Source organism: Aquitalea pelogenes, assembly GCF_041914625.1.
GTDB lineage: Bacteria > Pseudomonadota > Gammaproteobacteria > Burkholderiales > Chromobacteriaceae > Aquitalea > Aquitalea pelogenes.
Window position 1 is genome coordinate 167,649 of the sequence record NZ_JAYSDA010000002.1, and the last position, 57,260, is coordinate 224,908.

Genomic DNA, 57,260 nt, shown 5'->3' on the forward strand with positions numbered 1-57,260 from the left:
CCCGGCCTGGATCAAGGAAGAAGCCTTGAAGGCCGGTGCCACCGCCCAGTTTGCCGGTGGTGTGCCTGCCATGTGCGACGGCGTGACCCAGGGTCAGCCTGGCATGGAGCTGTCCTTGTTCTCGCGTGACGTGATTGCCATGAGCACCGCGGTGGCCCTGTCACACCAGATGTTCGACGCCAGCCTGTATCTGGGCGTGTGCGACAAGATTGTTCCTGGCCTGATGATTGGCGCGCTGACCTTCGGCCATCTGCCGGCGGTGTTTGTTCCGGCCGGGCCGATGACCACCGGCATTGCCAACGACGACAAGGCGAAGGTGCGCCAGTTGTTCGCCGAAGGCAAGGTGGGAAGGGATCAGCTGCTGGAATCGGAGTGCCAGTCCTACCACGGCCCCGGTACCTGTACCTTCTATGGCACGGCCAACTCCAACCAGATGATGATGGAAATCATGGGCCTGCATCTGCCGGGCACCGCCTTCGTCAATCCGGGTACCCCGCTGCGCGAGGCACTGACCCGCGCCGCTGCCCGTCAGGCCGCCCACATTGCCGCCCAGGGTGAGAACTTCACCCCGGTTGGCCGCATGATTGATGAAAAATCCATCGTCAACGCCATTGTCGGCCTGCTGGCCACCGGTGGTTCCACCAACCACACCCTGCATCTGGTGGCCATTGCCCGCGCCGCCGGCATCGACATCAACTGGGACGATTTTGACGAACTGTCGGCCATCATCCCGCTGCTGACCCGCGTCTACCCCAATGGCAAGGCCGATGTAAACCACTTCCACGCCGCAGGCGGCATGGGCTTTGTCATCCGCGAACTGCTGTCCGCCGGCCTGTTGCACGAAGATGTGGACACCATCGTCGGCCGTGGCCTGTCGGCTTATGCCAACGAACCGTGGCTGGACAATGGCACGCTGAAATGGCGTCCGGCTCCCGCCGTGAGCGGCGACGACAGCGTGCTGCGCACCGTGGCCGACCCGTTCAGCGCCGATGGCGGCCTGCGCGTGGTGGCTGGCAACCTGGGCCGCGCCGTGATCAAGGTATCCGCCGTCAAGCCGGAACATCGCATCGTGGAAGCACCGGCCATCGTATTCAACGATCAGAACGACATGCTGGCTGCGTTCAAGCGCGGCGAGCTGGAACGCGACTTTGTCGCCGTCATCCGCTTCCAGGGCCCGCGCGCCAACGGCATGCCGGAACTGCACAAGCTGACCCCGGCGCTGTCCATCCTGCAAGAACGCGGCTTTGCCGTGGCACTGGTCACCGATGGCCGCATGTCCGGCGCGTCGGGCAAAGTGCCCGCTGCCATCCACGTCTCGCCGGAAGCAGTCCTGGGCGGTAGTATCGGCAAGGTTCGCGATGGTGACATCGTGAAACTGGATGCCGTGGCCGGCACGCTGGAAGTGAAAGTACCGGCCGAAGAATGGGCTGCACGCGAACTGGCGCGTGCCGACCTTGCACACAATCAATTTGGCGTGGGACGTGAACTGTTCGCGGTATTCCGCGAATCCGCCGACGCCGCGGAAGCTGGTGCCATGAGCTTCCATCACCCGCTGTGGAGAAACTGATATGGACGCTTTGACCCTGTTGCGCCAGGGACCGGTAGTGCCGGTCATCGTGGTAAATGACGCCGCTGTAGCGGTAGACCTGGCGCGTGCGCTGGTAGATGGTGGCATCCGCGTGCTGGAAGTCACCCTGCGCACCAAGGCGGCCCTGGCTGCCATGCGCCGCATGCGCGACGAAGTACCCGGCGCCATCGTGGGTGCCGGTACGCTGCGCAACCGCGCCCAGCTGGAAGCTGCGCTGGACGCTGGCGCCCAGTTTGGCGTCAGCCCCGGCCTGACCCCGGAGCTGGCCTCTGCCGCACGTAATGCCAACCTCACCCTGCTGCCGGGCGTGGCCACCGCGTCCGAAGCCATGCGCGCGCAGGACGAGGGCTTTGACATCCTCAAGCTGTTCCCGGCCGAAGCCGTGGGTGGCATCAAGCTCTTGAAGTCGCTGGCCGGCCCGCTGCCCGACCTGCGCTTCTGCCCGACCGGCGGCATTGACCTGGCCAAGGCCAAGGACTATCTGGCGCTGCCAAACGTACTGGCCGTTGGTGGCAGCTGGCTGACCCCGGAAGACGCCATTGCCAACCGCGACTGGGCCCGCATCACCGAACTGGCCAAGCAGGCCAGCGCGCTGGCGCAGTAAACCTGCCCCACTCCGTCAAAGCCCGCCATGTGCGGGCTTTTTGCTGCACCGCACACCGCGCGGTGATGGCACAGCCCGGCTAATCTGCACTACCATCAAGCCTTCCTTTCCCGATGCTGCCGTCCCATGAAACTGTTTCTGGCCGAAGATGATGCCGTGCTGGCCGACGCCCTGCTCACCCGTCTGAACCAGCTGGGCTTTGCCGTGAGTCATAGCGACAATGGGCTGACTGCCCAGCAGATATTGCTGGCCGAGCACTTTGATGCGGTGATTCTGGATATCGGCCTGCCCGGTCAGGACGGCCTGAAGGTGCTGCGCAATGTACGGGTGCATCAACCTGCGCTGCCCATCCTGCTGCTCACCGCGCTGGACAGCATGGAAGACCGTGTGGCCGGGCTGGATGCCGGTGCAGATGACTATCTGGTCAAGCCGTTCGAATTCCCTGAGCTGGAAGCCCGCATCCGCGCCCTGCTGCGCCGGCAGCGCGCCATCGACCCGCAGCGCGATGCGCTGCAACGGGAAGAACTGCACTTTGGCAGCTTGCGGCTGGACCCCGGCGCCCAGCGCGCCTGGGCGGGCAGCCAGCCGCTGGAGCTGTCGGCGCGCGAGCTGGAACTGCTGTTCATCCTGATGAGCCAGGCGGAAAAAGTGCTGACCAAGGAGCAGATTTCTGCCGCCCTCACCGGTGCAGGGGAGGAAATCGGCAGCAATGCGGTGGAAGTGTATGTCCACCGCCTGCGCAAGAAGCTGGATGGCAGTGGCGTAGGTATCCGCGCTGTACGTGGCCTTGGCTATCTGCTGATGCAGGCTGCCGATGACTGAAACCACCCGCCCGCGCCAACTGTCATTGCGCCGCCAGCTGCTGATCTGGCTGCTGCTGCCGCAACTGGTGCTGTGGCTGGCGGCGGCCATGCTGGCGCATGCCATGGCGGTGCGCTACACCAATGAGGTCATCGACCAGACGCTGGCGCAGACATCACGCGCGCTGGCGCGGCAGGTAAAGCCCTTCGGCAATGGTTTTTATGTCGACTTCCCCCGTGCCGCACGGGAAATCCTGGAAGAAGACCCCAGCGACCGGGTGTATTACATGGTCAGCTCGCCGCCTTCCGCCTTCCTGCTGGGCGAGCCCACCATGCCACCGCCACCGCATGAGCTGGTGGCCAAGGCGGGCAGCAGCTATTTCTACAACGCCAGCATGAAGGGCCAGGATGTGCGCGTGGCGGCCCTGTACCTGTTGGCAGGCACGCCGGAACAACCACAGCTGATGCTGGTGCAAGTGGCCAAAAGCCGTGCCCTGAGTGCCGAACTCACCCGCAAGATCCTGCTGGACATGGGCCTGCCCCTGCTGGGGCTGATGCTGCTGACCAGTCTGTTGGTGTGGGCCGGCATCAGCCGTGGTCTGTCGCCACTGCGCCGCCTGCGCCGGGTGGTGGAAAACCGCTCGCCACGCGATATGGCCCCCATCGAAGTCAACAATGCGCCGGCCGAAGTCCGCACCCTGACCGCCGCCATCAACAGCCTGCTGGAAGAGGTCAACAAGCAGGTGGACCAGCAGCGGCGCTTCATTGGCGATGCCGCGCATCAATTACGCACACCGCTGGCCGGACTCAAGTCGCAAACCGAACTGGTAAAGGCCGAACTGCAAGGCCAGACACCGGACATACCGCGCGCCTGCCGCCAGCTGGAGCAAGTGGAAACCAGCGTGGCCCGCTCCATTCACCTGGTGAACCAGCTGCTGGCGCTGGCCCGTGCCGAACCGGAAACCGGCTTGCAGCGCAGCCTGCTGGACCTCAACCAGCTGACGCGCGAAGTCACCGCCGAGGTCGTGCCGCGTGCGCTGGCGCGCGGGCTGGACCTGGGCCTGGACAGCAGTGATGAAAAAATGCTGATGCAGGGCCATGCCGGCCTGCTGCGCGAACTGTTGGCCAACCTGCTGGACAATGCCATCCAGTACACCCCGCCGGGTGGTGAAATCACGGTGGAACTGCACCGCAAGGGGACGCAGCTGTGTCTGGCCGTGCGCGACAACGGCCCCGGCATAGCCGCGGCGGAACGCGAAAAGGTGTTCCAGCGCTTTTACCGGGTCAACAACAGCGTGGGAGGCAAGGGCTGCGGGCTGGGTCTGGCCATCGTGCAGGAGATTGCCCGCCGCCATCACACCCGGGTGGAACTGAGCGACAACCCGCCCCATGGCCTGTGTGCCAGCCTGTTTTTCAAGCAGGAAAACGAAGCTGAATAAACTGTCCAGTAGTGTAGTTGACACACTACAGCGCACCATTTTGCTGCACAGCAGCACCAGTTCAGTGCCTTGAAGTTATTGATTTCATTCCAATAGCATGTCGCACTGCATTGCCTCACCTGCATTTTCTTACAGCATTTCCACGCAAACCTTACACAAAACTTACAATCTGCCGCTATAGTTCTTGCACATCCCGCCCGTTGCCACAGGCAGCGACCAGCGGAATGGAACATAAAAAACCGAAATGCAACGCTACAAGACGGAGACAAGAGAATGAAACGCAAGCAACTGAGCGCCGCCCTGCTGGCTGCCACCCTGCTGCCGGCCAGCGTATTTGCCGGGGAAGTGGAAGTGCTGCACTGGTGGACTTCCGGTGGCGAGGCCAAATCCGTGGCCGAACTCAAGAAAATGATGACCGCCAAGGGCGATAACTGGAAAGACTTCGCCGTTGCCGGTGGTGGTGGCGACAATGCCATGACCGCACTGAAAACCCGCGTGGTATCCGGCAACCCGCCTACCGCCGCCCAGATCAAGGGCCCGGCCATCCAGGAATGGGGTGCCGAAGGCGTGCTGGCCAATATCGATGCCGTGGCCAAGGCCGAAGGCTGGGACAAGCAGCTGCCGCCGGTGGTCAGCCAGGTGATGAAATACAAGGGCCAGTACGTGGCCGCTCCGGTGAACGTGCACCGCGTGAACTGGCTGTGGGTGAACCCGGACGCCTTCAAGAAGGCCGGTGCCAAGGTGCCGACCACCTGGCCGGAATTCTTTGAAGCCGCCGACAAGCTGCAAAAAGCCGGCATCCAGCCGATTGCCCACGGTGGCCAGCCGTGGCAGGACGCCACCCTGTTTGAATCGGTGGCGCTGGGCGTAGGTGGCCCGGCCTACTACAAGAAGGCCTTCGTGCAGCTGGACCAGGCCACCCTGGCCGGCCCCACCACCCTGAAAGTGTTTGAAACCCTGCAAAAGGTGAAAACCTATATCGACAAGGGTGCCGCTGGCCGTGACTGGAACCTGGCTACTGCCATGGTGATCAACGGCAAGGCCGGCATGCAGTTCATGGGTGACTGGGCCAAGGGTGAATTCACCGCCGCCGGCAAGAAGCCGGGCAAGGACTTCCTGTGCGTAGCCGCACCGGGTACGTCTGGCAGCTTCACCTTCAACATCGACAGCCTGGCCATGTTCAAGCAGAAGGACCCAGCGGCGCAGAAGGCACAGGCTGATCTGGCCGAAACCGTGATGAGCAAGAACTTCCAGGAAGTGTTCAACCTGAACAAGGGCTCCATCCCGGCCCGCCTGGATACGCCGATGGACAAGTTTGACGACTGTGCCAAGAAGTCCAAGGCTGACCTGACCGCCGCATCCAAGAGTGGCGGCCTGGTGCCCAGCTTTGCCCACAAGATGGCCATGCCGTCTGCCACCGAAGGCGCGATTGATGACGTGATTTCGCAGTTCATGAACTCATCCATGAGCCCGAAAACCGCCACCGAGCGTCTGGCCAAGGCTGGCAAGGTGCATTAAGCAAGCAGCCATATTGCCCCGGGCCTGCTGCCCGGGCGCGCTATGCCGTAGACAGCTGCCGGCCATGCCGGCCCGGTAGCTGTCTGTCCCACACCGAAGCAAAACATGTACGCCGACTGCCCTTCCGCACCGTGACCACGGTCGGGAAGCGGCCTGCTGCGCGCCTGCGCCAGCACGCCACGGCTGCATGCAAGGATTGATTCATGTCCTCATCCCAATCACAAGCCAGCCTGTCGGCGCTGGCAGACCGCTGGTTGCCCAAGCTGGTGCTGTCGCCCACCTTGCTGATCAGCCTGGTGTTCGTCTACGGCTTCATCGCCTGGACCGGCTGGCTGTCGCTGACCGAATCGCGACTGCTGCCACAAATGGACCTGGCCGGCCTGATCCAGTACCAGGCGCTGTTCGAGAATGACCGCTGGTGGACTGCGGTCGCCAATCTGGGCATTTTCGGCGGCCTGTTCATCGGCTGCACGCTGGCCGTCGGCCTGTTCCTCGCCGTGCTGCTGGATCAGAAAATCCGCGCCGAAGGCACGCTGCGTACCATCTACCTGTACCCGATGGCGCTGTCCTTCATCGTTACCGGCACCGCCTGGAAATGGATGCTCAACCCCGACATGGGCCTGCAGAAGGTCATCAATGACTGGGGCTTTCCCGACTTCACCTTCGACTGGCTGGTGGACCCGGACAAGGCCATCTACACCGTGGTGATTGCCGGGGTGTGGCAGTCGTCGGGTTTCGTGATGGCGCTGTTCCTGGCCGGCCTGCGCGGCATCGACGACTCCATCATCAAGGCCGCCCAGGTGGATGGTGCCAGCCTGCCGGTGATCTACTGGCGCATCATCATCCCCAGCCTGCGCCCGGTGTTTTTCAGCGTGCTGCTGATCCTGTCGCACATCGCCATCAAGAGCTTCGACCTGGTGATGGCGCTGACCGGCGGCGGCCCCGGCACGGCATCCGACGTACCGGCCATCTTCATGTACCAGTTTGCCTTTACCCGCGGCCAGCTGGGTCTGGGGGCTGCCTCGGCCATGATGATGCTGATGACCATCGTCGCCGTACTGGTGCCGCTGATGTATATGGAAACAAGGAGCGCCAAACGTGGCTAAACACCTGACTCCCGGCCGCATCGTGCTGTATGCCGCACTGGTGCTGATGGCCATTTACTACCTGCTGCCCTTGTACGTGATGCTGTCCACCTCGGTGAAAACCCTGGACGACATCCGTGGCGGCAACCTGATTGCCCTGCCGCAATCCATCACCTTTGATGCCTGGAGCAAGGCCTGGTCCAGCGCCTGCACCGGCGTGGAATGTGGCGGCATGAAGGGCTTTTTCTGGAACTCGGTGAAGATGGCGGTGCCCTCGGTGCTGATTTCCACCCTGATTGGCGCGGTCAACGGCTATGTGGTGTCGATGTGGCGCTTCCGTGGCTCGGACGTGCTGTTCACCCTGCTGCTGGTGGGCTGTTTCATTCCCTTCCAGGTGGTGCTGCTGCCGATGGCGCGCCTGTTGGGCGAGCTGGGCATTGCCAATACCACCAGCGGGCTGGTGCTGGTGCATGTGATTTACGGCCTGGCCTTCACCACGCTGTTCTTCCGCAACTTCTTCGTCACCATCCCGGACGAGCTGGTAAAGGCCGCGCGCATTGACGGCGCCGGTTTCTGGACCATCTTTTTCCGCATCCTGCTGCCCATTTCCGGCCCCATCTTCATGGTGTGCGTGATCTGGCAGTTCACCCAGATCTGGAACGACTTCCTGTTCGGCGTGGTGTTTGCCGCCGGCGAGTCGCAGCCCATCACCGTGGCGCTGAACAATCTGGTGAACACCTCTACCGGGGTGAAGGAATACAACGTGGACATGGCAGCGGCCATCATTGCCGCCCTGCCCACCCTGTTCGTTTACATGGTTGCCGGCCGCTACTTCGTGCGTGGCCTGACAGCCGGTGCTGTGAAAGGTTGAACGATGGCTGCTCTCTCCATCAATAATGTGTGCAAGACTTACGCCAACGGCACCGAGGTGCTCAAGGGCATCGACATCGCCATCGAAGACGGCCAGTTCCTGATTCTGGTAGGCCCTTCCGGCTGCGGCAAATCCACGCTGCTGAACATGATTGCCGGGCTGGATGACATTTCCAGCGGCGATATCGAAATCGGCGGCAAACGGGTGAACGACCTGTCGCCCAAGGACCGCGACATTGCCATGGTGTTCCAGAGCTATGCGCTCTACCCGTCGATGAGCGTGCGCAAGAACATCAGCTTCGGCCTGGAAATCCGCAAGATGCCGCAGGGCGAAATCGACGCCACTGTCGAACGCGTGGCACAGATGCTGCAAATGACCCACCTGCTGGACCGCAAGCCCTCGCAACTGTCCGGTGGCCAGCGTCAGCGCGTGGCCATGGGCCGTGCCCTGGCACGCAACCCGTCCATCTTCCTGTTCGACGAGCCGCTGTCCAATCTGGATGCCAAGCTGCGGGTGGAAATGCGTACCGAAATCAAGCTGATGCACCAGCGGCTGAAATCCACCATCGTCTATGTCACCCACGACCAGATCGAGGCCATGACACTGGGCGACCGCATTGCGGTGATGAAGGACGGCATCGTGCAGCAGTTCGGCAGCCCGCAGGACATCTACGACAACCCGGCCAACCTGTTTGTCGCCAGCTTCATCGGCTCACCATCGATGAACTTCATTCCGGCGCAGGTGGTGGAATCGGCCGGGGTGCTGGGGGTGAAAATCTGTGACGACAAGGGTTGCGTCATCCTGCCGCTGCCGCATGCCCAGGACAAGATGAAGCCGTGGCTGGGCCGCGAAGTCATCTTCGGCATCCGCCCGGAGCAAATCACCGATGCCCGCACCGCCTACCGCGAAGGGCTGCCGGTGATGGCCTGCCATATCGACGTGATCGAACCCACCGGGCCGGACACCCTGGTGTTTGTCTCGCTCAACAACACCAAGGTATGCTGCCGTACCCACCCGACAGAAGCCAAACTACCGGGCCACAGCATGGAACTGGTGTTCGACGTCTCCAAGGCCGTGCTGTTCGACCCGACTACAGAACAACGGATTGCCTGATGAGTCCTTTGCATGCAACACAACTGGCCCCCGAGGGGCCAGTTTTTTCTCCGGTAGCCGCCGGCCTGTGGCGGCTGCACGATTGGAATTTCTCCCCTGCGGAACTGGCAGCCTGGGTGGAGCATGCCATCCAGCTTGGCATCACCACTTTCGACCATGCCGACCTGTACGGCGGCTTTCGCTGCGAAGCGCTGTTCGGCCAGTGGCTGAAGGCCAACCCCGGCCAGCGCGAGCACATCCAGCTGGTGAGCAAATGCGGCATCAAGCCGGCAGATGCCAGCCGTGGCTGGCAGGTAAAGCACTACGACAGCAGCCGCGCGCATATCCTGGCCTCGGTGGATGCTTCCTTGCAGAACCTGGGCACGGACTATCTGGACCTGCTGCTGATTCACCGCCCGGACCCGCTGCTGGACCCGGACGAAGTGGCAGACACCTTTGCCAGCCTCAAGCAAAGTGGCAAGGTGCGGCATTTTGGCGTATCCAACTTCAGTCCCAGCCAGTTTGCCCTGCTCTCGTCGCGCACAGCCTTGCTCACCAATCAGGTGGAAGCCTCGCTGCTACATGGCGCGCCCCTGTTCGACGGTACCTTTGACCAGTGCCTGCAAGCTGGCATCCGCCCCATGGTGTGGTCGCCGCTGGCAGGAGGCCGTCTGTTACAGCCTGCGGCCCACCCGGCATTGCACGCAGCCCTGCAGCAAATGGCAGCCGAGCTGGCGGTCACTCCCGCCACGCTGGCGCTGGCCTGGCTGATGCGCCACCCGGCCCGCCCCATCCCCATTTCCGGCTCGCGCCGCCTGGCTTCACTGGATGAAGCAGCTGCTGCCTGCCGCCTGCAACTGGACCGCCAGCACTGGTTTGCCCTGCTGGAAGCGGCCCACGGCCAGCCCGTCGCCTGACTGCTTGTGCCAGATCGGCATTTTTGGCCTTTTTTTCTGCAACACTTCACCTAAGCTCAATAAGCGGGACAATGACAAAGGGGATATGGCATGCAAGTGGCTGAACTTTTCGAGCAGGCATCCGGACGGTTGCCGATGGTACCCAAGGTGGTGCAGGAGCTGATTGAAAGCTTTCACAAGACCGATATCAATATTGATGAAATCAGCGACAAGGTCGGGCACGACCAGGTGCTGACCGCTCGTGTGCTGCGTCTGGCCAATACCGCGCGCTTTGGCGGCAGCCGCCGTGTGGGTTCACTGGACGATGCGGTAGTACTGCTGGGCTTTGACAACCTGCGCATTCTGGTGATTGCCTCCGGCATTACCGGTGCCACCGCCGGCATACCGGGTTTTGACATGAAGGGCTTCTGGCAGCGCAGCTTTGCCATGGCCAATACCGCCAAGCGGCTGGCCAAGCTGGCCAGGCTGGATGCCCAGCTGGGCTACACCTGTGGCCTGCTGTCGAATATCGGCGAACTGGTGCTGCATGTGGCCATGCCACAGCAGGCGGTGCAGATCGACAAGATTGTGGCGGGCGGCGCAGACCGGGTGGCCACCGAACGCATGTTGCTGGGCGTGGACCTGACCGAAGTGGGTGCCGAGCTGGCCCGGCGCTGGAATTTCCCGGACGACATCCAGCAAGCCATTCGCGACCAGCACGACCTGCTGGGCGATGTCTCGCGCTTTGCCATCGTGATTGGCCTGTCGGCCTACATGGTGGCCGGCTTCAATCACGACATGAGCGAAAGCGACATGCTGACCACCCTGCCCTGGAGCGTGGTGGACAAACTGGGCATCGAGCGTGATGCGCTGACCGGTGCCATTGGCGATCTGAAAGAGGCCTGCAACGGCATCGACGACATGTTCTGATCAGTGATGCCTGTATAGAAAAAGGCTGCCCACAGGCAGCCTTTCTTGTTGACACTTGGTGCCGGGACGGAACTCAGCCTTCTTCTTCCTCGCTGGCGGCCTCGACATGGCCCACCACGCCGACAAAGCGGAATTCGATCTCGGCCATCAGTTCGTCGATGCGGATCACGCTCAGCTGGATACGGTCACCACGCGCCAGTTCCGGCAGGCCCGGAATGCGTACCCGCAGCGGCAGACCGTCGATACGCACCAGGTCTTCCTTGATGAAGGTGGCGGTGACATTGCTGACACCTTCCTGGGTAAACCAGCGCAGGCACCAGAAGTGCTCCAGCTTGTCCTGGAAACCCAGATAGGCGGAATAGGTGGTGTCAAAGTCGCGCAGCAGGGCAAACAGCATGGCATTGCCTTGCTCGAACTGCGGCTTCTCGCCACGAATCATGGCAGTGAGCTGGCGCTGGTTGACGAAGTCGGTGGCACGGCGCAGCGGCGAGGTGGCCCAGGCATATTGCGCCACGCCCAGGCCGATATGCGGCTCGGGGCGGGTAGTCATGCGGACCTTGCCCATGCTCTGGGCGCGATACATGGCCGGGATATCCGCTTCGGCCAGCATGCGGCCCCATTCGCTGTTGGCCAGAATCATCAGCTCCGACACCAGCTTGTCCATCGGCGCACCACGCTTGCGCAGGGTGATCAGCACCTTGCCATCGACCACATCAAAGTTGTAGTCCATCTGCACCGGACGGGTGGGGTCGTACTTGCCACGGCGTTTTTCCAGTGCATTGGCAAAGTGCCACAGCCAGGTCAGCTCGCGCTTGAACGGGTAATCCACGCCCGGATCATTCAGCAGGGTGTCTTCGTTGAACTGCTGTTCCAGCTCGGCATGACGCAGGTTGGCCGCAATGCGCACCCGTTCGATACGGCTTTCGTAGGCCACCGGTTCGAAGTCCGGCGTGACGTCCACATACAGGCTGAGCGCCGGGCAGTCCTGCCCTTCCTGCAAGGTAAAGGCCTGCACCACGTCGTCCGGCAACATGGTGATCTTGCCACCGGGGAAATACACGGTGGACAGGCGGCCCCATACCAGTTTTTCGATGTCCGAATCCACCGGCACGCCAAGTGTAGGGGCGGCAATATGGATGCCCACACGCTTGTTGCCATCCGGCAGATCGACTACCGACAGCGCATCGTCGATTTCTGTGGTGTTGGCGTCATCAATGGAAAAAGCCGCCACCTCGGAGAGCGGCAGCTCTTCGGGCAGCTGCGGAGGAGCATATTTGCCAAAACCGCTGCCCTTGGGGAAGTACTCCATCAGGAAACCGGCCATCAGGTAGTCCGGTACCGAGCTGATGCCACCGATGCTTTGTGCCAGTCTCAGCGGCGGCTGGTTCAGCTCGCGCGCGGCCTGGTCGAAGGCCTTGAATTCCAGCGTGTTCTTGTCCGGCTTCCACAGCAAGGTCATCAACTGGCTGCGGATGGCATCCGGCAAGGCACCGGCCTTCAGCTCGGCCACCCAGCCATCAATCTGCTCTTGCTCGCGCTTTTTGCGCTCGATACCGGCCAGGGCGGCTTTCAGTGCTTCTTCCGGGGCTTTTTTATAGCGGCCCTTGCCCTTTTTGTAGAAATACATCGGGGCACCGAACACGCGCAGGATGATGGCAGCACTCTCCAGTGCCGAGGGGGCATGGCCCCAGTAATCGGCTGCCAGCACATCGTGCTCGAACTCATCTTCCGGGCTGCATTCCCACAGGAAATCCAGATCGATCTCATCAGCCATTTTTTCTGCAGCAGGAAGAAAATCTGCCAGAGTCGAGCTAAACTCGAGAAAAACATTGCTTGATTTGATCTTGGCTCGCTTGCCATGCAGCGTATCTACCTGCAAGCTGGCATCGGCACGGGAAACAATGGTGCCAACCTTGAAGGAACCGCTTTCTTCGTAAAATACGTTCATTTGCGCGCCAACTGATTCATCAAGCCAGAATTATAACATTGCGCATTCAGGCCCTGCTTTCCTTTGCAATGCCTTGAGTCTTGCCCATGTTTGCACAGCACTACTGCACCGCCAGGCTGTCGCACAGACCTCGCCCACGTCTGAATAACGGATAACACTATGAAGCTGGCAAGCAACCTACACCACTCGGCAAGAGAACACGCTGCACGTGAAATCGATCGCATCGGCCACATGCTGGTGATGCGCTGGGACCGTTCGCTGGCTGCACACCTGCTGGCACTGCTGAACAATCTGGAACGCCACATCGACGCGGAACAGGCATTGCCCCTGCGCAGCGAATGCACCGCATTGCGCAATCTGCTACAGCACTGGTTGCTGCAGAACGATGCCAGCCCGAGTGAACCGGAACGCTACAACGAACTGCGCCACCACCTGGGCATTGTCAGCCAGCTGGCGATGATGGCCGACCGGCAGACAACACCCGAACCGTACAACCCCGGCTTGAGCCAGCCCGGGCCACATCTGCTATACCTGTGGATGCCGGAAAGCGAGGAGTCTGCCAGCCTGTGCGAGCAATTAAGCTGCTATGGTTTTGTAGTGCGGGTGATGTACCAGGCATCCCGGCTGGCGCAGGCACTGAACGAGGCCAAACCGGCAGCGGTGGTGGCCTATACCGACTTTGCCGCCAGCGACCCCATTTTCACCCTGGCTGATACCTTGCGTGGGCTGTGTCCCTTGCTGTTCTGTTCGCCGCGCATCGATTTTGATGCCCGTTTGCAGGCGGTGCGCGCCGGTGGCTCCGGTTTTCTGGGCTGGCCGGTACTGGCCCACGAGCTGATAGACAGCCTGAATTTTGGCGATATTGGTGAAAAACGCGACCCGCTGCGGGTGATGATTGTGGAAGACATGGCCTCGCTGGCCGGCTTGTACGCCAGCGTGCTCGGGCAGCATGGTGTTGACACCCTGCAGGTCACCGAGCCTGCCCGAGTGCTGGATGGCATCGTGCAGTTCCGCCCTGACCTGATCCTGATGGATATGTACATGCCGGGCTGCAATGGCATGGAACTGGCACAGATCATCCGCCAGCAACGCTTGCTGGATGGCATTCCCATCCTGTTCCTGTCGGTGGAAAAACGGCAGTCCATCCAGCTGGATACGCTGACACTGGGCATTGACGGTTTTCTCACCAAGCCGGTGGCACCGGAGGAACTGGTGGTAACGGTGATCAACCGTGCCAGGCGTTACCGCAAGCTGCGCTCCTACATCATCAATGACAGCCTGACCGGCCTGCTCAACCACTCCCATCTGTATGCCCAGCTGGAATACGAAGTACTGCGCGCCAAACGGGACCAGCGTGCCTTGTCGCTGGTGATGCTGGACCTCGACCATTTCAAGGTGGTCAACGATACCTACGGCCATCCGGCGGGCGATGAAGTACTGGTCAACCTGGCCCGCTTCCTGAAAGAGAGGCTGCGCCGCTCCGACCTGATCAGCCGTTACGGTGGCGAAGAGTTTGCCATCGTGTTGCCAGGCACCCGTCAGGAAGATGCCCAGCAGGTAATGGAAGCCCTGCGGCAGGCATTCGTGCAGATCGACCAATTCAGCAACCAGCGTACCTTCCGCCAGACCTTCAGCGTCGGCATCAGCTCACTGGCTACGGCTGACGACACCACCACCCTGGTACAACAGGCGGACGACATGCTGTATCAGGCCAAGCATCTGGGCCGCAACCGTGTGCAGGCCTATTCGCTGCCCAGGGTGGATGTGCCAGCCGAGGGCTGACAGCAAAAACGCCCGCAGTGCGGGCGTCAGGCTGCTGACAAGGTTATTTGGTGCGCTTGTACTGGACCCGGCAAAGCCGGGCCTTTCAACTAACTCTTGGATTCCGCAGCCTTCCCATCTTTTCCCAATCCCCCCACCCTTGCCCCACCAATTGAAGATGGGAGCCTCGCTTTCTTTTCAGAAAGCGAGAGGAGATTATCAATACAGTCTTGGCTGAATGTCAGACTGCATCGGCCAGAATCAGCCTTACATTGTGTTCTTCCAGCAGCTTGGCCAGCGACTCCGGCGGCTCGGCATCGGTGAACACGGTGTGGAATTCGCTGATATGTCCCATGCGCACCAGCGCATTGCGGCCAAACTTGCTGTGGTCGGCAGCCAGGTAACGGTGACGGGCATTGGACATCATCGCCTGCGCCACCCGCACTTCGCGGTAATCGAAATCCAGCAGCGAGCCATCGGTCTCGATGCCGGACACGCCGATGATGGCGTAATCCACCTTGAACTGGTTGATGAAGTCCAGCGTGGCCACCCCGGTAATGCCGCCATCACTGGCGCGTACCACGCCGGAGGTGATCATCACGGTGAAATCCGGATTGGCCGACATGATGGACGCCACATGGATATTGTTGGTGATGACACGCAAACCCTTGTGGGTGATGGTGAGCGCCTGGGCCACCGCTTCGATGGTGGTGCCGATGCTCATGAACAGCGAGGCATGGTCCGGAATGCTGCCGGCAATCATGTCGGCAATATGTGCCTTTTCGCTCTGGAATTTTCCTTTGCGCGCAAAGTAATCCTCGTTCTCCACGCTGCTGCCCAGGGCAGCACCACCGTGATAACGGCGCAGCAAATTTTCTTCACACAGCTGGTTGATGTCGCGGCGGATGGTTTGCGGCGTGACATCGAGCAGTCTGGCCAGTTCTTCGATCGGCATGAAGCCATTTTCGCGGACCAGCTGCAGAATCTTGTCGTGACGGGGTGAGCGGCTCATAGGGATTCGATTCCGAAAATCATGTTTAGTTACTAACATATTTTCTGGTAGTAGGGCAAATGCTAGCACCAATCCGCCCTTGACCCGCCGCAAGCCGACGGCAAAAGCCACCGGGCCTGCAACAGGTGCAGGCCCGGCATGCTTCAGGCCAGAACCTGTTGCATGGCTGCCCGCGCCAGCACTGCGGTGGTATCCACCGCCGCCATGCCGCAATTGGCCTCATCCAGTACCAGTGGCAACTCGGTGCAGGCCAGCGCTACGCCATCACAACCTGCCGCCCGCAAGTCCGCCACCACCTGTAATAATTGCTGCAGGCTATCGCTACTTACGCTGCCATTGGGAACCAGTTCTTCAAAAATCACCCGCTGCACAATGGCCTGGCCTGCTTCATCCGGAATGCACTCCTCCACCCCGACCACCGCCAGCGGCGCACGGTACAGATGTGACTGCATGGTCCAGCGGGTACCCAATACGCCGACCCGGCGCAGGCCACGCTGCCGGCACGCTGCCGCAACCACATCCAGCATGCTGATGAGCGGCAAGGGCGCACGGCGGCGAATGCCATCAATACAGCAATGCACGGTATTGGCCGGAATCACCGCCACCTGGGCACCGGCTGCTGCCAGCCGCTGCAAGGAGCCGACAATGGAGTCCTCGACAATATCCCAGCGCTCTTGCAACTGGGCGGCATGCACCACGCCAAAGTCTGGCTGGTCCAGCACGAAGCGGGGGTGATGATGGTGACCGCCACACATCAGGGCGGAAAGTTGATGCATTTTGGACAGGCAGTCCAGCGCACCGGGAACGGTTACGCCGGCAATGCCGATGACGGCTGGTTTCATCTTGCTGCTTTGCCTCTACTCAGGAGTGTGCGTCGGCCCTGGCCTTGGCCAGGAACGGAGAGGCATCATTATGCCATTCGGGACGATGCAGGAACTCGGCAATCGGCATCGCCCTGGCATAGCGATAGCCTTGCAGCAAATGCGCGCCATGACTGCGCAGATAATCTTCCTGTTGCAGGGTTTCCACGCCTTCGGCCACCACGGCCAGGCCCAGCTTGGCAGCCAGCTGCAAGATGCTGTCCAGGATATCGGCCGACAGGCTGTCACTGCCGATGCCGGCCACAAAACTGCGGTCTATTTTCAGTTCGTCCACATCCAGCTTTTGCAGATAGGACAGGCTGGAATGCCCGGTGCCAAAATCGTCGATGGCAATACGCACGCCCATATCATGCAGTTTTTGTAGCTGGGCATCGGTTTGCGGGCCGGTCTTGATCAGCTCGCGTTCGGTCAATTCCAGGGTCAGCACAATGCTGCCCGGCGCAAAGGCTGACAAAAAGGCGGCGCAATCGGCAGGCAGGCTACCCGCTTCGATATGCGTGGCACTGACATTGATGCTGATCTGGAAACCCGGCGGCAAGGGACAGTCTTTTAACTGTTCTGCTGTCTGTTGCATCAGTGCGCGGGTCATGGCCACGATATGACCGGTATTTTCGGCAAACGGAATGAAGAGATCGGGCAGCACGATGCCATCCACCGGATGGTGCCAGCGCATCAGCACCTCCACCCCGCGCCACTGCAAATGCTCGGCATCAATCAGCGGTTGCAGGTAGGGAATGAATTCCCGTTCGCGCACCGCACGTTGCAATTCCCGACTGGGCGCGCCATTACGCAGCAGCAGGCGATGAAACCCCCAGCTGAAACTGACGCTGAACAACAGGAGCAAGGCCAGTTGATCCGGTTCCTGCTTCACCCGTTCCAGCACCAACCACGGCATGGAGTAATCCATGACGATGGATAGCGGATAACGCCCTGAACTGAGGTAACGTTGCTGCCAGTGAGGACGTTGCGGTGGAAATGTCATGCCTCCCTTTTCATCCAGCCAGCGGTCGCCAACCTGCAGGTAAAACCAGGTGTTCTGTTCATGATGTGCCAGCCTGTCCTTGAGATAATCACTGTCTACGGCAAGCTGGATGGCGTGGACATCGTGCCGCTTGGCGTCCAGCCACAGCATCAGCAAGGGGTGCCAGGGCGACAGGCGGTTTCCCGGCAATAGCAGCAGCCGGGTCTGGTTCGGGTATTCCTGCGAATAGGCGGGCGAATGCCAGCCGATGACGGAATCGCAATACACCCGGCCATCCTGATCAATCAGCCGCATCGAGCGGACGTAGGACTGGGTGGTGACCTGTCGGCGGATTTCCGGATAGATGCTGCGACATTCCAGATCCGGCTTCTGCAACATGGCCTCGCCCGTACTTTGTGCCTGATCGAGAATCTGCTCGATTTTTTCCAGCTTGTAAGACAGCTGGCTTTCCAGTGCAGACTGGATACCCGAGTAGAACTGGTAGAGCATCAACAGGCCGCCCAGCATGAACAGCGCCAGTCCGGGCAACATGGTCAGCATGATGCGCTGGCTGCGTCCCAGTGGCTCTAGCGAAGGTAATTGCACGGTAATCTTCCAGAGAAACTGATCACAGCTGACACTGTAGGCCAATAAAAAACCGCCGAGAGCGGCGGTTTGGTCCGGAACGGCGTTAACTGATCAACTTGCCAGTCTTGCCTTGTGGCGGGCAATCTGGGCACGCACCTGGTTCGGCGCGGTGCCGCCCACGTGGTCGCGCTGGGCCAGGCTGCCTTCCGGGGTCAGTACCTGGTAGATGTCCTGCTCGATCAGCTGGCTGAACTGTTTGAGTTCGTCCAGCGACAGATCGGCCAGATCCACGCCACGGCCTTCGGCATAACGCACGCTCAGGGCCACCACTTCGTGGCTGTCGCGGAAAGGCAGGCCCTTCTTCACCAGGTAGTCGGCCAGATCGGTGGCGGTGGCAAAGCCCTGCAGCACGGCAGCGCGCATGGCTTCCGGCTTCACGGTGACGCCACGCATCATGTCAGCGTAGATGCGCAGGGTGTCGATCAGGGTGTCCACGGTGTCGAACAAGGGTTCCTTGTCTTCCTGGTTGTCCTTGTTGTAGGCCAGTGGCTGCGCCTTCATCAGGGTGACCAGCGCAATCAGGTGGCCCACCACGCGGCCGGATTTGCCACGTACCAGTTCCGGCACGTCCGGGTTTTTCTTCTGCGGCATGATGGAGCTGCCGGTGCAGAAGCGGTCGGCGATGTCGATGAAGCCGACGCGCGGGCTCATCCACAGGATCAGCTCTTCGGACAGGCGGCTCAGGTGCACCATCACCAGGCTGGCGGCAGCAGTGAATTCGATGGCGAAGTCACGGTCGGACACCGCGTCCAGCGAGTTGTGGCAGACATCGTCAAAACCCAGCAGTTGCGCAGTGTAATGACGGTCGATGGGGAAGGTGGTGCCGGCCAGCGCTGCTGCGCCCAGCGGCAGGCGGTTGACGCGCTTGCGGCAGTCGGTCATGCGTTCTGCATCGCGCGCCAGCATTTCCACATAGGCCAGCATATGGTGGCCAAAGGTCACCGGCTGGGCCACTTGCAGGTGGGTGAAGCCCGGCATCACGGTGTCGGCGTGTTTTTCGGCCAGTTCCAGCAGGCTGGTTTGCAGTTCGGCAATGAAGCCGACGATGGCGTCAATCTGTGCACGCAGCCACAGGCGGATGTCGGTAGCTACCTGGTCGTTACGCGAACGGCCGGTGTGCAGGCGTTTGCCGGCATCGCCGATCTTGTCGGTCAGGCGACGTTCCACATTCATGTGCACGTCTTCCAGATCCACACTCCACTCCAGTCGGCCAGCGCGGATGTCGTCCAGGATTTCGGCCATGCCACGTCGGATTGCCGCCACATCGTCGTCGGACAGCACGCCTGCCTTGTTCAGCATGGTGGCGTGAGCCAGCGAGCCTTCGATGTCGAATTCGGCCAGTCGCTTGTCGAAGTCGATGGAGGCGGTGTATTTCTTGACGAGTTCGGAAACCGGTTCGCTGAAGCGACCGGACCAGGCATGGCTTTCTTGCATCTCGATGGTTCCCTGCGGTGATTGTCTTGGGCTGCCCGTAGGCAGCAGCGGCAATTATAGGGAAAGCCACCCCCGAGGGCGAGCCGGCTTTGGCCCGGCTGTGGCATTACCGTGTCATGGGTGTGGTTTGATCAGCCAGACAGTCCGCCAGATAGTCGATCAGCACCCGCACCTTGGGTGGCAGATAGCGGTTGGGCGGATAAAGCAGCCAGGCCATGCCACGATAGGCGGTGGTGAACTCCCAGTCATCCAGCACGGTTTCTATCTGGCCGGATTCCAATGCCGCCTGCGCGGTAAAGTGCGGCAGCGGCGCAATACCCAGATGGTTCAACACGCCTTGCAAGCGTAACTCGCTGTGATTGGTGGCATAACGGCCTTGCACCGTCACGCTCAGCTGTTCGTTGCCACGCCGTAATTGCCAGCGCTTGTCCCCGGCATGTTCGGCCAGATACAGGCACAAATGATTTGCCAGCTCGCGAGGATGGCCAGGCCGGCCATGTGTCGCCAGATACTGCGGCGATGCGCACAGCAACTGGCGTATCGGCATCAGCGGTCGGCCGGCCATGCCCGGCGGCGGGGTGTCGGTGGCCCGGATGGTGAAATCCAGCCCCTCGGCCAGCGGGTCGACATCGCGGTCGCTGATGAACAATTCCACGTTCACCTGTGGATAAGCCGCCAGGAAGGCCGGAATCAGCGGTGCCACCACAAAACGGCCAAAAGCTTTGGGCATGCTGACCCGCACCGTACCCTGTGGCCGGGCATGTTGCTGCTGGGCCAGCTGCACTGCTTCGTCGGCGGCATCCAGCATGCTGCGACAGCGCTGCAAGGTGGCGTCTCCGGCCTCGGTCAGCCGTAACTGGCGGGTACTACGCTCCAGCAGCCGCACGCCCAATGCCGCTTCCAGCCGTGCCACCTGGCGGCTGATAGCCGACGGGGTCATGCCCAGCTGCCGCGCTGCGGCGGAGAAGCTGCCACGCTCCACCACCAGGGCAAACGCCGCCATATCCGGCAACAGGCCAATCAGTTTATTTGTTCTCATGCAGCACAATTCCTGTTCCAAAACCGGAGATTATCAATACCAGACACAGCAATGATAATCCAGCCATTACCCTTCCGTGAAAGCCTGACATGCCCGCCCAGCACCCCTTGCATCAACGTTATCCCTTCCTGCCGGATCTGCTCCTGCTGCTGGTAGCCATGGTATGGGGCAGCAGCTATGGCCTGGCCAAGCAGGCCTTGCTGTTTTATCCCGCCCTCGGCCTGCTGGCGCTGCGCTTCGGCCTGACCTTCATCCTGCTGCTGCCCGCCCAGCGCGCACTGGCAGATGCGGCCGTCCGGCGCGCAACCTTGCAGGCGGCCTTGCCATTGGGCATCGGTTTGCTGGCGATTTTCCTGTGCGAGACCGTTGGCGTGGCCCATACCAGTGCCGCCAATGCGGCCTTCCTGATCAGCCTGTGCCTGGTACTGACACCGTTTGCCGAATGGTGGCTGCTGGGGCAAAAGCCTGCTGCCGATGCGCTGCTGGCTGCTGCGGTGTCACTGCTGGGTGCCTGGCTGCTGAGCGGTGCCACACAGCTGCAACTGAATGGTGGCGATGTGCTGATGTTGCTGGCGGCCTTGCTGCGCGCGGTGATGAGCTGCCTCACCCGCAAGCTGACTGCCGGCAAGCCGGTGGCCACGCTGGCGCTGACCGGCTTGCAAAGCCTGGTGATCTGCCTCTTTTGCCTGCTGCTGGCCAGCATGCAGGGAGGCTTGCCCGCGCTGCCCACCGCGCTGGCCTTCTGGGGCAATACCCTCTATCTGGTATTGTTCTGCACCCTGTTTGCCTTTTTTGCCATGAATTACGCCTTGCGCCACAGCAGTGCTACCCGGGTGGCCCTGTTAACCGGCAGCGAGCCGGTGTTTGGTGCCGCCTTTGCCGTGTTGTGGCTGGGTGAATCACTCTCCGTGGCCAGCTGGCTGGGGGGTGGCCTGATGGTGGCCGCCAGCCTGTGGGCCGTACGCCCGCGCCGCCGCATGCAGCTGGCCAGCGCCTGAGCCGCCGAGCTGGCTCGCCCGCCGCACCGGCCGCTTGCTATGATGCAATTCCACTCTACCCAATGACTGCACATGGATCAGCACCGTCGGCCACACACGGTTTTTGCCATTCCGGATTTCCGCAATCTGGGTGTGATGCTGCGCATCCTGCTGCTGCTTAACCTGCTGTTGCTGATCTGCACCTTGTACCAGAGCGATGGGGATGGCTGGTGGCTGCGCCTGCTGGCAGGTGCCAGCTGGGCCGAACCGTCCATGCTGCTTGGCCTGGGCCTGCTGGGTGCCCTGTCACCCTGGCTTGGCCGACAGCGCCATGCCAGCCTGCTGGTGATGGTCATCAGCATGTTGTGTGTCGTGCTGCAGGACCGGCTGCTCAATCCGCTGGAGCTGCCCCGGCTGGACCGCCCGCTGCTGGCCGGGCTGCTGTCCCTGCTGCTGCTGCATTACTTCAGCCTGCGCCAGCGTGCCCTGTCACCGGCGCTGGGCGAGGCTCGGCTGGCGGCACTGCAAGCACGCATACGCCCCCACTTCCTGTTCAACAGCCTGAACGCGGCCATTGCGCTGATCCGCTCGCGGCCGGAGAAAGCGGAAATGGTGCTGGAGAACCTGGCCGACCTGTTTCGCGCGCAGATGGCCGACCCCGGCCGTACTTCGACGCTGGAACGTGAAATCGAGCTGGCGCGCATGTATCTGGCCATCGAGAGCGAGCGGCTGGGAGAGCGGCTGAATGTGCGCTGGCATATCGATGCTGCGCTGGATGCCGGTCTGCCGCCGCTGCTATTGCAACCGCTGGTGGAAAACGCCGTGCATCATGGCGTGGAACGTTGCCGCGCAGGTGGTGAAATCCGGGTGCGGGCAGAAGTAAAAGGCGGGCAATTGTTGCTCAGTGTCAGCAACCCCTTGTCCGCTGAGCAGGTCAGCGCCCATCAGGGCAACCGCATGGCACTGGATAATCTGCGTGAGCGGCTGGCGCTGTTTTACGATGCAGAAGCATCGCTGCAAGTGGCCCAGGCCGATGGCCAGTACCACACCATGATCCGCCTACCCTACCAGCCGGCAAGCCCGGCTGGGCAGAACCCTTTTTCCCGCTAGCCACCACGGAGCCAGACATGGGCAAGAACCGGCTGGAAGCCTTCAGCGATGGCGTGATCGCCATCATCATCACCATCATGGTACTGGAACTCAAGGTTCCGCATGACAGCAGCCTCGCCGCACTGGCGGCACTGTGGCCGGTGTTCCTCAGCTATGTGCTCAGCTTTGTCTACGTGGGCATTTACTGGAACAACCACCACCATTTCTACCATGTGGTGCGTCATGTGGACGGCCGGGTGCTGTGGGCCAACCTGCACCTGCTGTTCTGGTTGTCGCTGCTGCCCTTTGTCACCGGCTGGATGGGTGAAAACCACATGGAATCCCTGCCGGTGGCACTGTATGGCGTGGTGCTGCTGATGTCCGCCCTGGCCTGGTATGTGATGCAGCGTACCTTGCTGTGCGTACCGGGCAACCGCGAGGTGCTGCTGCATGCGCTGGGCCGCGACCGCAAGGGCAGGCTGTCGCCGCTGTTCTACCTGCTGGGCATCGGCCTGTCGTTTTATTCCAGCTGGCTGGGCGCTGCCGTATACGGCCTGCTGGCACTGTGGTGGCTGGTGCCGGACCGGCGCATGGAGCAGGCTGCCAGCCAGCAACATTGATCTGTCATCATCGGCGCAGTGCGGCATAATCGCCGCTATCTCTCCTGACGGGTTTCTGCCATGAAAAACATTCCGCGCCCCGCGCCCTTCATGTTGCTGTCTACCAATCACGGCAGCATGATCGTCAACCGCAACGACTTTGCCCCTTCCGATGGCGAATCCTATGGCGTGGGCTATCAGCTGATGACGCAAAGCGGCTACGAGCAGGAGGAGGTGGACTTTGTGCTGGCCTTGCTGGCCAGCTGCCTGCGCGACCGGGGTGAAGGCGTGCTGGCCATCGACTGCGGCGCCAATATCGGGGTGCACACCATCGAGATGGCCCGTTTCATGTACACCTGGGGCCATGTGGTGGCCTTCGAGGCGCAGGAGAAAATCTACTACGCCTTGTGCGGCAATATCGTCCTCAACAACTGCCTGAACGTGAATGCGCTCAACTCCGCCGTGGGCGAGCACTGCGGGCAGATCGACATTCCGGAACCGGACTACCTGCGCCCCGGCTCTTTTGGCAGCGTGGAATTGCAGCAGTCGGCCAGCAACGAATTCATCGGTCAGGCGCTGGACTACCAGCACCGCACCATCCGCATCGACCTGGTCAGCCTGGATTCGCTGGGCCTGCAACGCATCGACTTCATCAAGATCGACGTGGAAGGCATGGAAGAACAGGTGCTGCGCGGGGCGGAACAGTCCATCCGCCGCTGCCGTCCGCTGATTTTCATGGAAATCATCAAGTCGGACATGACGGTCATCCGCCCCTGGCTGGAGGCGCTGGGTTATCGCCTGTTTTCGGCGGGTGTCAACATGCTGGCGGTGCATCAGGATGACGCGCTGATTCCGCACCTGAAAAACGAAGGCGGCCGCCTGCAACTGGTATAAGCGGCCGCGCCGGTTGCTGCTTACAAGGTCCAGGCCAGCCGGGTGGCTTCGTAAATGGCCTCTTCGGCGGTGCGCGGCGTCTGGCAATCGCCAATGGCGTGCACTTCCAGATCCAGCCCGTCCAGTTGCTGACGCAATGAGTCATCCGGCTGCGGCGGCTGGCACAGCACCAGGCTGTCGATGTCCTCGCACAGCATGGCTTCCTCGCTGGCGGTGTGCTGCAAATAAACAGTGTGGTCATCCACACCATACAAGCGTGCATAAGGCAGGATGGCCACTTGCAGCTGGTGCAGCCGCGCGGCCAGCTGGTCGCGCACATACATTGGCAGGGCCTGTCCCATCAGCGGTGCGTTGACGGCCAGCGTCACCCGATGCCCGGCCTCGGCCAGCCGGATGGCCAGCCCCGGCCCCACCCAGTCAGCACGCCAGTCACTCACCACTACCCGCGCGCCGACACGGGCTCCCTGCAACACGTCCCAGCTGTCGTGCACCGGCAGGCTACCGCCCACCTCCAGCCGCGGTGTGGCCTGTGTGGCGCCACAGGCCAGAATCAGCACATCCGGCGCGTGTTGCTGCACCAAGGCCCGCTCCACCCGACGTCGCAATACCACGTCCACCCCGGCCGCGCGCAGTGCGTATTGCTGATTGGTGATCAGACCGCCAAATTCCGCCCGGTCCGGCAGTTGCTGTGCCAGCAGTACCTGCCCGCCCAATTGCGCCGCTGCTTCGTACAAGGTCACCTGATGGCCGCGTTGCGCCGCAATCACTGCGGCCTGCATGCCGGCCGGGCCACCACCCGCCACCATCACCCGTCGCGGCTTGCTGGCAGGTGTCAGCGGGCCGAACTGCAATTCGCGCCCGGAGAGCGGGTTCTGGATGCAGGAAATGGGCAGGCCGCGATGAAAACGGCCGATGCAGGACTGATTGCAGGCAATGCAGGCGCGGATGGCATCCGGCTGCTGCCTGGCCACCTTGTTGGGCAGCTCCGGGTCGCAAATCAGCGCCCGTGTCATGCCACAGGCGTCCACCACGCCCTGGGCCAGCAGTTGTTCCGCCTCTTGCGGCTGGTTGATGCGGCCCGCCAGCAGCAATGGAATGGACAGCGCCTGGCGGAAACGTCCGGCCGGGGTAGCGAGATAAGCCGCCGGAAACGCCATCGGCGGGGCAATATGCACCGCGCCACCCAGGCTGGCCGAGGTACCGGCCACCAGGCTGACATAATCCAGCTGGTCTTGCAGTGCGACACAGGCTTGCAAGGCTTCATCTTCCTGCAGGCCCTCGCTGTCCCGCTCATCCAGCGAAATGCGCAAGCCCACCACGCAGTCTTCATCCACTGCGGCGCGAATGGTCGCCACCACCTCGCGCAAAAAACGCAGCCTACCGTCAAGGTTTCCACCATAGCCGTCCGTGCGCAGATTCAGTCGCGGGTTGAGAAACTGCACCGGCAGATAGCCGTGGCTGGCGACGATTTCCACCCCGTTGAGCCCCGCCGCGCGAATACGTTGTGCGGCAGCGGCATAACCGGCAATCAAGGCGGCGATTTCGCTTTCGCTCAGGGCGCGCGGCATCACGTGAAAGCGCTCGCTGGGCACGGCAGAGGCGGAATACGCCACCGCCTGCATGCCATCGGCGGTTTCCATGATTTCACGACCCGGATGAAACAGCTGGGCAAACAGCATAGCCCCTGCGGCATGCACGGCTTCGGCCAGCGCACGATAGCCGGGAATGCAACTGTCGTCGGTAGCCATCAGCGCGTGCGAGGTATAACGCGCACTTTCGTGCACGCCGGAAACCTGCAGCACGATCAGGCCGACTCCGCCACGCGCCCGCGCGGCATGGTAGGCAATCAGCGCCGGGCTGACCTGGCAGTCAACCGGCAATACGGTGTCGTGGCCGGTGGAAACAATGCGGTTGCGCAGGGTCAGCTTGCCGATACGCAAGGGGGACAGCAGATGAGGGAAAGCAGTGGACATGGCGGCTCCGGGTTCTGACAGCGGGTTGGCAACAGACAGCTGCCGATATTCCGCATAAGCCGGGAGCTTGCCTGCTGGCCCATGGGCGGGAGGCGGGCCTCTTGCCGATCACCAGCAGTCCTGCTAACGCAGGGTGGTCCGGCCATACCGGACTACCCGGACAGGCTGAGCCGCCAGACGGGAACACAGCCGACACGGGGGCCGGCGCGAAGCAAAGCCACACCGCCCCCCCGTCCCGTGCACTGGCCGTCTTTATTTCAATGTCGCCAGATAAGCGATGATGGCAGTGCGCTGGCCGGCATCCGGCACCCCGGCAAACGGCATCACATTACCCGGAATGGTTTGCTGCGGATTGGCCAGATAGGCGGAGAGCAAAGACTTATCCCAGCTCTTGCCCAGGGTTTTCATGGCCCGGCTGTAACGAAAGCCCGGATAACTGCCGACCTTGCGTCCGATCACACCTTTCAGGCTGGGGCCAACACCATTGCTGCCGGTCACGCTGTGACAGGCGGCGCACTGGGCAAAAGCAGCGGGCGGCGTAGCTGGGCCAGCCGCGAATGCCGACAACGGCAGCAAGGCAGCTGCAAACAGGAAAATACGCATGGGAATCTCCTTTGGGGTGAACAAGGCCGCACCGTGCGGGCGGCCAGATGGCGTTACAGACGGCCCGGACGCTGCAGATAGCGCTGCAGGTCATCCCCCAGCCGCAGGGCGAGTGCGCCTAGCGGGCCGGTGGGGTTGTAACCGGAGTTGTGCGGATAGACCGACGCCCCCACCACAAACAGGTTGTGGGCGTCCCAATGTTGCAGATGGGGTGACACCACACTGTCATGCGGTGTCTCGCCCATGATGGTGCCGCCCACAATGTGGGTGGTCTGGTACAGCCGGCTGTCAAACGGGGTGACCAGACCTTGCAGGCTGCCCACCTTGTCCGCACCGCAGTGCCGGGCAATCTCCATCATCTTGTTGCTGAGGAAGGCCGCCATTTTCTGTTCGTTGTCGCGGAAGTCGAAGGTCATGCGGATCAATGGCCGGCCATAGGCATCGCGATAGGTCGGATCCAGGCTGAGGTAGTTGCCTCGGTGCGGATAGCAGCTGCCTTCGATGCCCAGCGTCATGGAGTGGGCATACCAGTCGGCATTGGCCTGCTTCCACGCGGTGCCCCAGCGCGGCGTGCCATCCGGCACCCGTCGTCCCTTGATGGGACGTCCGCTGAACTGGTAGGCCTGAATGGTGGCACCACCCAGAAAGCCCAGGCTGCTGTGGTCGAAATTGTCGTTGTTGAATTCGTCGATCACCATCTGGGTACTGCCGCTGGCCAGGAAGGGGTTGAACCATTTGTCCTTGAAGAACAGATCCACCCCGGCATTCACCTGATAGCAGAAGTTCTTCCCCACCACGCCGGTATTGCTGACCGGGTCGTACGGTTTGCCAATCTTGCTGTGCAGCAGCAACTGGGTATTGCTCATGGTAAAGGCTGCCAGCACGATTACTTCGGCGGGCTGCTCGTATTCCTCGCCGGTCAGCAAATCCAGGCAATGCACGGCGGTGGCACGTTTGCCGGCGGCATCGTAGCGCAGCCCCAGTACCTGGGTATTGAGCCGCACTTCAAAGCTCTTGCGCTCGCGCAGCATCGGATACAGCAACACCTGCGGCGACCCCTTGGCATTGGCTTCGCAGATGAATCGCTCGCAATGGCCGCAATACTGGCATTGCCCCAGCTTCTGTCCATCCGGGTTGGTATAGGCCCCGGAAGAATTGGCCGCTGCCTGCGGAAAGGCGTGATAACCCAGTTGCTCACAAGCCTGCTTGAACACCAGCCCGGACTCCAGCACCTGCAAGGGCGCTTGCGGATAAGGCCCGCTGCGCGGTGCTTCGAAGGGATTACCACCCGGCAGTTTCTTGCCGCCAATATTGCCTGCCTGCCCGGAGACGCCGAACAGTTTCTCGAACAAGTCGTGATACGGCTCCAGCTGGGCATATGTCACCCCCCAGTCCTGCAAGGGCATGTCCGCCGGAATCGCCTGCTTGCCGTAGCGATGCAGATAATGGCTGCGCAGCTGCGGGTCGTACTCGGCCCAGCGCCACAGGTGGCCGTTCCAGTGATTACCAGCCCCGCCCAGCCCCTGCCCCGGCAGGAAGGATTCCATCCAGCGCACCGGCAAGGCAGTCTGGTTGTGCTGATGGCGCAGGGTATAGGTTTCGCGCGACCAGTCCTGCATCAGTCCCTGACGCACCGACCAGCGCAGTTCATCCCGCTGGTTGGGCAGGCTGGATTCCGGACCCTTGCTGTGATCGCCACCGCGTTCCAGTACCAGGACTTCCACCCCCTTGGCGGTCAGCTGGCGGGCAATCAGGCCGGCGGTAAGGCCGCCCCCCACAATGACCACGGTTTTGCTTGCACGTGTTTTCATGACTTGTCCCTAGCTGAAGTCGGCGATGGATTTGGGATTGGCAGCACCGGGATAAGGCTTGCCAAGATACTGGACGACATCCAGCGCATGCGTGGCAGGCAGGCCGGGGTAGCCGATCATCTTCCAGAACACCATGCCCACATTGCCGCCATAGAGCGGGTCGGCAAAACAGGCTTCGGCAAATAGCGGGTACACCAGGCTGTTGAACCACTCCGCCAGATCCAGCTGCTCGCCCGCCACTCGCCCTGCCGCCAGCTGCTGCAGGAAGGCATCGCCCTGTTGTGGAGTCAGTACATCAAACAACTGGCCATAAAGCTTTTGCGCAGCGCGGTCGGCTTCTGCTATGCCCGCCTTGAAATACTGCTCCGGCGTCAGCGGCAGTTGCGGCCCGCACTGGGCAGCCCCCTGCAGGAATGGCCCGGCGGCGTAGCGCCGCGCCCCCTGGCCAAAGCTGCCGGCCAGCTGACGGTCGATATAGATGGCGAGACCGCAGTCCACTCCACCGGGGGTGAGATGGTCGGCCGGACACATGATGTTGAGCATGGCCTCGACAAAGGCCGCTTCATCCGGACCAAAGCTCTGGTAGCCATATACCTGGTTGATGGCCACTGCCGGGCTGGTGGCGGCGGCGGCCTGCCCGGCAGGAAGCAGCAAGGCGGCGGCAGTACCGCCAGCCAGCGCCTGGCTGAGCGGCACACTGCCGGAGGCAGCCGCCAGTTGCTTGAGGAAAAGCCGGCGGGCCGGGGTGGCCGGGCCGGGGGACGGCAAGTTATCGGATTCCATCCATACCTCCTGTCACTGTGTGGTCGCGGACCAGCAGGCAAGGACTGCTACAGAAGATGCAGTCCGGGCTGACTGGCGGATGGAATGATTCTCACCAGCAAATCAAAACAACAAGAGGCTGACAGCGCATCAGCAGAGAAAAGGAAATTTCACGGCCACATGGAAAAAATACGGGGAAATGAAATTAATCTTCGCGACTAACTCCAGAAAACAGGTGGCGACAGCAGCTTTGGCGTGGGGCAAAGATGGATAGCAATTATTTCGGTCTGTCGCAGCTTGGGGACAAGCACGGCGAGACGTAGCACAGGCAGCAAGCTTGCAACAGCCTGACCACATCTTTCGACCAGCCCACCCATGGAGACGCCCGCAATGCAACACAACACTGTCGGTAAAATCATTGTCGAAACACTGGAACAAGCCGGGGTAAAGAACTGCTACGGTATCGTCGGCGACACGCTCAACCACATCACCGACGCCATCCGCCACAGCCAGATCAAATGGGTACATGTACGCCACGAAGAGGTGGCCGCCATGGCAGCCGGGGCGGAAAGTTACATGACCGGCGGCCTCACTGCCTGCGCCGGCAGCTGTGGTCCGGGCAGCCTGCATACCATCAACGGCCTGCTTGAAGCACACCGCAATCGCTCGCCGGTGGTGATGATTGCCACCCAGGTGGCGCTGACCGAACTGGGCATGGAGTTTCCGCAAGAAGTGGATCTGGCATCCATTTTCAAAACCTGCAGTCATTTTTGCGCCACGATCTACCATCCTTCCCAAGCCAGACGACTCACCGCCCAGGCCGCACAGGCGGCCATCAATCTGCGTGGCGTGGCCGTGCTGATTGTGCCGGGCGATCTGGCCGGTAAATGTGTAGCGCCCGGTCTGCCGTTCAGCGCCCATCATCCACAACCGGTGTACAGCCCGTCCGAAGCCGAGCTGGATGAAATGGCACACCTGCTACTGTCTTCCGAGCGGCTGGCACTGTATTGCGGCTCCGGTTGCGCCGATGCCCATGCCGAAATCGTGGAACTGGCGCGCCGGCTCAAGGCTCCGGTGGCACACACCAGCCGCGCCAAGGACTTCATCGAGCCGGACAATCCGTTCAATGTGGGCATGACCGGCATGCTGGGTATTGAATCGGGCTATCACGCCACCCAGGAGTGCGACACGCTGTTGTTGCTGGGGGCGGATTTTGCCTGGACATCGTTCTACCCGCACCGCGCCACCATCCTGCAGGTGGACAATCAGGCCACCCACCTGGGGCGGCGACATCCGGTGAAACTGGGCGTGGTGGGTGACATCCGCACCACCTTGCAAAAACTGCTGCCACGCCTGCCGGAACGGCAGGACGACAACTTCCTGCAGGAGTGCCTGAAGCTGCACCAGAAGTCACTGCACTGGCTGGCAGAACAAGAAAAGCCGGGGCATAACGGCCTGATTCACCCGCAATATCTGGTTAAGCTGATTGACCAGATGGCCGCTGACGATGCCTTTCTGGTGGGGGACTCCGGTACCGCCATGGTCTGGCTGCTGCGCCACACCACTGCCAATGGCAAGCGCCGCACACTGGCCAGCCTGATTCACGGCACCATGGCCAATGCCATGCCGGAGGCGCTGGGCATCAAGAACGCCTTCCCGCACCGCCAGGTGATTGCCATCTGCGGTGACGGCGGTCTGTCCATGCTGATGGGCGATTTGCTGACCATCGTGCAAGAGGGGCTGGACATCAAGATTGTCATCCTCAACAACAGCGCGCTGGACTTTGTCGAGATTGAACAAAAAACCGAAGGCCTGATGAATGCCTTCACCGATCTGCACAACCCTGACTGGGTGAAAATGGCCGAAGCCATCGGCTTCAAGGGCCTGCGCGTGGAGCATGCCGACCAGCTGCCGGAGGCCGTTGCGCAGTGGCTGGCCGAGTCCGGACCGATGTTGCTGGATGTGAAGGTGAACCAGTACGAACTGGTCATGCCGCCCACCGTCACCACAGGAGAAGTGCTGCATACCGCGCTGTATTCAGCCAAGGCCATATTGTCCGGCCATGGCGGTGAGGTGGTAGAGCTGATCGAAAGCAATTTCCTGCGCCGCTAGCCCCTGCTTCCCGGTATGCCGGGCAATGCGCGGGCGATAAAAAACCGCCACCAAGGGTGACGGTTTTTTATTGCCCAGCAGAAAGACAGATCAGCCGCTATTACGCAAACCAGCCGAGGTGCCATTGATGGTGAGGTGAATGGCGTACAGCGCCTCGGCATCGTCCGGGTTGGCACGCAGGCGTTGCAGCAGGTCGGCCTGCAGCAGGTTGAGTGCATCCAGATAGGGCAGACGGGTTTCCAGGCTGCGGTGCAGGGTGGGGTTCTGTTCCAGCAGGCTGGTCTGGCCGCTGATGGCAAAGAAGGCATCGTGGGTCTTCTGCCATTCCGCTTCAATCTGGCCAAACAGCTTGTCCGCCAGCGCCCGGTCGGACACCAGCGCGGCAAAACGGCGCGCGATGCCCAGGTCGGCCTTGGCCAGCACCTGTTCCATATTGGACAGAATCACCTGGAAGAAGGGTGATGTGCGATACAAGCCTTGCAGACGGGCCAGGCCTTCGTCGCCATGGCGGGCAATGAAACCGGCCACGGCCGAACCGAAACCGAACCAGCCGGGCAGCATCACCCGTGATTGCGACCAGGAGAACACCCAGGGAATGGCACGCAGGTCCTTGATGCTGGCCAGGCTCTTGCGCGACGCCGGACGGCTGCCGATGTTGAGCTTGGCAATGGCATTGATCGGCGTGGCTTCCAGGAAGTACTGCATGAAGCCTTCGGTTTCCACCAGCTGGCGATAGGCCTTGAAGGCAGCTTCGGACAGCTCGTCGAATACTTCGCCATCCGCCTCGCAGCTGGGGTGGGTGGTAAGGCTGGCTTCCAGCGTGGCAGCCACCAGCGCTTCCAGGTTGCGGGTGCCGATGTCGGGGTCGGAATATTTGGAGGCAATCACCTCGCCCTGCTCGGTAATGCGGATGCGTCCGGCCACGCTGCCGGCCGGTTGCGCCATGATGGCTTCGAAGGACGGGCCGCCACCACGGCCCACCGAGCCGCCACGGCCGTGGAACAGACGCAGCTTGACCCCTGCCTTGTCAAAGCTCTGCACCAGACGCTGTTCCGCCTTGTACAGCTCCCACTGGCTGGTGAGATAGCCGCCGTCCTTGTTGCTGTCGGAGTAGCCCAGCATCACTTCTTGCAGCATGCCGCGGCTCTTGAGCAGCAACTGGTACCACGGCAACGCAAACAGCGTGTCCATGATGTCGGTGGCCGCCACCAGGTCGGCAATGGTTTCGAACAGCGGCACCACGTTGATGGTGGACACCGGCAGGCCGTTTTCCAGCCGGATCAGGCCGGTTTCCTTCAGGATCAGCGCCAGCGCCAGGATGTCGCTGACCGAAGCGCAGTTGGAAATGATGCTCTGGCTGATGGCCTCGGTACCGAACTGCTGCTGGATCAGCGCGGCTTCGCGGAAGATGGCCAGCTCTTTTTCGGTATCGGCGCTGTACTGCTGATACGGCGAGTACAGCAGGCGCGGGGTGGCCAGTTCGCGCAGCAATACGCGAATGCGCGCAGCCTCGTCCAGCGCCGGGTAATGTTCCAGTCCGGCACTGGAAAACAGTTCGCTGACCACCGCTTCGTGCATGCCGGCAAACTGGCGCAGGTCCACCGGCATCAGGAAGAAGCCGAACACTTCCACCGCGCGGCGCAGGCGTGCCAGGCGGCCATCGGCCAGCAAGTCGCTGCCATGGGCAATCAGCGAATCCGCCACGATGGCAAGGTCCGCCTGGAAGGCGGCGGTGTCACGATAGGCTTCGGCTACCGGCCAGCGGCCACGCACCGCCAGCCCCAGCTCGGCAGCCTTGCCCAGCAAACGGGCTTCAATGGTGGCCAGCGCGCGGCGATAGGGTTCCTGCTCGCGGCTTTCCTTGTTGTCCGGCGTCTGGTCGGACAGGGCCTGCAAGGCCGGGCTCACGCTGACATGGCGCTCGGACAGCGACAGTTCGCGGTATAGCGATGCCAGCTCGGACAGATAGTGCTCGAAGGCCTGGGTGGCTTGCAGGGTAAAGGCATGGCGCAACACGGTGGCGTTGACGTTGGGATTGCCGTCACGGTCGCCACCAATCCAGCTGCCCACGCGAATGAAGGGCGGCAACACCGGGCTTTGCCCCCAGGCGGCAGTCACTTCCTTGCCCAGACGGTCGTACAAGCGCGGCAGGGCGGAGAAAAAGGTCATCGGGTGGTAGGCCACGCCGTTCTTGATTTCGTCTTCCACCGACAGCTTGAAATGGCGGATTTCCGAAGTCTGCCACATGGACAGGATCACCCGCTTGAGCTTGCCATCCAGTTCGGTTTCCTCTTCCGGGGTCAGGTCCGGCGAGCCCAGCTGGCTGAGGAATTTGCGCACCGCACGGTGGCCATCCAGCACGCTCTGGCGCTGCACTTCGGTGGGGTGGGCGGTAAGGATGGCACCGACATAGGCATCCTGCAGGGTATCGGACAGCTGGGCAAAGCTGACGCCTTCCTCTTTCAGGCGTGCCAGTGCCCGGTTCAGGCTGCCTTGCTGCGGGCGCGAACCGGCAATCTGGTGCGCACGACGACGACGGGTGTGGTGCAGGTCTTCCGCAATATTGAACAACTGCGCATACAGGCCACAGGCGCGCACCAGGGCGGTGGTGGCCTTGGGCGACAGGGTATCCGGCAGCGGCAATGCGCGCTGCTCCGGGGTACGTGCCGCAATGGCCTTTACCTCCTGATATACCTGCGGTCCTTCCTGGGCATGCAACACTTCGCCCAAGAGGCGGTCCAGCCGCGCCAGGTCGGCACGTAGGGGAAGATCCTTGTCCAGCTCCGTCATGTCCTGTTTCCTTTGTTGCATTGTCTGGCCAATCGGTACTGACACCATGTCGAGCGTGGCATGGCCGTTGGCCTGTTTATTAAATGGTCGGGCAACCTGTTCAAGTCAGACTGCAATCTGACTTCAAGCGGCTGCGCAACGACCATCATAGGCAGCATTGCAGCTGTAGTGTGTTCATTACCGAATTTTCCTGATTTTTTTCGCACATTTTGTGCACAACAGCAACGCGGGTTCACCCTTGATCGTGACCCTGGGCAGGAAATGGCTTTTCCTTGATACCACTCCAGGCATCACCCCGGCTGCATGCTAGAATCGGGCGAAAATTCATCGTCAGGACCGCAATTCATGGACAAGATCGTCATTGCCAGCCGCGAAAGCCGCCTGGCCATGTGGCAGGCCGAACATATCCAGGCCCGCCTGCAAGCACTGTACCCGCACCTTACCGTCGAGATTCTGGGCATGACCACCCAAGGCGACCAGATTCTGGACAAGACCCTGTCCAAGATCGGCGGCAAGGGCCTGTTCGTGAAAGAGCTGGAAGTTGCCCTTGCCGAAGGCCGTGCCGACCTCGCCGTGCACTCCATCAAGGACGTGCCCATGGTGCTGCCGGAGGGCTTTGCCCTGGCCGCCATCTGCGAACGCGAAGACCCGCGCGATGCCTTTGTCTCCAACAAGTTTGCCAGCCTGGCCGAGCTGCCGGCAGGCAGCGTGGTGGGCACCTCCAGCCTGCGCCGCGAATCGCAACTGCGCGCCCACTACCCGCAACTGGTGATCAAACCGTTGCGTGGCAATGTGCAAACCCGCTTGCGCAAGCTGGACGAAGGCGAGTACGACGCGATCATTCTGGCTGCCGCCGGCCTGAAGCGCTTGGAACTACACGACCGGATTCGCGCAGAACTCGCCCCGTCCGAAAGCCTGCCGGCCGCCGGTCAAGGTGCACTGGGTATTGAAATCCGCGCCGACCGCGCCGACATGCTGGCCCTGCTGCAACCCTTGAACCACCCGGACACCCACGCCTGTGTCAGCGCAGAGCGTGCACTGGCGCGCGAACTGGGCGGCAGCTGCCAGGTGCCGCTGGGCGCCTTTGCCACCCTGACCGATGACGTGCTCACCCTGGGCGGCTTTGTGGCACATCCGGATGGTTCGGTCATGCTGACCGCCACCGCCAGTGCGCCGCGTCAGTATGCCGACTCGCTGGGCCGCGCCGTGGCCAAGCGCCTGCTGGACGATGGTGCCAAGCCGCTGATCGACGCCGTACTGAAAGACCAGGCATGACAACAGCCGGCCGCCGCATCCTGGTGGCCAGACCGGCCGCACAAAGCGGCCGTTTGCTGACCCTGCTGGCCGATGCCGGCTGGCAGGGGCAACCCTTCCCGGTGATGGACATCCAGCCTCGTCCTGATGCGCTGGCACACTTGCCACAACAAGCCGCACTGGCGGACTGGCTGTTTTTTGTCAGCCCCAGCGCCATCGACATCGCCTGGCCGGTACTGCAACAACAAGCTCTCAACGCCCGACTGGCTTGCGTGGGTCAGGCCAGCGCACGCCGCCTGGCCGGGCTCAGCGGGCAGGACATCCTGTTCCCCACCGCCGGCAGCGACAGCGAAGCCCTGCTGGCCCTGCCCCAGCTGGCGGATGTCGCCGGCCAGCACTGGCTGATCGTGCGGGGCCTGGGCGGCCGCGCCTTGCTGGCCGACACCCTGCGCCAGCGCGGAGCCGATGTGACACTGGCCGAGGTCTACCAGCGCGTGGACGGCACGCCGGACTGGGGCTTGCTGGATGATGACCCGCCAGACGCCATGGTGATCACTTCCAGCGAAATGGTGGAGCAATTGTTCAGACTGGCTGGCCCGGCAAGGGCCGTGACGTTACAATGCCTTTTGTATTGCGTGCCGCACCCGCGCATTGCCGAACGATTGCAGGCACTGGGCGCGACACGCATCGTGACAACCCGGGCCGATGACGAAGCGCTCGTCAGCGGCCTCAGAGAATGGTTCTGCCGTCACCCATGAGCGAAACCCAGACTGTCGACACTCCCCGTCCCGCCCGCAAAAAACAGCTGAACCTGGCCCTGCTGGTGGCACTGGCCGCCCTTGGCCTGTCAGGCTATCAGCTGTACAGCACCCAGCAGGAACTGGCCGCCGCACGCCAGGAACTGGCGGGCCGCATGGCCGAAGGCAATGGTGCCTCCAAGGAATTGCGTGGCCTGACCGAGCAAGCGCTCAGCGCCGCCCGCGCCACCGATGCCAAACTGGCGGTGCTGGAAACCCGCGTGAATGAATCCGCCGGTCAGTACAACACCCTGAACGGCATGTACCAGGAGCTGACCAAAAACCGCTCCGACTGGCTGCTGTCCGAGGTGGAACACACGCTGGCCATTGCCAGCCAGCAGCTGCAGCTGGCCGGTAATGTCACCGCGGCCATCTCCGCCTTGCAAATGGTGGACGCACGCCTGTCCAAGTTTGACCAGCCGCAGCTGATTGCCGTGAAAAAGGCAGTGGCTACCGACCTGGAAAAACTCAAGGCGCTTCCCGTTCTGGACAGCGTCGGCCTGACCGTGAAGCTGGACCGCCTGATGCTGTCCAGCAGCAGCATGCCGCTGGTGGTGGATGCCCATCATCTGCAGGACAAGCAAACCACCAAGCGCGTGGCGGACACCGCCCCCTTCTGGGAACGTCTGGTGGCCGACATCAGCCAGAGCCTGGGCGAGCTGGTGCACATCCGCCGCATGGACAAGCCCGAAGCCCTGCTGCTGTCGCCGGAGCAGTCCTTCTTCCTGCGCGAGAACCTGAAAATGCGTCTGCTGGACGCACGCCTGGCGCTGCTCCAACGTGACGGCACCACCTACAGCGCCGACATCAATGCCGCTCAGGACTATGTGCAGCGCTATTTCGATGGCAACGCCCCGGCCACGCGCCAGTGGCTGGCCACCTTGCAAGAGCTCAAGTCCGCTCCGCTGTCCGTCACCCTGCCCGACCTCAACGCCAGCCTGAAGGCGGTTCGTGACGCGCAGGGCAACAAGGGAGACTAAGCGGTGAAATTCGTCATCTGGATTACCGGCCTGTTTGCGCTGGCCGTGCTGGTGGGGCTGGCCTCCACCCTGAATACCGGCTACGCCATCCTGTTCCTGCCGCCATGGCGCATGGAAGTGTCGTTCAACCTGCTGCTGCTGGGCATTGTGGTGCTTATCGTGCTGGCTTATGCCGTGATGCGCGTCATCAGCATCACTGCCGGGCTGCCGGCCGAGGTCAAGCGTTTCCAGCGCCAGAAAAAGCTGAAAGCAGCCCGCCACGCCCTGCGCGAAGCGGGGATCGCCTTTTTTGAAGGCCGCTTCCAGAAAGCCGAACGCGAAGCCCTCAAGGCCATGGAAGACGAGTACGCGGCAGAAAACCGTGCGCTGGCCCTGCTGCTGGCCGCCCGCTCTGCCGGTGCTACCGGCGATCTGGACAAGCGTGACCAGTACCTGCAACAGCTAGACACCCTGCCCGAGCGCCTGCAACTGGCGCGCCACATGCTGGATGCCGAACTGAAGCTGGAAGCCAAGGACGCACTGGGCGCACTGGCAGCCATCGAGCGCGCCCGTGCCCTGTCGCCCAACCTCACCAATGCCCTGCGCCTGGAACTGAAAGTGCGTTTGCTGCAACGTCAGCCAGAAGCGGTATTGGCACTGACCGAAAAACTGCTCAAGGCCGAGGCACTGGAACCGTCACAAGCCCGCCGTTATCGCCTGGCCGCTTACAGCCAGCAGCTGACCGGCTTTGTCGGCAGCCGCGAGGTGCGCGACTGGCTGCGCCGCATTCCGGAAGCCGAGCGTCGCAACCCTGTCCTGGTCAGCGAGATCGTCAGCCGGTTGATTGCGCTGGAAGACTTCGACTATGCAGCTACCCTGCTGGCCGAAGCACTGGCGGATGAGGATCAGGCCACGCCGGAACTGGCCCGCGAACTGGGCCAGCTGGCCGAGCGCCTGTCGCCGGAAAAACGTCTGGAACTGATGCGCAGTGCAGAGGACTGGCTGAAAACCCGTCCGCGCGACTACATGCTGCTGCTGGCGCTGGGCCGTCTGGCCATGAACCAGCAACTGTGGGGCAAGGCGCAAAGCTATCTGGAAGCCAGCAACTCCATCGAGCCCACCCTATGCGCCAATGCCGAACTGGCCCGGCTGTTTGAAGCCACCGGCAAGGAAGAACAGGCCGCACAGCATTACCACCGCAGCCTGGAACTGGCACTGGCCAAGGGCGACTGAGCCCCATTGCCAACCACAAAGAAAGCCCGCACAAGCGGGCTTTTTTCTTGCCATCACACGGACTGCTTATATCTTGGTGCGCGTGACTGTTTCACTGAACACCACGCGCTCCAGAATGGTCCGTACCGCCGGGGCATCCGCCGGAGGGTTGGCCACGGTTTCATAACGCAGCTTCAGGTAGTAGGCGGTATCAGGCTGCGGGGTAAAGCCTTCGATTCCGCCATAGAACAGCTGCCAGGGCTGGTTTTCACTGCTGCGTACCTGCAGGCATTGCATCTGCCCCGCACCGGCACTGCAGTTCTTGCGCACGGCACTCACATACAGATACTGCGGGCGTTGTACCGGGGCCGTGGCAGCGGTGTTCTGGCCTGCGGCCTTGTCCTGCTTGCGCACAAAGCGGTATTCGTCGCCAGCCTTACCCGTCAGCACCAGTTGCTGTGCCTTGCCGTCGGTCTTGATCTGGAAGGGGTGTGACAGGAAACCGACATAGGCCTGTTCGGTTTGCATCATGGCCGGGGGACACATCATGCGCGTGGTGGCAATCACCAGTTTGCCTTCGGCATTGCTGTGGCCGGTAAAACGGTTACAGCCGGCAAAGCCGCTGATGCCCTTGGCCTGAAACGACAGCGTGGGTTGCGGTTCGGCCACCTTGGGCGACACCAGCTGCCAGTCAGTACCGATCAGGTTTGGCCGGGCCAGCACCGGGGCAGACAACAGGGCGACAATGATGGCTGTGGTTTTCCAGTGCATTGCTATCTCCAAAATTAAACAATACTAATATTTAAGAGGCCGGAACGGGTCATGAGTTCCATCCGGCGAGCACTGTCAACTCTCCACAAGGACGGCCATAGCCGTTGAACTGGCAGCACAGCATGAAAAAACCCCGCCAAACAGGCGGGGTTGGGTGGGGTGATACCTTGGCCAGCAGTGCTTAGTGCACCACGCCTTTCACCAGGTCTTCCACCACTTTCTTGGCATCGCCAAACACCATCATGGTCTTGTCCATGTAGAACAGCTCGTTGTCGAGGCCGGCATAGCCCACGCTCATCGAACGCTTCACCACTATCACGGTACGTGCCTTGTGCGCTTCCAGAATCGGCATGCCGTAGATGGGGCTGGACTTGTCCTTCTGCGCAGCCGGGTTCACCACGTCGTTGGCACCAATCACCAGCACCACGTCGGTATTGTTGAAGTCGGAGTTGATCTCCTCCATCTCCAGCACCTGCTCGTACGGCACTTCGGCTTCGGCCAGCAGCACGTTCATGTGGCCCGGCATGCGGCCTGCCACAGGGTGAATGGCGTAGCGTACGGTAACACCCTTCTCGTGCAACAGCTCGGCAAACTCCTGCAAGGCGTGTTGGGCGCGCGATACCGCCAGGCCATAACCCGGCACGATCACCACGCTGTCGGCATTGCTCATCAGGAAGGCGGCGTCTTCTGCCGAACCGGACTTGTAGTTCTTCGGGCCACTGTCACCCGCCGCACCACCAGCCGCCGCCTCGGCACCAAAGCCACCCAGCAGCACGGACACGATGGAACGGTTCATCGCCTTGCACATGATGTAGGACAGAATGGCACCGGACGAACCCACGCAAGCACCGGCAATGATCAGCACCGGGTTGTTCAGCGTGAAGCCGATACCCGCCGCCGCCCAGCCGGAATAGGAGTTGAGCATCGACACCACTACCGGCATGTCGGCACCGCCAATCGGGATGATCAGCGTCACGCCCAGTACCAGCGCAATGGCCACCATCAGCAGGAAGGCTGCATGGCTGTCGGTCACGAAGTAGGCCACGCCAAAACCCACCATGGCCAGTGCCAGCACCAGGTTCAGCAAATGCTGACCATTGAAGCTGACGGCCTTGGAGCCAAAGCGGCCGGACAGCTTGCCGTAGGCAATGACCGAGGCGGTAAAGGTGATGGCACCAATAAACGCGCCAATGAACAGTTCCACCTTCTGCACCGGGGTGTGTTCCACGCCGGTATGGAAAATGGCAGCCACGGCAATCAGTACCGCGGACAGGCCCACCAGCGAGTGCATGGCGGCCACCAGCTCCGGCATGCCGGTCATTTCAACCGTTTTGGCCTTCCAGCCGCCAATCACGGCACCAGCCACGATGGCAGCGGCAATCAGCCCCAGCACCGGCTTGTCCATGATCATGAAGGTGGTACCCACGGCGATGACCATGCCGATGATGCCGAACTTGTTGCCGCGCAGCGCCGTCACCGGGCTGGACAGCCCCTTGAGCGCCAGGATGAACAGCACAGCCGCCACCAGATAAAGTACTGCGGAAATATTAGCCATGGTTCTTCCTTATTTTTTCTTCTTCTTGAACATGTCCAGCATGCGCTGGGTGACCATGAAGCCGCCGAAGATGTTGATGCTGGCCAGGAAGATGCCGATGGTACCCAGCACCGAGGTGAGGGTGATTTCGGAACCGTTGATGTCCACCACCTGCAGCATGGCACCGACGATGATGATGCCGGAAATGGCATTGGTCACCGCCATCAGCGGGGTATGCAGCGCCGGGGTGACGTTCCACACCACGTGGTAGCCGACAAACACGGCCAGCACGAAGACGGTAAGGCTGGTGATAAAGGGATCGACCATCTCTGTTCTCCTTAGTTGGCCGCCGGGAAACGCACCTGGCCGTCGTGGGTCACCAGGGTGGCCGCCAGCAGGTCGTCTTCCAGATTGAGGGTGAAACCTTCCTTGCTCAGCATCAGCGACAGGAAAGTCAGCAGGTTCTTGGCATACAGGCTGGAGGCATCCGCCGCCAGTTCGCCCGGCAGGTTGAACTGGCCCACCACGGTGACGTGGTTGTCAGTCACTACCACTTCGCCCGGCTGGGTCAGTTCACAGTTGCCACCGGCTTCGGCAGCGATGTCGATGATGACCGAACCCGGCTTCATGGCTGCCACGATGTCGGCACTGATCAGCGTCGGGGCTTTCTTGCCCGGAATCAGCGCGGTGGTGATGATGATGTCGGCGGCGCGGGCATGCTTGCTCACCAGTTCCGCCTGACGACGCTTGTAGTCGTCCGACATTTCCTTGGCGTACACGCCGTCGCTGGCAGCCTTTTCTTCATCGGTCATCGGTACTTCGATGAACTTGCCGCCCAGCGATTCCACCTGCTCCTTGGTGGACGGGCGCACGTCGGTGGCTTCCACCACCGCACCCAGACGCTTGGCGGTGGCAATGGCCTGCAAACCGGCCACACCCACACCCATGATCAGCACCTTGGCCGGCTTTACCGTACCGGCAGCCGTCATCAGCATGGGCATGAAGCGCGGGTAGTAATGGGTGGCCAGCAGCACCGCCTTGTAACCGGCAATGTTGTTCTGGCTGGACAGCACGTCCATGCTCTGCGCGCGCGTGGTACGCGGCAGCAGCTCCATGGCAAAGGCGGAAACCTTCCTGGCTGCGAGCTGCGGGAAAGTGCTGTTCTGGTAGGGGGCCAGCTGGCCGATCAGCACCGCGCCGGTTTTCAGCTCGGCAATGCCGGCTTCGTCCAGCGGACGCACGGTCAGCACGATATCGGCCTGGGCCAGCGCCTGGGCACGATCCGGGGCAATGCTGGCCCCGACATCAACGTAAGCCGCATCGGGAGCGGCGGCAAACTGCCCGGCTCCCTGCTCGACCACCACGGAGTGACCCATGGCAACCAGCTTTTTCACCGTTTCCGGTGTTGCGGCCACGCGTTTTTCACCAGCCAGCTTTTCAGCCGGAATAGCGATCTGCATGGTGTGAATCTCCTGCAATGTGAAATGACAAAAAACAAAAACCAAAGATAGCGAACGCCCGTGCGAGGCCAATTTCGAACGAGCGTTTGAATTCCATTAAAAACACGAATGTTGATTTTGCGCAATACTTTTACACAATTGCGACATTTGCCTACCATATACCGTCTGACAATCCGGTCAACACGGCAGGGTCTCCAGGCAGGATCACTGCAAGACAGGAGCAGGTAGCAGCAAGGGCGGCGGCATCACCATCTCTCACCCCGAACCATCCGGCCTGCCATGAGCAGGCGGGGCAAAATCCGGGCAAGAGCAGTGCCGCGCATGGGAAAACACCTCGTCGAAAGACACTAACGGTTCGCCCTCCAGCTTGTAAAGCAGGGTTAACCATTAACACCAAGGTGCTGTAAACAAAAATGAATTATCCGTGTAAGCAACAGAAGAAGCACGGTGACAACCGGCTTATCGTGCATTGCACCATCCTGCAAACTTGCTTGTCACTGCCCGTCGGCGCACACGGAATACCGTACAGGAAATGTCCGCAGCACGAGTCCGGAACCGCCAATATCAGCGTTTTATGATTTCAGATGCCAGCAGGATAGGCAGGGCAAGCAGGCCAGAACGCTGGCCCGCCACACCGCGCAGCAGAGATAAAAGACGCGCAACTGCCGCATAAATGCGACAGCCGGCCTGGGACTCACAACAGGCTGCCAGCAGCCGCCAGCACCATCAACAGTACATCCAGCGCCAGCAGACGCCAGGGCGAACACACACCCTGCAACAAACGGCCAAGGCCGAACAGTCCAGCCAGCTGCAGCAGGGCAAAACCCCACAAGGCGGGCGTGGCCAGCACATCGCTCTGCCACAGATAGGCCGCGGCAGCGGCCGTCTGCAAGACAAACTGCACCACGGCCATCAGCATGGCCGCACGCGTCAGCGGCGGGTCATAACGCTGCCGGGCGGCTTGCAGGTCAAATGCCGGGCTGTCATCGCGCACGCCGGGCGGCAGCCAGCCCGGCGCCTTGAACCACACCTTCAACTTGTCCTGCCAGCGCGGCGCCTGGCACGCCAGCCGCCACAACGGTACATAGCCTGATGCCACGGCCCACAAGGGATTCCAGCTATTGAGTGGCGTGCGGGTGCCGTAAACCGGGGCCTCATCCTCTTCGATGAAAGTGCCGAACAAGCGGTCCCAGATAATCAGCATTCCGCCGTAATTCTTGTCCAGATACTGGTCGTTCACCGCATGATGCACCCGGTGGTTGGAGGGCGAGGAAAACACCCGGTCGAACCAGCCCAGCTTGCCGATGTGCTCGGTATGAATCCAGAACTGGTACAGCAACACAATCAGCCCGGCCAGGGCAAACTGGGCCGGCGGCACCCCCAGCAGGGCCATGGGTAGATAGAAGGGCCAACCCAGAAACGCCACCGTGCTTTCCTGGCGCAAGGCGGTGGACAGATTGAAATGCTGGCTCTGGTGATGCACTGCATGTGCCGCCCAGAACACCGCGCTCTCATGCCCCACGCGGTGCAGCCAGTAATCGCAGAAGTCGAACATGACAATGGCCAGCAGCCAGCCCCAGGGCGTGGCCCACAAGGCGGCATGGGGAAAGATGGCCAGGTGCTGCCAGGTGAGCGCATACAGGCCAAGCTGGAACAGCATGCTGACACTGGCCACCAGCTGGCTCTGCAGCCCCTGGCTCAGGCTGGCCAGCGCATCGCTCAGGCGATAGGTATTCCGGCCAACGGCCAGGCCGTAGCCGATTTCCACCAGCATCAGCAGCAGGAAAACCGGAAAGGCGTATACGGTGATTTGTTCCATCAAACTTGATCCGCAAGACATGGCAAAACGGCACAACACGTGCCTGTACCCAACGGTACAGCAAAGCCCGGCGGAAGATTGTTGGAATTTTGTTGCGACACGCGCCAGGCTGCTGGCAGCCTGGCTGAGTGAGGGTGCGGATACGGCTTACTTGCCGATGCAGAAGCGGCTGAAGATGACCCCCAGCAGGTCGTCCGGGGTGAACTGGCCGGTGATTTCCGACAGCGCGTTCTGTGCCAATCGCAGCTCTTCGGCGAAGATCTCCACCATTTCCCAGTCTGTGTGCGCCAGTTCCATATGTTCGGCCGCGCGGCGGATGGCGTCCAGATGGCGCTCGCGGGCCAGGAACACGCCTTCACTGGCCCCGCTGTAGCCAATCAGCTCCAGCAGGCGGGCTTTCAGCAGATCCACCCCGGCATGGGTGCGAGCGGACAGGCGCAGCACGCTGCGGCCATCTTCCTCGGCCATGCCGATGGTTTCGCCGCTCAGGTCGGCCTTGTTGTAAATGAACAGGCGCGGCAGTTGCGGCGGAATGCGTTCCAGAATGGCTTCCACTTCGGCAGTCACGCCTTCACGGCTGTCCACCAGCACCAGTGCCACGTCGGCGCGTTCCACCGCCTGCCAGGTGCGTTCGATGCCGATTTTCTCCACCACGTCGTCGGTATCGCGCAAGCCGGCGGTGTCGATGATATGCACCGGCACGCCGTCGATGACGATTTCCTCCCGCACCGTGTCGCGGGTGGTGCCGGCGATATCGGTAACGATGGCGATATCATCCCCCGCCAGCGCATTCATCAGGCTGGACTTGCCGACATTGGGCTGGCCCACCAGCACCACGTGCATGCCTTCACGCAGGATGGCACCTTGCCGCGCGGTGGCCTGCACCTGTTGCAGGCGCTGGCGCAGGGTTTGCAGCTTGCCCAGTGCATCGGCCTGCTTGAGGAAGTCGATTTCTTCTTCCGGAAAGTCCAGCGTGGCTTCCACCAGCATGCGCAGGGTGATCAGCTCATCCACCAGCACGTGGATTTCATTGGAAAACGCGCCTTTCAGCGATTTGAGCGCGCTGCGGGCGGCGGTTTCGCTGGAAGCATCAATCAGGTCGGCCACGCTTTCCGCCTGGGCCAGGTCCATCTTGTCGTTGAGGAAGGCGCGCTTGGAAAACTCGCCCGGCTCGGCCAGCCGTGCGCCCAGCTGCAGGCAGCGGGTCAGCAGCATGTTGAGCACCACCGGCCCGCCATGGCCTTGCAGCTCCAGCACGTCTTCGCCGGTAAAGCTGTTGGGGCCGGGGAAGTACAGCAGCAGGCCGTTGTCGATAGCCTCGCCATCTGCCGCGTAGAAATCGGTATACGTCGCGTAGCGCGGCTTGGGCTGTTTGCCGCCGGTAAGCGCAGCGGCAAAGGGCAGCAAGTCACGCCCTGACACGCGGATGACCCCTACCCCGCCACGACCGGGTGCGGTGGCGATGGCACAAATGGTGACGGGAGCGTAGAGGCTAGGCATGGCGGTTTCCTTGCTGCTGACAGGCTGACCGAAGCAGCCGCCAGATGGATGGCGACAGCGGCTTGGGTCAACTTGCGTTGATTTTTTACTGTATCAGAAAGAAAGCCCGGCCTTTGTCTGGCCGGGCTTTGTCAGTCACTACCGTCCATATCAGGACTGCAGGGCGACTTTCTTGCTGTTTTCAATGCTCTTGTTGATGTACCACTGCTGGGCAATCGACAGGATGTTGTTGACTGCGTAGTACAGCACCAGACCAGCCGGGAAGAAGAAGAACATGGCCGAGAAGGCAACCGGCATGATCTTCATCATCTTCGCCTGCATCGGGTCGGTCGGCGGCGGGTTCAAGAAGGTTTGCAGGAACATGGTGGCAGCCATGATCACCGGCAGTACATAGAACGGGTCCGGACGGGCCAGGTCGGTGTACCACAGGATCCACGGAGCCTGACGCAGCTCAACCGAAGCCAGCAGCGCCCAGTACAGGCCGATGAACACCGGAATCTGGATCAGCATGGGCAGACAGCCACCCAGCGGATTCACCTTCTCGCTCTTGTACATTTCCATCACGGCCTGCTGGAACTTCATGCGGTCGTCGCCGTATTGTTCCTTCATGCGTTCCAGGCGCGGTGCCAGGGCCTTCATCTTGGCCATGGAGCGGTAGGAAGCGGCAGTCAGCGGATAGAAGATAGCCTTCACGGTGAGGGTGAGCAGCACGATAGCCCAGCCCCAGTTCTGCACCAGACCGTGCAGCTTGGTCAGCAGCCAGAACAGCGGGGACGCGAAGATGTGTACCCAGCCGTAGTCCTTGGAGTATTCCAGGCCGTCGGCAATCTTGGTCAGCACGCTGTAGTCTTCCGGGCCGGCATACAGCGGCACGGTGATGGAAGCGGTCTGGCCCGGATTGATGGTTTTCAGGTCCACGGTGGCAGCAGCGGAATACAGGCCGTTGCTGTCTTTCAGCTCGAAGTGGCAGGACTTGTCGTCCTTGCACACGCTGGCCGAATCCAGCGGCTTCAGGATCCAGGCGGTCATGAAGTAATGCTGCAGCATGCCCACCCAGCCGTCGGTGGCCGACTTGGCGTAATCACCCTTGCCCTTGGCCAGGTCTTCGAAGGAAACCTTCTGGAACTTGTCGGCAGCGGTGTACACAGCCGGGCCGGTAAAGGTGTGGGCAAAGCGGCCTTCACCTTCCGGTGCCTGGCCATCACGCAGGATGCGGTAATAAGCGGTAGGCGCCAGCGGGGTGGTGCCACCGTTGGTGATGTCAAAACGCACCGCGATATCGTAGCTACCCTTCTTGAAGGTGTAGGTTTTCACCACTTGCACGCCATTGGCGGCCGGCGCGGTCAGCTTCACCTGCAGGCTGTCGCCGCTCAGGGTGTAGCTGGACTGTGCCGAGGTGTATACCGACTTGTGGGTAGGCAGTGCCGGGTTGCTGGCAGCCACCAGACCGGTCTGCGCCACGTACACGCGGCCATTCTTGTCGGTCAGCAGCTCGAACGGCTTTTTGGCGTCCGTGGCGGAATCGTGCTTCAGCAAATCCAGCTGACGCAGGTCACCACCCACGGTATCAATTTCGGCCTTGATCACGTCGGTCGTCACATGAATGCGCTGACCGGCGGTGAGTTTGGCAGCCTCAACAGGCTGGGCGCTGGCGGTATGGCTGGCCGGTGCGTCCGGCTGCGAAGCCGTTTGTGTCTGTGCCACCTGCTGCGGAGCAGGCTTGGGCGCAAAGTACTCCTGCCACAGCAGCAGGATGCCCATGGACAGAACGATGAAGATTATGAGTCGCTTGGAATCCATCTCTACGATACCGGAAAGTTCAGGGAACCGGGTCATAACCACTGCCACCCCAGGGGTGACAGCGCCCGATGCGTTTCATCGCCAGAAAGCCGCCCTTGCAGGCGCCATGCTTTCTCACCGCCTCGATCGCGTAACTGGAACAGGTCGGCACATAGCGGCACCGTGGTGCCAGCCAGGGGCTGATGGCCAGTTGATAAAAGCGGATCAGGAGGATGAGGAGGCGCGACATCGTGCCAGTTTAGCAAAGAGTGTAGACAAGGCGATGACAGCTTCTGCTCTGTCAGCGCGTGAAAAAGCAAGTTTGGCACGGACAATGTAGTCCTGTGCCGGCAAGGAAGCCTGATTCAGGCGGAACCACTCGCGCACGGTACGCTTGATGTAATTGCGGCGTACGGCCCGCTTGTGGACCTTTTTGCCCACCACCAGGCCAACCCGGGCATGGCCCAGATCGTTGGGACGGGCATATACCTGAAACAAAGCCGTGCTGCGCGCTTGCCGCAAACTAAAAACGGATGAAAATTCATCCGTTTTTAATAGCCGGTGCACACGGCGAAAGCGATAAGTCATTACTGAACTTATACGGCCAGGCGCTTGCGACCCTTGGCGCGACGGGCGGCGATAACGGCGCGGCCACCGCGGGTCTTCATGCGAACGAGGAAGCCGTGAGTGCGCTTGCGACGGGTAGTGGAAGGCTGGTAAGTACGCTTCATGATAAAGAATTCCTGTTTCGAAACGGAAATAAACGCGTGATTTCACAAGAAAAACCGCCGCTTGTCAATGGCAAATTTTTAGCGCACCTGTGGATAACTTTGCCGAAAACCGTTAGAATGTCGAAACTTAACGCACCCCACCCCCTGCGTAATTATTAAACGCAGCCGCCCGCCCAAGGGCAGCCAGCACGACAGGGGGATGGTGCAAGCCACTTGCCTTGCATGAACACATGCCAGGGCTGCACCCGCGCCGGACATAGCCGTCCGGCCATCCCACAGGGTGGCAACCATGGCTCCTCCCGCCGCAACGCATATCGTCAACGGCGGGTTTTTGCTTTTACTTGCGTGTACTTAATGACCGAACTGGATCAATTCTGGCCTGCCTGCCTCGCACGCCTCGAGGCCGAACTGTCTTCACAGCAGTTCAATACCTGGATCAAGCCGCTGGCGGCCGAAGCCAACGAAGAAGGCATTGCGCTGTTTGCACCCAACCGTTTCATCATGCAATTCATCAAGGATCGCTTCCTTGGTCGCATTGAAGAACTGGCGGTAGAACTGGTGGGCGAAGCCCCGGTCGAGCTGCGCCTGGGCGCGCCCAGCAGCAAACCGCTGGCGGTGCCCACTGCGGTCAGCAACAGTGCGCGCAAGCCCGCACCGCCCCCCGCCACCAGCAACGACACCCCCAGCCCGGCCAAACAGGCGGCGGTGAAAGCCATTGGCGGCAGCCACGAAAGCACCCGGCTCAACCCCTCGTTTACCTTTGACACCCTGGTGACCGGTAAGGGTAACCAGCTGGCGCGTGCCGCAGCCATGCAGATTGCCGAGAATCCGGGCGACCAGGCTTACAACCCGCTGTTTGTCTACGGTGGCGTGGGCCTGGGTAAAACCCACTTGATTCAGGCCATTGGCAACCACGTGTTCCAGAAGAACCCGCAAGCCAAAATCCGCTACATCCACGCCGAACGCTATGTGGCCGACATCATGCGCGCCTACCAGCACAAGGCGTTTGACGAATTCAAGCGTTACTATCACTCGCTGGATTTGCTGCTGATTGACGACATCCAGTTTTTTGCCGGCAAGAACCGCACGCAGGAAGAATTCTTCTACGCTTTCAACGCGCTGATTGAAGGCGGCAAGCAAGTCATCATGACCTGCGACACCTACCCCAAGCAGATAGAAGGGATGGAAGAGCGGCTGATCTCGCGCTTCTCCTGGGGCCTGACGGTGGAAATCCAGCCGCCGGAGCTGGAAATGCGCGTGGCCATTCTGATGAAGAAGGCCGAAGCCGACAGCATCAAGCTGGACCACCCGGTGGCGTTTTTCATTGCCCAGAACGTACGCTCCAACGTGCGCGAACTGGAAGGTGCGCTCAAACGCGTGGTGGCCTATGCCCGCTTTACCAACCAGAGCATCTCACTGGACCTGGTGAAAGAAGCCTTGAAGGACATCCTGGCCGCCGGCAACCGTCAGGTGACCGTGGACGCCATCCAGAAAACCGTGGCCGAGTACTACAAGATCAAGCTGTCCGACATGCACAGCAAAAAGCGCAGCCGTGACATTGCCCGGCCGCGTCAGGTGGCCATGGCGCTGGCCAAGGAGCTGACCCAGCTCTCGCTGCCCAATATCGGCGATGCCTTTGGCGGCCGCGACCACACCACCGTGCTGCATGCCTGCAAGACCATTGCCGAAATGCGTGGTAATGACGCCGATATGGCGCACGATTACGATACGTTGCTCTCCATGCTGCGTAACTGATTATGTTGATTCAACCGATAACTGACTCTGGACACATTCGGGAGCCCGAAACATGCTGATCCTGCAAGCCGAACGCGATGCCCTTCTCAAGCCCCTGCTGGCCGTGACCGGTATTGTCGAACGCCGCCACACCCTGCCGATTCTTTCCAATGTACTGATTGAAAAGAAAGGCGGACAGGTAGGCTTCCTGGCGACCGATCTGGAAATCCAGATCACCACCGCCAGCGCCGACGAACTGCCGGGCGAAGACTTCCGCCTGACCACATCGGCCAAGAAGCTGCAGGACATCCTGCGTGCCATCCCGGACAAAACCACCGTCACGCTGGAACAACTGGACGGCCGCCTCACCCTGAAAGCCGGCAAAAGCCGCTTCAACCTGCAAACCCTGCCGGCGGAAGACTTCCCGCTGCTGTCGGTAGGCAATGCCAGCGAATCCAGCTTCAGCCTGAGCCAGCGCGAACTCAAGCGCCTGATCTCCCAGGTGCAATTTGCCATGGCCGTGCAGGACATCCGTTACTACCTCAACGGCCTGCTGATGCAAACCGATGGCAACCAGGTAAAACTGATTGCCACCGACGGCCACCGCCTGGCCTTTGCCAGCGCCGACGTGGAAGCCACCCTGCCCAAGGCCGAAGTCATCCTGCCGCGCAAGACCATCCTGGAGCTGTACAAGCTGCTGCAGGACAGCGACGAGCTGATCAACATCGAAGTGCTGGCCAACCAGGTGCGCTTCAGCTTTGGCTCCACCGTCATCATCAGCAAGGTTGTCGACGGCAAGTTCCCCGACTACAACCGCGTGATTCCGCTGGATAACGACAAGATCTTCCTGATCGAACGCCTGTCCTTCCTGCACGCGCTGCAACGTGCCGCCATTCTGGCCAACGAAAAATTCCGTGGCGTGCGGCTGGTACTGGCACCGGGCAAGATGTCCATCCTGTGTACCAACAGCGAACAGGAAGAAGCCGAAGAAGAACTGGAAATCGCCTACCAGGGCGGCGAGCTGGAAATCGGCTTCAACATCAACTACCTGCTGGACGTGCTGACCAACCTGCCGGCCGACACCCTGCAAATGGCGTTTGGCGATGCCAACCGCAGCACGCTGGTCACCATTCCGGACTACAGCAACTTCAAGTACATCGTGATGCCGATGCGCATCTGATACAGCAGCAACACAGTCGGCAGTGACTGCGGCCACCGGCAGCAGTTTTCGAGATTTTGAGCATGAGCAGCAAAGGGAGGTACAGCGGACGGGATGTTCCCCGCCGCCCCCTCCCCCAGCGCAGGAAAGAAGCGGATGAGCGAACAGGAATACGGCGCGGATAGCATTAAAGTCCTCAAGGGTCTGGATGCGGTACGCAAACGCCCCGGCATGTACATTGGCGATACCTCGGACGGCACCGGACTGCACCACATGGTGTTTGAAGTGCTGGACAACGCCATTGACGAAGCCCTGGCCGGCCATGCCGACACCATCAAGGTCATCATCAACCCCGACAACTCCATCACCGTATCGGACAACGGCCGGGGCATCCCCACCGACATCCACCCGGAAGAAGGACGCTCGGCGGCCGAAGTGATCATGACCATCCTGCACGCCGGTGGCAAATTCGACAGCAACAGCTACAAGATTTCCGGCGGCCTGCACGGCGTGGGCGTCTCCGTGGTGAATGCGCTGTCCGACTGGCTGAAGCTGAAAATCTGGCGTGACGGCAAGGTGCACGAAATGGAATTCCGCCGTGGCGACGCCGTGGCCCCGCTCACCGTTACCGGCCACAGCAACCACCGCGGCACCGAAGTCACCTTCCGCGCCAGCGAAGAAACCTTCGGCCTGGTGGAATACCACTTCGACATCCTGGCCAAGCGCATCCGCGAACTGTCCTTCCTCAACCAGGGCGTGGGCATCACCCTCATCGACAAACGCACCGGCAAGGAAGAAAACTTCGCCTTCTCCGGCGGCGTGGCCGGCTTCGTGGAATACATGAACCGCAACAAGAGCGTGCTGCACCCCAAGGTGTTCCACGGTTTTGGCGAAAAAGACGGCATGAGCGTGGAAGTGGCCATGCAATGGAACGACTCCTATCAGGAAAGCGTCCAGTGCTTCACCAACAACATCCCGCAACGTGACGGCGGCACCCACATGACCGCCCTGCGTCAGGTGATGACCCGCACGCTCAACCAGTACATCGAAGAACACGAAGTCGCCAAAAAGGCCAAGGTGGACACCACCGGCGACGACATGCGCGAAGGCCTTACCTGCGTGCTGTCCGTCAAGCTGCCCGACCCCAAGTTCTCCAGCCAGACCAAGGACAAGCTGGTCTCCAGCGAAATCGGCCCGGTAGTCAACGAAGTCATCAGCGAAGCACTGAAAAGCTATTTGCTGGAAAACCCCAACGACGCCAAAACCATCTGCGGCAAGATTGTGGACGCCGCCCGCGCCCGTGAAGCCGCGCGCAAGGCCCGCGAAATCACCCGCCGCAAAGGCGTGATGGACGGCCTGGGCCTGCCCGGCAAACTGGCCGACTGCCAGGAAAAAGACCCCAAGCTGTGCGAACTGTACCTGGTCGAGGGTGACTCCGCCGGCGGCTCTGCCAAACAAGGCCGCGACCGCAAATTCCAGGCCATCCTGCCCTTGAAGGGCAAGATTCTCAACGTGGAACGCGCCCGCTTCGACAAGATGCTGCAAAGCCAGGAAGTCGCCACCCTGATTACCGCCATGGGCTGCGGCATTGGCAAGGACGAATACAACCCGGACAAACTGCGCTACCACCGCATCATCATCATGACCGATGCCGACGTGGACGGCGCCCACATCCGTACCCTGCTGCTCACCTTCTTCTACCGCCAGATGCACGAACTGGTGGAACGCGGCCACATCTACATTGCCCAGCCGCCGCTGTACAAGGCCAAGCACGGCAAGCAAGAGCGCTACCTGAAGGACGACTACGAGCTGAACCAGTACCTGCTGCAACTGGCACTGGAAAAAGCCGAACTCATCCCCGGCACCGACGCCCCGGCCCTGGCCGGTGACACCCTGGCCGAAGTGGCCCGCCAGTTCCTGGTGGCCCGCGCCGTCATCGAACGCGAAAGCCGCGTCATCGACCCGCTGGTGCTGGAAGCCATGCTGAAATCCGGCCGCCTGTCACTGGAAAGCGAACACGCCTCCAACGACACCATCGCCCGCCTGCGCGCACTGGTACCGGCGGAAGCCATTACGCTGGACCTGCTGCACGACGAAAAGAACGACGGCCACCTGATCAAGATCACCCGCAAACTGCACGGCAACGTGCTGGTTACCGTGCTGGACCAGGACTTCCTGGAAAGCGGCGACTACGCCGAACTGGCCAAAACCGGCGACCTGCTCAGCGGCCTGCTGCGTGACGGCGCCACCGTACGCCGTGGCGAAACGGTGAAACCGATCAGCGAATTCGGCCAGGCACTGGACTGGCTGCTGGCCGAAGTGAAAAAGGGCATGAACATCCAGCGCTACAAAGGCCTGGGCGAGATGAACCCGGAACAGCTGTGGGAAACCACCATGGACCCCAATGTGCGCCGCCTGCTGAAGGTACGCATTGAAGACGTGATGGGCGCGGACGACGTGTTCACCACCCTGATGGGCGACGAAGTAGAACCCCGCCGCGCCTTTATCGAAGGCAATGCCCTGATTGCGCGGAATATTGATGTGTAAGGGGTAGGCTCCTGCAGCACGTGCAAAACTGCATGCGCAAAGGTAAAAAAAGCGACCGGATTTTCTGGTCGCTTTTTTCTTGCTAGGGCATGTATTTGAACTATCAAGGATTCCTTGACAGTTTCCATCCGACACAGCACTCAAGCCGCAAAGCCATTATCAAGCTGCATCTACACATGCAGCATCATCGCCTCACCAGCCCATCACGCCACAGCATGAAGCCACGAAGGGGCTACCTAATATGCAAGCATTAAATATCAACGATTACTTGCTATCCACAGTATGGGTGAATGACAGTACACGCTCCAAACCATCCCATGTTGACTTTACTGGTTCAAAGTCTCTTGGATCATACAAACCTATTTCTTCAAGCGAATATTGCATTTTCCCATAGTTACATGCACTACAGGTAATTACCACATTCTCTAAATCATTACTCCCACCATGCCAATGTGGAATAACATGATCATACTGGAGCCAAAGACACTGAAAACCAGCATGCTGAGTAATATTACTACTCCCCCAAGGAATTTGTTCCGGATAAATTGAATGCAGGTATTTCCTTATCTCAGCACGAATAACGGGGATACCACAAAAACGACAATGATGGCCATCACGTTGCAATAGTTTACGTTTCTGATCAGCATTCGGCATTCTGACAGGCAGTTTCTCTTTTACCTCGCCACGTTCAATTTTTCTGACCTGCACGTAAGGGCTATTTTTTCCCCAGATTGACTCTGTCCATTCCCTGACTCTTGAATGATTAGCTAAAGCAAACAGCTGCTTTGCAACATCAGAATTTCCTTGCATATGGGCAGATACGGCAGCATCAAGATATCGAGCTACATCAAATATTTCTTGAATCGGCTCGCGCAGCATGCGCTTCAATTTGAGATTATCCAAATTATTTTTCCCTTAATATTAACATTCTGAACAATACAGTTTTATTCTCATAAAGAACTTGACGACTTTCCACCTGCATTTTTATTTTCTTGCCCGGGCAGAATATCAATATACATATAGCGACGAAGAAACCGGGGCTGATTTATTTACACAAATAATTATTCGCACAATCTATTTTAAAATAAAGACATAATACGATTTACATCAGGTATTCCTCATCCCCAGCGTCTGTTTACACCTCGGATAGTTGTGACATCCCCAGAAATCCGGTCTACCGCCTTTGCCAGCCACATGACGCATACGGATGCCGCAATGCGGGCAGGTGGGGGTGGTGTAATCGCCTCGGGTGGCAAATTCCAGTAGCTGCTGCTTGGCATCAGCAGGCAGGCGCTCAATCATGGTCAGCATCATGGCGCCGTCGATCAGGGATATGTGGTTACTGCTGGCCACCAGCTTGGCATCGTCGGAAAACTTGCCGCTGGTCATAAAGAAGGCTTTGGGAATTTTTTCGTGCGTCATCACGCCCAGTAATTCCCGCACTGGCTTCACGCCCACGTAGCGTTCCCCCCAGGCTTTGCATTGCACGATAGATGTGGCCTTGCCGGAGTCATCCTGATACAGGCGGATATCAATCCCGCCGTCCGGCCCCAGCGGGGTGGTTTCACTTTTAATGCCGTGCAGTTGGTAAAACTGCTGGCATACATCTTCAAAGCGTTTCCATTCCAGACTATGAATCAGCGCCAGCGACCAGGCTTGTGGTTTTGCTGGTGGTGCGGGCTTGGTGGTGGGGACAGGGGGGATATTTGGCGTGACTTCACGCGGAGGAGGCGGTGCGCTTGGTCGAGCGCTAGCCGGGGAGGATGCCGGGCTAGTGCGTTCGTTGCGGGCTGGCCGTTGGGCGAACTGGCGTAGGCCTGCCAACACCGCGAGCAGGAAAAAGAAGCCTGCTGGTAGCCACGCCATTGCGGCAAAGGCTTGCGATAAAGGGTTCAGGAACATGTTGCCCGCCCACATGGCGGGCAGAATCCGCTTGAACAGAATCAAACTGGCAACAGCAAAGCCCACACTGACATACCACGGCGAGGCAATCAGCTCTTGAGCGAAACTCTGCTTTGGCTTGCGACGGGCCACACCTACTCTCCCTTAGCATCAATAAATTGACCCCAACAGGAAAACACGCGATTGGCATAAATACAAGCCTGAAAAGCAGCTACTACGTAATGGTATGGGTGTGTGATGTCGGAACGCCCCCAACAATCGCGGGGCTTCCGCTCTACAGATCTGACCTCACACGGCGGGAGCCGGTCCAATCATCGCCTCAATACCTTCTGACTCCACTTCTTCCAGAAACAGATCAAAGGCTTCCTGATCGGTAGCGAATTCGCCATCGTAAACCGTGGAGTTGTCGTACTGATCGACGATTTCCAGTGTCCAGCCGCTATCCGGCAGGCGGTAGATGAACACTTCAACCGTTTTGCCGTCGGCGGTGTATTTCTGTTGCAGCGGGGAGTAGATCAGGTCTTTTTCGTCGTACATGGCTGGTCGCTCATGGTTGGAAGCTGTCAGGGCATCAGCAGGTTGTGAACAGGCACATCCAGCGCGTTGGCCAGTCGTGTCAGGTTGTCCAGCGAGATATTGCGGGCTTGCCGCTCCACGTGGGCGACGAAGGTGCGGTGCAGGCCTGCTTCCAAAGCAAGGGCCTCTTGTGACATGCCTTTCTCCCGGCGCAAACGGATGAGGTTTGCGGCCAGTTGTGCGCGCACCAGGCGGGCGGAGGAGTCGGGAGTGGGGGTATCTGTCATGCAGGCCAGTTTTAGGGCGTGCTGCTTTTAAGTCAGCCGCTTTTACGTCACAATTTGCCCGTCACTTTTTATGCAGGTGTCGGGCATGCGCAATGCAGATTCCAACATCGCCGGTATTCCGCTGCGTTCAGCCTTGCCGGGTATTAACCAGACTTGCCGGTTTCAGCCTTGCTTCCCGCCCCCGACCCAACTGATAATCGCCAAGTGCCGTTCAATAGCGGCATCAGGTTTGGCGACCTGTGACCTAAGACGGACTGACGCAGCTGCGACTGCGGAGTGTCCGAACACACCATTGCTTCGCAGCATCTATGGCGGGCCTTGGTGGGGATACCTTCGGGTATGCCGGTTCTTAGGTCCGGTTCGCCAACCCTGCCTTGCGCCTGCCACCTCCGTTTGGCGACGTGTGGCGGGTGAACCTACCTAAGGAGGATTTGCCATGAGCCGTACTCCGCAACCACCGCCGTTCCCGTCGTCCCTGCCTTCGAATTTCCCTTCCCAGTCCGACCCGCAGTTTGCTTCTTTCATGAGCCAGATCAGCCTGCCGCTGGGCCGTTTGCATGCTTGTCTGGAAAGCTTGCAGCAGGCGCTGGGGGCAGAGCCGGACCCATTGGCCGATGCCTGCATGCAGCGGGTGTGGCGGGTGTGCCTGCAGTTGCAGGCGCGGCTGGACAAGGTGGAGGCCGACCTTAACGGCAGCCTGAAGCCGTTGACGTACTTGCTGGAAATGCTGGGGGATGAGCGCGGCGACGGCCTGTCGCGCGAGGATATGTACCGCATTCTGTCGCTCACCCATCAGCAGTTGCGCCGCGCCAGTACCGATTTGTACATGCGCTAGCGCCCGGGCAGCCAAGGCGGGGTGCCCTGGCTGCCTTTGCCTTACATCAGCGTGGCGTGGGCGGAGCTTAGGGTGTAGGTATCGACTATGCCCTTGAGCGCGCGGGAGAGCTGGTCCAGGTCTTGCGCCAGCTTGGCGGTGTCGGTGGCGGAGATGCTGCTGCGCTCGGCCATTTGCGCAATGCTTTCCACTTGCTGGGCAATATTGTTGGTGGCGACGCTTTGTTCCTGGATGGCGCTGGTGATTTCGCCCACCACATGACTGGCTTGCTGGCTGCTGTGCTGGATGCGGTTGATGGCGTCGTTGGCGGTGGTGGTGTTGCTGACGCTGTGTTCCACCAGGCCTAC

At 60.8% G+C, this 57,260-nt stretch carries 50 protein-coding genes (2 of these 50 cut by a window edge); 24 read left to right on the top strand and 26 right to left on the bottom strand.

The window, feature by feature from the left end; all coding sequences use genetic code 11:
- From edd to ACE3SE_RS02905, 10 genes are all read left to right on the top strand, one after another.
- Nucleotides 1-1,567, top strand: partial view of a phosphogluconate dehydratase gene (edd, locus tag ACE3SE_RS02860; protein WP_045846535.1) — the 3' portion only. Its footprint begins 269 nt before the window's first position; 1,567 of the gene's 1,836 nt are visible here — the last part of the coding sequence; the start codon falls outside the window, past its left edge; the stop codon is at nucleotides 1,565-1,567.
- Nucleotide 1,568: 1 nt separating this feature from the next.
- On the top strand, nucleotides 1,569-2,192 hold the full coding sequence (locus ACE3SE_RS02865; protein ID WP_045846536.1) for a bifunctional 4-hydroxy-2-oxoglutarate aldolase/2-dehydro-3-deoxy-phosphogluconate aldolase: 624 nt from the start codon (nucleotides 1,569-1,571) through the stop codon (nucleotides 2,190-2,192).
- A 126-nt stretch (nucleotides 2,193-2,318) separates the two neighbouring features.
- On the top strand, nucleotides 2,319-3,014 hold the full coding sequence (locus ACE3SE_RS02870; protein WP_374553784.1) for a response regulator transcription factor: 696 nt from the start codon (nucleotides 2,319-2,321) through the stop codon (nucleotides 3,012-3,014).
- Complete coding sequence (locus tag ACE3SE_RS02875; RefSeq protein ID WP_374553786.1) at nucleotides 3,007-4,431, top strand: sensor histidine kinase; 1,425 nt, start codon at nucleotides 3,007-3,009, stop codon at nucleotides 4,429-4,431. Before ACE3SE_RS02870 ends, ACE3SE_RS02875 begins: the two co-directional genes overlap by 8 nt.
- Nucleotides 4,432-4,704: 273 nt before the next feature.
- Nucleotides 4,705-5,949, top strand: a complete 1,245-nt coding sequence (locus tag ACE3SE_RS02880; RefSeq protein WP_045846539.1) for an ABC transporter substrate-binding protein — start codon at nucleotides 4,705-4,707, stop codon at nucleotides 5,947-5,949.
- Nucleotides 5,950-6,152: 203 nt separating this feature from the next.
- Nucleotides 6,153-7,055: a carbohydrate ABC transporter permease gene (locus ACE3SE_RS02885; protein ID WP_045846540.1), complete on the top strand. Its 903-nt coding sequence runs from the start codon at nucleotides 6,153-6,155 to the stop codon at nucleotides 7,053-7,055.
- On the top strand, nucleotides 7,048-7,905 hold the full coding sequence (locus tag ACE3SE_RS02890) for a carbohydrate ABC transporter permease (protein ID WP_445290641.1): 858 nt from the start codon (nucleotides 7,048-7,050) through the stop codon (nucleotides 7,903-7,905). The genes ACE3SE_RS02885 and ACE3SE_RS02890 overlap by 8 nt, the downstream gene beginning before the upstream one ends.
- Before the next feature lie 3 nt (nucleotides 7,906-7,908).
- Nucleotides 7,909-9,018: an ABC transporter ATP-binding protein gene (locus tag ACE3SE_RS02895; protein ID WP_045846542.1), complete on the top strand. Its 1,110-nt coding sequence runs from the start codon at nucleotides 7,909-7,911 to the stop codon at nucleotides 9,016-9,018.
- Nucleotides 9,018-9,914 carry an aldo/keto reductase gene (locus tag ACE3SE_RS02900; protein ID WP_374553789.1) on the top strand — a complete coding sequence of 299 codons (897 nt, stop codon included), beginning with the start codon at nucleotides 9,018-9,020 and terminating at the stop codon, nucleotides 9,912-9,914. Before ACE3SE_RS02895 ends, ACE3SE_RS02900 begins: the two co-directional genes overlap by 1 nt.
- A 90-nt stretch (nucleotides 9,915-10,004) precedes the next feature.
- Nucleotides 10,005-10,823: an HDOD domain-containing protein gene (locus tag ACE3SE_RS02905; RefSeq protein WP_062789420.1), complete on the top strand. Its 819-nt coding sequence runs from the start codon at nucleotides 10,005-10,007 to the stop codon at nucleotides 10,821-10,823.
- A gap of 73 nt (nucleotides 10,824-10,896) precedes the next feature.
- On the opposite strand, the gene ACE3SE_RS02910 is transcribed toward ACE3SE_RS02905, so the two are convergent.
- On the bottom strand, nucleotides 10,897-12,771 hold the full coding sequence (locus ACE3SE_RS02910) for a ribonuclease catalytic domain-containing protein (protein ID WP_374553791.1): 1,875 nt from the start codon (nucleotides 12,769-12,771) through the stop codon (nucleotides 10,897-10,899).
- 159 nt (nucleotides 12,772-12,930) lie between these two features.
- Here ACE3SE_RS02910 and ACE3SE_RS02915 point away from each other — a divergent pair, with 159 nt between their 5' ends.
- The gene (locus ACE3SE_RS02915; RefSeq protein ID WP_374553793.1) at nucleotides 12,931-14,553 is read left to right on the top strand and encodes a GGDEF domain-containing protein; all 1,623 of its coding nucleotides are present in this window, start codon (nucleotides 12,931-12,933) and stop codon (nucleotides 14,551-14,553) included.
- Nucleotides 14,554-14,773: 220 nt separating this feature from the next.
- Here the strand turns inward: ACE3SE_RS02915 and ACE3SE_RS02920 are convergent, their stop codons facing one another.
- The 5 genes from ACE3SE_RS02920 to ACE3SE_RS02940 form a co-directional block, all read right to left on the bottom strand.
- Nucleotides 14,774-15,544 carry a DeoR/GlpR family DNA-binding transcription regulator gene (locus ACE3SE_RS02920; protein WP_045846546.1) on the bottom strand — a complete coding sequence of 257 codons (771 nt, stop codon included), beginning with the start codon at nucleotides 15,542-15,544 and terminating at the stop codon, nucleotides 14,774-14,776.
- Between the two features lie 143 nt (nucleotides 15,545-15,687).
- On the bottom strand, nucleotides 15,688-16,386 hold the full coding sequence (locus ACE3SE_RS02925; protein ID WP_374553795.1) for an aspartate/glutamate racemase family protein: 699 nt from the start codon (nucleotides 16,384-16,386) through the stop codon (nucleotides 15,688-15,690).
- A 19-nt stretch (nucleotides 16,387-16,405) separates the two neighbouring features.
- A complete protein-coding gene (locus tag ACE3SE_RS02930; protein ID WP_374553797.1) occupies nucleotides 16,406-17,992 on the bottom strand; it encodes an EAL domain-containing protein in 1,587 nt (528 codons plus the stop codon).
- 93 nt (nucleotides 17,993-18,085) lie between these two features.
- Nucleotides 18,086-19,468, bottom strand: a complete 1,383-nt coding sequence (gene argH / locus ACE3SE_RS02935) for an argininosuccinate lyase (protein WP_062789424.1) — start codon at nucleotides 19,466-19,468, stop codon at nucleotides 18,086-18,088.
- 106 nt (nucleotides 19,469-19,574) lie between these two features.
- On the bottom strand, nucleotides 19,575-20,507 hold the full coding sequence (locus ACE3SE_RS02940; RefSeq protein ID WP_374553799.1) for a LysR family transcriptional regulator: 933 nt from the start codon (nucleotides 20,505-20,507) through the stop codon (nucleotides 19,575-19,577).
- Nucleotides 20,508-20,596: 89 nt separating this feature from the next.
- Here ACE3SE_RS02940 and ACE3SE_RS02945 point away from each other — a divergent pair, with 89 nt between their 5' ends.
- From ACE3SE_RS02945 to ACE3SE_RS02960, 4 genes are all read left to right on the top strand, one after another.
- The gene (locus tag ACE3SE_RS02945; RefSeq protein WP_374553801.1) at nucleotides 20,597-21,505 is read left to right on the top strand and encodes a DMT family transporter; all 909 of its coding nucleotides are present in this window, start codon (nucleotides 20,597-20,599) and stop codon (nucleotides 21,503-21,505) included.
- Nucleotides 21,506-21,577: 72 nt separating this feature from the next.
- The gene (locus tag ACE3SE_RS02950) at nucleotides 21,578-22,594 is read left to right on the top strand and encodes a sensor histidine kinase (protein WP_374553803.1); all 1,017 of its coding nucleotides are present in this window, start codon (nucleotides 21,578-21,580) and stop codon (nucleotides 22,592-22,594) included.
- Nucleotides 22,595-22,611: 17 nt separating this feature from the next.
- Nucleotides 22,612-23,193, top strand: coding sequence for a TMEM175 family protein (locus ACE3SE_RS02955; RefSeq protein ID WP_045848119.1), 582 nt, complete (start codon nucleotides 22,612-22,614; stop codon nucleotides 23,191-23,193).
- A gap of 60 nt (nucleotides 23,194-23,253) precedes the next feature.
- On the top strand, nucleotides 23,254-24,066 hold the full coding sequence (locus ACE3SE_RS02960) for an FkbM family methyltransferase (RefSeq protein WP_374553805.1): 813 nt from the start codon (nucleotides 23,254-23,256) through the stop codon (nucleotides 24,064-24,066).
- 20 nt (nucleotides 24,067-24,086) lie between these two features.
- Here ACE3SE_RS02960 and ACE3SE_RS02965 read toward each other — a convergent pair whose 3' ends face one another.
- The 4 genes from ACE3SE_RS02965 to ACE3SE_RS02980 all read right to left on the bottom strand — a co-directional run bounded on the left by ACE3SE_RS02965 (nucleotide 24,087) and on the right by ACE3SE_RS02980 (nucleotide 29,236).
- Complete coding sequence (locus ACE3SE_RS02965) at nucleotides 24,087-26,039, bottom strand: oxidoreductase (protein WP_374553807.1); 1,953 nt, start codon at nucleotides 26,037-26,039, stop codon at nucleotides 24,087-24,089.
- A gap of 252 nt (nucleotides 26,040-26,291) precedes the next feature.
- The gene (locus tag ACE3SE_RS02970; RefSeq protein WP_374553809.1) at nucleotides 26,292-26,642 is read right to left on the bottom strand and encodes a c-type cytochrome; all 351 of its coding nucleotides are present in this window, start codon (nucleotides 26,640-26,642) and stop codon (nucleotides 26,292-26,294) included.
- Nucleotides 26,643-26,695: 53 nt separating this feature from the next.
- Nucleotides 26,696-28,453, bottom strand: coding sequence for a GMC family oxidoreductase (locus ACE3SE_RS02975; RefSeq protein ID WP_374553811.1), 1,758 nt, complete (start codon nucleotides 28,451-28,453; stop codon nucleotides 26,696-26,698).
- A 9-nt stretch (nucleotides 28,454-28,462) separates the two neighbouring features.
- Nucleotides 28,463-29,236 carry a gluconate 2-dehydrogenase subunit 3 family protein gene (locus ACE3SE_RS02980; protein WP_374553813.1) on the bottom strand — a complete coding sequence of 258 codons (774 nt, stop codon included), beginning with the start codon at nucleotides 29,234-29,236 and terminating at the stop codon, nucleotides 28,463-28,465.
- 369 nt (nucleotides 29,237-29,605) lie between these two features.
- On the opposite strand from ACE3SE_RS02980, the gene ACE3SE_RS02985 reads away from it, so the two are divergent.
- A complete protein-coding gene (locus ACE3SE_RS02985) occupies nucleotides 29,606-31,327 on the top strand; it encodes a thiamine pyrophosphate-dependent enzyme (RefSeq protein ID WP_374553814.1) in 1,722 nt (573 codons plus the stop codon).
- Nucleotides 31,328-31,417: 90 nt separating this feature from the next.
- Here ACE3SE_RS02985 and ppc read toward each other — a convergent pair whose 3' ends face one another.
- Nucleotides 31,418-34,117: a phosphoenolpyruvate carboxylase gene (gene ppc / locus ACE3SE_RS02990; protein ID WP_131356532.1), complete on the bottom strand. Its 2,700-nt coding sequence runs from the start codon at nucleotides 34,115-34,117 to the stop codon at nucleotides 31,418-31,420.
- Nucleotides 34,118-34,462: 345 nt separating this feature from the next.
- Here ppc and hemC point away from each other — a divergent pair, with 345 nt between their 5' ends.
- From hemC to ACE3SE_RS03010, 4 genes are read left to right on the top strand one after another with little or no spacing between them, the layout of a single operon-like run.
- Nucleotides 34,463-35,392: a hydroxymethylbilane synthase gene (gene hemC / locus ACE3SE_RS02995; protein ID WP_374553817.1), complete on the top strand. Its 930-nt coding sequence runs from the start codon at nucleotides 34,463-34,465 to the stop codon at nucleotides 35,390-35,392.
- A complete protein-coding gene (locus tag ACE3SE_RS03000) occupies nucleotides 35,389-36,129 on the top strand; it encodes a uroporphyrinogen-III synthase (protein WP_374553818.1) in 741 nt (246 codons plus the stop codon). The genes hemC and ACE3SE_RS03000 overlap by 4 nt, the downstream gene beginning before the upstream one ends.
- The gene (locus ACE3SE_RS03005; RefSeq protein WP_062791142.1) at nucleotides 36,126-37,148 is read left to right on the top strand and encodes a uroporphyrinogen-III C-methyltransferase; all 1,023 of its coding nucleotides are present in this window, start codon (nucleotides 36,126-36,128) and stop codon (nucleotides 37,146-37,148) included. The genes ACE3SE_RS03000 and ACE3SE_RS03005 overlap by 4 nt, the downstream gene beginning before the upstream one ends.
- Before the next feature lie 3 nt (nucleotides 37,149-37,151).
- On the top strand, nucleotides 37,152-38,360 hold the full coding sequence (locus ACE3SE_RS03010) for a heme biosynthesis HemY N-terminal domain-containing protein (RefSeq protein ID WP_045848131.1): 1,209 nt from the start codon (nucleotides 37,152-37,154) through the stop codon (nucleotides 38,358-38,360).
- Nucleotides 38,361-38,426: 66 nt separating this feature from the next.
- Here the strand turns inward: ACE3SE_RS03010 and ACE3SE_RS03015 are convergent, their stop codons facing one another.
- The 10 genes from ACE3SE_RS03015 to rpmH all read right to left on the bottom strand — a co-directional run bounded on the left by ACE3SE_RS03015 (nucleotide 38,427) and on the right by rpmH (nucleotide 47,933).
- Entirely contained in the window at nucleotides 38,427-39,110 is a 684-nt protein-coding gene (locus tag ACE3SE_RS03015; protein WP_374553820.1) for a DUF4377 domain-containing protein, read from the bottom strand.
- Nucleotides 39,111-39,291: 181 nt separating this feature from the next.
- The gene (locus tag ACE3SE_RS03020; protein ID WP_374553822.1) at nucleotides 39,292-40,665 is read right to left on the bottom strand and encodes an NAD(P)(+) transhydrogenase (Re/Si-specific) subunit beta; all 1,374 of its coding nucleotides are present in this window, start codon (nucleotides 40,663-40,665) and stop codon (nucleotides 39,292-39,294) included.
- A gap of 9 nt (nucleotides 40,666-40,674) precedes the next feature.
- Nucleotides 40,675-40,971, bottom strand: a complete 297-nt coding sequence (locus ACE3SE_RS03025) for a proton-translocating transhydrogenase family protein (RefSeq protein WP_374553824.1) — start codon at nucleotides 40,969-40,971, stop codon at nucleotides 40,675-40,677.
- Between the two features lie 11 nt (nucleotides 40,972-40,982).
- Complete coding sequence (locus ACE3SE_RS03030) at nucleotides 40,983-42,104, bottom strand: Re/Si-specific NAD(P)(+) transhydrogenase subunit alpha (protein WP_045848134.1); 1,122 nt, start codon at nucleotides 42,102-42,104, stop codon at nucleotides 40,983-40,985.
- A 694-nt stretch (nucleotides 42,105-42,798) separates the two neighbouring features.
- A complete protein-coding gene (locus ACE3SE_RS03035; protein WP_374553826.1) occupies nucleotides 42,799-43,923 on the bottom strand; it encodes a sterol desaturase family protein in 1,125 nt (374 codons plus the stop codon).
- A gap of 147 nt (nucleotides 43,924-44,070) precedes the next feature.
- Nucleotides 44,071-45,423, bottom strand: coding sequence for a tRNA uridine-5-carboxymethylaminomethyl(34) synthesis GTPase MnmE (gene mnmE / locus ACE3SE_RS03040; protein ID WP_062786715.1), 1,353 nt, complete (start codon nucleotides 45,421-45,423; stop codon nucleotides 44,071-44,073).
- Between the two features lie 150 nt (nucleotides 45,424-45,573).
- A complete protein-coding gene (yidC, locus tag ACE3SE_RS03045; RefSeq protein WP_131356549.1) occupies nucleotides 45,574-47,223 on the bottom strand; it encodes a membrane protein insertase YidC in 1,650 nt (549 codons plus the stop codon).
- Between the two features lie 19 nt (nucleotides 47,224-47,242).
- Nucleotides 47,243-47,452, bottom strand: coding sequence for a membrane protein insertion efficiency factor YidD (gene yidD, locus ACE3SE_RS03050; protein WP_045848138.1), 210 nt, complete (start codon nucleotides 47,450-47,452; stop codon nucleotides 47,243-47,245).
- Nucleotides 47,428-47,790, bottom strand: a complete 363-nt coding sequence (gene rnpA / locus ACE3SE_RS03055; RefSeq protein WP_045848139.1) for a ribonuclease P protein component — start codon at nucleotides 47,788-47,790, stop codon at nucleotides 47,428-47,430. The genes yidD and rnpA overlap by 25 nt, the downstream gene beginning before the upstream one ends.
- A gap of 8 nt (nucleotides 47,791-47,798) precedes the next feature.
- Entirely contained in the window at nucleotides 47,799-47,933 is a 135-nt protein-coding gene (rpmH, locus tag ACE3SE_RS03060; RefSeq protein WP_011137953.1) for a 50S ribosomal protein L34, read from the bottom strand.
- 354 nt (nucleotides 47,934-48,287) lie between these two features.
- Between rpmH and dnaA the strand changes: the two genes are divergently transcribed.
- The 3 genes from dnaA (at nucleotide 48,288) to gyrB (ending at nucleotide 53,373) form a co-directional block, all read left to right on the top strand.
- Nucleotides 48,288-49,688 carry a chromosomal replication initiator protein DnaA gene (gene dnaA / locus ACE3SE_RS03065; RefSeq protein WP_374553830.1) on the top strand — a complete coding sequence of 467 codons (1,401 nt, stop codon included), beginning with the start codon at nucleotides 48,288-48,290 and terminating at the stop codon, nucleotides 49,686-49,688.
- A gap of 52 nt (nucleotides 49,689-49,740) precedes the next feature.
- The gene (gene dnaN / locus ACE3SE_RS03070; RefSeq protein WP_045848141.1) at nucleotides 49,741-50,847 is read left to right on the top strand and encodes a DNA polymerase III subunit beta; all 1,107 of its coding nucleotides are present in this window, start codon (nucleotides 49,741-49,743) and stop codon (nucleotides 50,845-50,847) included.
- A 135-nt stretch (nucleotides 50,848-50,982) separates the two neighbouring features.
- On the top strand, nucleotides 50,983-53,373 hold the full coding sequence (gene gyrB, locus ACE3SE_RS03075; protein ID WP_374553833.1) for a DNA topoisomerase (ATP-hydrolyzing) subunit B: 2,391 nt from the start codon (nucleotides 50,983-50,985) through the stop codon (nucleotides 53,371-53,373).
- 264 nt (nucleotides 53,374-53,637) lie between these two features.
- Here gyrB and ACE3SE_RS03080 read toward each other — a convergent pair whose 3' ends face one another.
- The 4 genes from ACE3SE_RS03080 to ACE3SE_RS03095 all read right to left on the bottom strand — a co-directional run bounded on the left by ACE3SE_RS03080 (nucleotide 53,638) and on the right by ACE3SE_RS03095 (nucleotide 56,078).
- A complete protein-coding gene (locus tag ACE3SE_RS03080) occupies nucleotides 53,638-54,276 on the bottom strand; it encodes an HNH endonuclease (RefSeq protein ID WP_374553835.1) in 639 nt (212 codons plus the stop codon).
- Nucleotides 54,277-54,480: 204 nt separating this feature from the next.
- Nucleotides 54,481-55,407, bottom strand: a complete 927-nt coding sequence (locus ACE3SE_RS03085) for a restriction endonuclease (protein WP_374553837.1) — start codon at nucleotides 55,405-55,407, stop codon at nucleotides 54,481-54,483.
- A gap of 156 nt (nucleotides 55,408-55,563) precedes the next feature.
- Entirely contained in the window at nucleotides 55,564-55,812 is a 249-nt protein-coding gene (locus ACE3SE_RS03090) for a hypothetical protein (protein WP_374553838.1), read from the bottom strand.
- Nucleotides 55,813-55,838: 26 nt separating this feature from the next.
- Nucleotides 55,839-56,078 (bottom strand): helix-turn-helix domain-containing protein, encoded by a 240-nt coding sequence (locus ACE3SE_RS03095; RefSeq protein ID WP_374553840.1) that lies wholly within the window; start codon nucleotides 56,076-56,078, stop codon nucleotides 55,839-55,841.
- 436 nt (nucleotides 56,079-56,514) lie between these two features.
- Here ACE3SE_RS03095 and ACE3SE_RS03100 point away from each other — a divergent pair, with 436 nt between their 5' ends.
- Nucleotides 56,515-56,913: a hypothetical protein gene (locus tag ACE3SE_RS03100; protein ID WP_374553841.1), complete on the top strand. Its 399-nt coding sequence runs from the start codon at nucleotides 56,515-56,517 to the stop codon at nucleotides 56,911-56,913.
- A 41-nt stretch (nucleotides 56,914-56,954) separates the two neighbouring features.
- Here ACE3SE_RS03100 and ACE3SE_RS03105 read toward each other — a convergent pair whose 3' ends face one another.
- Nucleotides 56,955-57,260, bottom strand: partial view of a methyl-accepting chemotaxis protein gene (locus tag ACE3SE_RS03105; protein ID WP_374553843.1) — the 3' portion only. The gene runs 1,341 nt beyond the window's last position; the window shows 306 of its 1,647 coding nt (coding positions 1,342-1,647); its start codon lies off the right edge, out of view — the gene reads right to left on this strand; its stop codon occupies nucleotides 56,955-56,957.

Excerpts from the sequence above, each read along its gene's own strand:
- ACE3SE_RS02900 (WP_374553789.1), top strand. The coding sequence starts at position 9,018 with ATGAGTCCTTTGCATGCAACACAACTGGCCCCCGAGGGGCCAGTTTTT.
- dnaA (WP_374553830.1), top strand. The coding sequence starts at position 48,288 with ATGACCGAACTGGATCAATTCTGGCCTGCCTGCCTCGCACGCCTCGAG.
- ACE3SE_RS03020 (WP_374553822.1), bottom strand. The coding sequence starts at position 40,665 with ATGGCTAATATTTCCGCAGTACTTTATCTGGTGGCGGCTGTGCTGTTC.
- ACE3SE_RS03095 (WP_374553840.1), bottom strand. The coding sequence starts at position 56,078 with ATGACAGATACCCCCACTCCCGACTCCTCCGCCCGCCTGGTGCGCGCA.
- argH (WP_062789424.1), bottom strand. The coding sequence starts at position 19,468 with ATGCAAGAAAGCCATGCCTGGTCCGGTCGCTTCAGCGAACCGGTTTCC.
- ACE3SE_RS03030 (WP_045848134.1), bottom strand. The coding sequence starts at position 42,104 with ATGCAGATCGCTATTCCGGCTGAAAAGCTGGCTGGTGAAAAACGCGTG.
- ACE3SE_RS02960 (WP_374553805.1), top strand. The coding sequence starts at position 23,254 with ATGAAAAACATTCCGCGCCCCGCGCCCTTCATGTTGCTGTCTACCAAT.
- ACE3SE_RS02945 (WP_374553801.1), top strand. The coding sequence starts at position 20,597 with ATGCCCGCCCAGCACCCCTTGCATCAACGTTATCCCTTCCTGCCGGAT.
- ACE3SE_RS02940 (WP_374553799.1), bottom strand. The coding sequence starts at position 20,507 with ATGAGAACAAATAAACTGATTGGCCTGTTGCCGGATATGGCGGCGTTT.
- yidC (WP_131356549.1), bottom strand. The coding sequence starts at position 47,223 with ATGGATTCCAAGCGACTCATAATCTTCATCGTTCTGTCCATGGGCATC.
- ACE3SE_RS03090 (WP_374553838.1), bottom strand. The coding sequence starts at position 55,812 with ATGTACGACGAAAAAGACCTGATCTACTCCCCGCTGCAACAGAAATAC.
- gyrB (WP_374553833.1), top strand. The coding sequence starts at position 50,983 with ATGAGCGAACAGGAATACGGCGCGGATAGCATTAAAGTCCTCAAGGGT.
- ACE3SE_RS02875 (WP_374553786.1), top strand. The coding sequence starts at position 3,007 with ATGACTGAAACCACCCGCCCGCGCCAACTGTCATTGCGCCGCCAGCTG.
- ACE3SE_RS02985 (WP_374553814.1), top strand. The coding sequence starts at position 29,606 with ATGCAACACAACACTGTCGGTAAAATCATTGTCGAAACACTGGAACAA.
- ACE3SE_RS02905 (WP_062789420.1), top strand. The coding sequence starts at position 10,005 with ATGCAAGTGGCTGAACTTTTCGAGCAGGCATCCGGACGGTTGCCGATG.
- ACE3SE_RS02950 (WP_374553803.1), top strand. The coding sequence starts at position 21,578 with ATGGATCAGCACCGTCGGCCACACACGGTTTTTGCCATTCCGGATTTC.
- ACE3SE_RS02865 (WP_045846536.1), top strand. The coding sequence starts at position 1,569 with ATGGACGCTTTGACCCTGTTGCGCCAGGGACCGGTAGTGCCGGTCATC.
- ACE3SE_RS03025 (WP_374553824.1), bottom strand. The coding sequence starts at position 40,971 with ATGGTCGATCCCTTTATCACCAGCCTTACCGTCTTCGTGCTGGCCGTG.
- yidD (WP_045848138.1), bottom strand. The coding sequence starts at position 47,452 with ATGTCGCGCCTCCTCATCCTCCTGATCCGCTTTTATCAACTGGCCATC.
- dnaN (WP_045848141.1), top strand. The coding sequence starts at position 49,741 with ATGCTGATCCTGCAAGCCGAACGCGATGCCCTTCTCAAGCCCCTGCTG.
- ACE3SE_RS03005 (WP_062791142.1), top strand. The coding sequence starts at position 36,126 with ATGAGCGAAACCCAGACTGTCGACACTCCCCGTCCCGCCCGCAAAAAA.
- ACE3SE_RS02955 (WP_045848119.1), top strand. The coding sequence starts at position 22,612 with ATGGGCAAGAACCGGCTGGAAGCCTTCAGCGATGGCGTGATCGCCATC.
- ACE3SE_RS03100 (WP_374553841.1), top strand. The coding sequence starts at position 56,515 with ATGAGCCGTACTCCGCAACCACCGCCGTTCCCGTCGTCCCTGCCTTCG.
- hemC (WP_374553817.1), top strand. The coding sequence starts at position 34,463 with ATGGACAAGATCGTCATTGCCAGCCGCGAAAGCCGCCTGGCCATGTGG.
- ACE3SE_RS02895 (WP_045846542.1), top strand. The coding sequence starts at position 7,909 with ATGGCTGCTCTCTCCATCAATAATGTGTGCAAGACTTACGCCAACGGC.
- ACE3SE_RS02975 (WP_374553811.1), bottom strand. The coding sequence starts at position 28,453 with ATGAAAACACGTGCAAGCAAAACCGTGGTCATTGTGGGGGGCGGCCTT.
- ACE3SE_RS03000 (WP_374553818.1), top strand. The coding sequence starts at position 35,389 with ATGACAACAGCCGGCCGCCGCATCCTGGTGGCCAGACCGGCCGCACAA.
- ACE3SE_RS02970 (WP_374553809.1), bottom strand. The coding sequence starts at position 26,642 with ATGCGTATTTTCCTGTTTGCAGCTGCCTTGCTGCCGTTGTCGGCATTC.
- ACE3SE_RS03035 (WP_374553826.1), bottom strand. The coding sequence starts at position 43,923 with ATGGAACAAATCACCGTATACGCCTTTCCGGTTTTCCTGCTGCTGATG.
- ACE3SE_RS02885 (WP_045846540.1), top strand. The coding sequence starts at position 6,153 with ATGTCCTCATCCCAATCACAAGCCAGCCTGTCGGCGCTGGCAGACCGC.
- rnpA (WP_045848139.1), bottom strand. The coding sequence starts at position 47,790 with ATGACTTATCGCTTTCGCCGTGTGCACCGGCTATTAAAAACGGATGAA.
- ACE3SE_RS02915 (WP_374553793.1), top strand. The coding sequence starts at position 12,931 with ATGAAGCTGGCAAGCAACCTACACCACTCGGCAAGAGAACACGCTGCA.
- ACE3SE_RS02925 (WP_374553795.1), bottom strand. The coding sequence starts at position 16,386 with ATGAAACCAGCCGTCATCGGCATTGCCGGCGTAACCGTTCCCGGTGCG.
- ACE3SE_RS03015 (WP_374553820.1), bottom strand. The coding sequence starts at position 39,110 with ATGCACTGGAAAACCACAGCCATCATTGTCGCCCTGTTGTCTGCCCCG.
- ACE3SE_RS02965 (WP_374553807.1), bottom strand. The coding sequence starts at position 26,039 with ATGTCCACTGCTTTCCCTCATCTGCTGTCCCCCTTGCGTATCGGCAAG.
- ACE3SE_RS02910 (WP_374553791.1), bottom strand. The coding sequence starts at position 12,771 with ATGAACGTATTTTACGAAGAAAGCGGTTCCTTCAAGGTTGGCACCATT.
- ACE3SE_RS02920 (WP_045846546.1), bottom strand. The coding sequence starts at position 15,544 with ATGAGCCGCTCACCCCGTCACGACAAGATTCTGCAGCTGGTCCGCGAA.
- mnmE (WP_062786715.1), bottom strand. The coding sequence starts at position 45,423 with ATGCCTAGCCTCTACGCTCCCGTCACCATTTGTGCCATCGCCACCGCA.
- ACE3SE_RS02980 (WP_374553813.1), bottom strand. The coding sequence starts at position 29,236 with ATGGAATCCGATAACTTGCCGTCCCCCGGCCCGGCCACCCCGGCCCGC.
- rpmH (WP_011137953.1), bottom strand. The coding sequence starts at position 47,933 with ATGAAGCGTACTTACCAGCCTTCCACTACCCGTCGCAAGCGCACTCAC.
- ACE3SE_RS02880 (WP_045846539.1), top strand. The coding sequence starts at position 4,705 with ATGAAACGCAAGCAACTGAGCGCCGCCCTGCTGGCTGCCACCCTGCTG.
- ppc (WP_131356532.1), bottom strand. The coding sequence starts at position 34,117 with ATGACGGAGCTGGACAAGGATCTTCCCCTACGTGCCGACCTGGCGCGG.
- ACE3SE_RS02870 (WP_374553784.1), top strand. The coding sequence starts at position 2,319 with ATGAAACTGTTTCTGGCCGAAGATGATGCCGTGCTGGCCGACGCCCTG.